This is a genomic window from Pseudomonas sp. Q1-7 (assembly GCF_028010285.1).
Taxonomy (GTDB): Bacteria; Pseudomonadota; Gammaproteobacteria; order Pseudomonadales; family Pseudomonadaceae; genus Metapseudomonas.
On the sequence record NZ_CP116304.1, the window covers coordinates 2,690,133 to 2,747,418 of the forward strand.

Genomic DNA, 57,286 nt, shown 5'->3' on the forward strand with positions numbered 1-57,286 from the left:
AAACGGGCGACAGCGCCACCGTGGTCAAGCTGATGCGCGTGGCCATGCTCCTGCCGGTGATTCTCTGCGCCGCCATGATCACCCGCCTGCGTGGCGCCGAGCCGGGCACCAAACGGCCGCCGCTGCTGCCCTGGTTCGCCGTGGGCTTCGTGGTGCTGGCTGCGGTCAACAGCACGGGCGTCATTCCGGCTCAAGTACAGGACGCCGGCAACGAACTGTCGCGCTGGTGCCTGGTGATCGCCATCAGCGCCCTGGGCATGAAAACCCAGCTCAGGGAGCTGGCCAGCGTCGGCATCAAGCCGATCCTGCTGATGGTGGGTGAAACCGCGTTCCTCGCCGCCCTGGTGCTGGCGATGCTGCACTGGGGGTTCTGAAGACTTACTCCTGCTCCCGTGAGGGGGTCATCGACGCCTGCCACAGCGGGCATTTACCGCGCCGGAGCCTCGTGGGACGGGCTCCGCAGCGCGGTTTTTTTTTGAGCGTGAGAAACCGCGTCCTCAGGGCATGGTCATGAGTCACCGGCTCTGCCCAGGCGTATGAGGGCAGGGCGGCTGCCGAGCCTGCGAAGCCCGGCGATGTTCCACATCCATCAGCACGCTTTCAGAATGGGGCCGGGAGTTCCCTCCCGCCGTCGACGCAGACCGAAGTCGATGCTCATGCCGACACCTCCTTGCCCGAAGCCATCAGGGCCGGCAAATCCCGCCAGGCCACCCAGACCTCGCCCTGCCACTTGACCACCCCGATCCGCCGGCCCTGAACATTCACGACGTCACGGCGCGGCGCCGCATCCGGCACCCGGTGATAGTCATGCAGCGTCGGCACCAGCACCTCGCTCAACCAACGGCCGATATCGCCGTGCCCTGGCTCGCCGAACCGGAACAGCACCTTGTAGGCGCCGAAATCGCTGATGGCCGAGACCTCTTCATGAGCGTCGCGGGTGTACGCCAGGCGGAGCGTCCGTTGCTCGTGCGGCGCCAGGGCCGCCAGCAAGGCGAGGGCGTCGGGGTGGCCCAGCAGCCGGGCGAAATCTTGGGCGACAAACCAGGGCTGGTTGTCGACCATCACGGCGCGCAGGCGATGGGCATGGTGGAAGAAAACGAGGGGGGTATATGCGTCGTGCATGGTGGAACTCCTAGCTAAGGTCTCTGGAGTCGTCACCGTCCGCTGTCATTCGAAGGGTGACGGATCACGCGGGGTTGACAGACCGGAGCTAGGACCCGGCAGACCACGAGGGCCTCCCCGCGCGATCCGCCATAGAGCAGTGCAGTTCAGAAAACTGCATGCGAGCAAGAGCCTGCAAAAAACGTCCGCCGTTTTTCGCATGCACCTTGCGGCGCAATCGCGCCTAGCTGTCGGGCTGTCAAACCCGGCCACGGGATTGACCGTGGCCGGGGCAGGATAGGGATGGAGGCGCAGGACGGCAAGGGGAGGGGAGTGATGAGGGCGGATTATGACCCAGCGCGGCCGGAGGGGACCGGCAGAGATCGGCCAATAGCGGACGCTAACGATAAAGCTAACAGGCAGGAAACGTGCAGATTTTGACTGTCCAGAGAACGAAGTTAGAGACAGTTGAGTTCATTGTTAGGGTTTTTCCGGAAATAAGAATGGAAACTCTGCTTGGCTTCCGTTCTTTAACTTCTGGAAAAGAGTGTGGGCGTGCTCTCCAATTCCCTCCTCGTGAGTAGCTAGGTCTAGGTAGTAATTCTTGTCCTCATGTTTTGCATATATTAACCAATCGCCAGTCAGTCCCCTTTTGGTACGCTCTGTGAATCCATCTATTACGAGTTTGTGAGCTAGATAGCCTGGCCAGGCGTCTGGGTCGTCGCCATGTGCTTTAGCTACATCGCTAATCATTTTATCCAGATCCCGATTTCCATAATTAGGCATATTCCACCGGATGCCAATATTCTTAATTAAGTGTTGTGCAGAGAAAAAGTGCTTATGCCAAAAGGGGAAGAGTGGTAATTTTTTGAATTGGGATTCCGGCTTGGTTCGCGATGCCTTTGTTATGCCTTCTAGATAATTTATTTCGTCAAGAACAGCAAATCTGTCAAATCTTGGGTTAGATGAATCTAAGAGTCGAACCGCCAAGGCAACGCTTATTCGCTCGAAATAATATTGCCCTCGAACTGCCGCAAGCTTAAGGTATCTTACTTGCTCTTTATCTAGACTGACTGTTGCGTGTCTTGGTTCGGTCATGAGGTCAACCTAACGTCCGGCGAACGAATTGATCGGCAATTGAATGAGTTGTTAGCGCTTGCCTGGAGCCATTCTAAGGCGCTCGGAAACCTCAAACTCGAGAAGGATCTTCTTTATTTCTTGCTCCCGTTTTCTCGGGTCTAGAACCCCTTGGATATGGCTTACGAATTCGCGCTGACACATAACCAGCTCTGACTTTGCGTCGTATTCTGGTCCCGATTCTTTTAACGCATCATACGCGGCCACAACACAATCTAGAACCGGTTGGCGTACCCCGCGGTAAGCTGGCTCTTTGTGTGTGCCGTAGTCATCGGCCCATTGATTGGGAAAGTACCAGCGGCCTGTGTCGATGAGGGTGCTTAACTTAATTAGCACTGGCCTCTTGTGCTCCCCATTTAGCTCCGGGTGCTCTGAGATGTGCGTGGCTTCGGAGATCGCGGCACATACTTCCTCTCCCCACACGCGTGTAGAGTTGAAAAATTGATCTGTCCATTCGCGAAGCTTCAGGTCATGCTCCTTTTCGAGAATCTCTGCACTACTTCTGGCTTGGCGCGTGGCTTCTTGTTGTTGTTTCTCTGCTGCCTTTGAGGATTTTGCAGCTGCAATTGCTGATGCAATTGCTACTGCGGTTGCTATCCATGTTGCGATATCTCCAAACTCAATGCTTAGCATTTTTACCTCTAGCACTATGAAATTAGGGCCCCGCGTGGGGCGTTAAAAAACCATCGCTAACACCTCGCATCATCGGTAGCAAAAGGCTGAGCGAGTAAAGAGAGGCGCTTTTTCTGCCTTGGTGCATTTGATGTTTAGAGTCTGCATAGTTTTTCTGTTTCCCACGTTGCTTGAAAAGATATAGTGCCTTCTCCACCTACAATAAAACCAACTGACGCAGCGAGACCGGCCGTAACTGCAATTTCCTTAGGTGTAATCTTTGATTTACAAGCAAGTAAAATTGCCTGCTGAAGCATAGATTCCCTTAAGGCCTCTATGAAGTCTTCTTTAGGTACTGGAATGTTGCTTGCTGGCGACGGCGTTGTTTTTGAGGGTGCGTCAAGTTTTGATGTGGACCATTCGACTGGGATTATATTGCCAAGCGCAGATGCCCCGTAACTTTCACTGGCAGGCAACCATGCTCCTCCAATTTCGCCTTTTTTGTTTGTAAACTTGTACACTTGGCTAAATGATTCTGGCAATGAGTCATAGGACACTGCCTTTGCGGTGTAGCCCCTGTTAATCGCCATTGCAACTGGCTCAATTCTCTCGGATGAGGCAGGTGATACGTAATATCCCGCCAATTCATTGTCAGCACCGAATACCTCAAAGGCTTTTGGGGAAGCCTTATTGTCACCTACTATCTGCTTAATAGCGGGCTTGCTTATGGAGGGGGTGGTGCTTTTTCTTATTTCATCTGGCGCAATCTTTAGATAGTAACTAATGCTCCCGTCGGTATTAATCACTGCATGCATATCGCCGCTAACGATTTCTTGTGACCATATGAGAGATGGATGCAGAAAGAGCAGAAGCAACAGTGTTGAAGTGCGCATATTTCCTCCTTGATCCCCCAGTGTTTAGCTCGTAGAAACTACTACCGTGGCGAATACTTAAACTTACCTCAACAACCCCGGCTGGAGTAGTGCCCATGCGCCAGATCCTGGCCTAGTGGCTTCATAGATGCAGGCAAATTCCAGGGAGTTGGCAGTTTCCCTCTTCTCCCTGATATCCCATGCCCGCTTGTCGAACTCTTTCCCGGCTTCCTCTCTTTCCGGAACGCCGAGAAGCTTCAACTGCCATGCATATCGAGCTATAGCAAATGCCACACACCGCTTGAACATTTCCTCATCCATTTGGATGCCTCCCCTGAAGCGCCACGCTTCATATTAGACAACAGCCAGGGGAAGCCATGTGGAGACCAGATCAGTAGGAATTAAGCGGTGAGACACCCTTGCTTTTGCCGGCCCATCGAATGACTGCCTTTGGTCGATTTCTGCCCATCGTGACCGGCAGAAGTCGCCCCATAGCTGCCGTTCGATAGGGATACTTTCGACCCAACGAGGACAATAGCGTGGCTTTTTGAGAGCCGCGTTGAATTGACGCTTCAGTCGCGGTCATGTTCAGCCACAGCGATGTGGACCATCTTTCCAATCGGGACCGCATCGGCGTTCCACGCTGATTTCGTTGTGTGCTCCGGCCATTTACCATCTGAGGCAATTGAACCTTGCGAGCTGCACATGAAAAAGCGCTTACCTCCATTGAACTGGCTCCGCGCGTTTGAAGCGTCTGCCCGCCACCTTAACTTCACCCACGCAGCCCAGGAGCTGAACCTCACCCAAGCCGCGATCAGCCAGCAACTCAAGGCCTTGGAGTCGCAGCTGGGCACAGCCCTGTTTAAGCGTTTGCCGCGCGGTCTGGAGCTCACGGAAGCGGGCATGTCTTACTTTCCCGTGGTGCGTGAGTCGGTGGAACGTTTGGCAGCGGCTACTGATGAAATTTTTGGCCAGGGGCATCGACGTGTATTGGTCCTGCGAACCAGTCTGGTGTTCTTCACGCACTGGCTAGCGATGCGCTTGCCGCGTTTTCGTGCTCACTATCCCCACGTGAACATCCGAATCGACAGCAATATCTGGGTAGATGACTCCGCGTCGGATTCGGACCTGGAGATTCGCTACGGGCAAGGGCGTTGGCCGGGTATGAAATCCGAGCGACTCACCTGGGATACCCTGCAGCCGGTGTGCTCTCCCAGTCTCCCAACGGCCGAAAGGCCCTTGAATCGCCCGCTGGATCTGGCCCACCACGAACTGTTGCATGTGCTGGGTTACGAAGAAGGTTGGGGCTATTGGCTCAAGAAGAACCGCGCGGACAGCGTTGACTCCTCCCAGGGGTTGCAATTCGACACGCTGATTTCCGCGCTTGAGGTGGCGGAATTGGGCCAAGGCGTGGCCTTGGCCCGCTCATCGCTCGTGCACCACCTGCTGCAAAGTGGCCGCCTCATTGCTCCACTGGGCAGCACGGTCGCCACACAGGAGGCCTTCTATCTCGTGTACACCCCGCACAGCGTTATCAATCCCGATGTTGCTGCATTTGCCGAATGGTTGACCGGTGAGGCGCAGGCCTTCCGCGCAGAAGCAGACTCCGCGAATGCTTGACGCCGACTGCAATAAGCTCCGCTCGACATCCATAAGAATAATGGCCCCTTAGGGCCATTTTTTATTGCTTTTCCCTGGCAGACGTTTTCCCGAAAGTAGCCCCCAGATCGCAAGCCGATGGCCCTGCTAGTCAGGTCAGGTGACCGGTTTACGCAAGACATCGACAACAACAATTAACCGTGGTCGGTCTGCCTGGCCGACTCGGCGCTAGATAGGGTTACCTCATGGGAAACGCTAAGCAACTGCCCCTGCAGGGCGTCAACGTTATCGACTTCGGCCAGTACATCGCCGGTCCCGCGGTAGCGATGATCCTCGCCGATCTCGGTGCCACCGTCATTCATATCGATCCGCCGACGGGGCCGCTCTGGGACAGTCCAGCCAACGCCACACTCAACCGCAACAAGCTGTGCATGCGTCTGGATCTGAAGAGTGCCGATGGTCTGCGCCAGGCTCGCGAACTGGTCGCGAAGGCGGATGTGGTGATCGAGAACTTTCGTCCGGGTGTGATGGTAGACCTGGGCCTGAGCTTCTCTGAATTGCGGCGTAGCCGCCCGGAACTGATCACACTTTCCATCCCCGGTTTCGCCAGCAACGATGAGTTGCGTCGTGAGTGGCGCGCCACCGAGGCGGTAATCGCGTCAGCCTCTGGCGTGTTCACCGACATGGGCCAGAACCGGGTGCTGATGGGGATCAACCCGAGCTTCTCTCCGCTGCCCCTGGCCTCCGCCTACGGCACCATGCTCGCAGTGTCGGCCGTGGTATTGGCTCTGCAGGCGCGCGAAAAAAGTGGCGTCGGTGATGAGATTGAAGTGCCGCTTTCCGCGGCGGTGATGGAAGGGCTTTCCTACAACTCCATCAAGATCGACGGCTATCCGCTGCGATACAAGACCTTGCGCGAGAAAGAAAGCGAGCGGCGCAGGGCGGAGAACCTGCCGATGAACCTCAGTTATGAGGAGCTGCAGGAGTACCTGGATCCCTTCTACCGCACCTACGAATGCGCCGACGGCCGCAAGTTTTATGCGGTCTGTCCTTCGCACCGGGACCATGCCAAGCGCTGCCTGCAGGCCATGGGGCTGTACGAGGAGATGCTCGCCGCGGGCCTGCCCAAGGTGGACAACCCGTACCTGCCGATCGATCAGTGGGAAGGCAATGCTTCCCTGGGTGTCTACCCGTTGCCCGCAGATTGGGCCGCGCGTATCTCCGCACGGATGAAGGAAGTATTCCTCACCAAGACTGCTGCCGAGTGGGAGGTGATCTTCGGCGAAGGGCGTTTCCCTGGGGCTCCACACCGTTCCACTCAGGAATGGCTGCACGACGAGCACGCCAACACGGCCGGTCTGGTAGTCGAGGTGACGGACCGCGAGTACGGGGTAATGAAACAACCCGGGCCGGTGGCATGGTTGGAAGGCTGTGCAGAACCGATGCTCAAGCCGGTTTCCCGTCGTGACGTTACTTTCGATGAGGCGCTGGCAACGCTGCAGGAGCGTCCGACTCCGACTCTGCCGGCACCGAAGCTGGACGGGCAGGGTGGTTGGCTGGACGGCGTGAAGATCCTCGACCTCACCAACGTCATCGCCGGTCCGCACTCCACCTCGTTCCTCGGTCGCTTCGGCGCGGACGTGATCAAGCTTGATCCGGCAGTACCCAATTACGATCCGTGGAACACGGTCGTCTTCGGCCTGTCCTCCGCACGTGGCAAGGAAAGCATCCTGGTCGACCTCAACAGTGCCGACGGTCGCGAGGTGTTCAACCGCCTGGTCCGCGAAGTGGACGTCATCGTGATGAACGCCCCGGATCGACAACTGGCCCCGCTGGGCCTGGACGAGGCCAGCCTGCAGGCGGTGAATCCTGGTGTGATCTTCTGCCAGCTCGACTGCTTCGGTGGCCCGCGCCGTGGCCCGCGTACCGACTACCTGGGTTACGACGATCTGATCCAGGCCACCACCGGCATCATGCTGCGCTTTGGCGGCGGCATGCAGACCCCGGAAGAACACGCCCACGTCGGTACCATCGACGTGATGTGCGGCTTCGCTGCAGCCCTGGGAGTGGCGACCGCGCTGTACCGCAAGCATCGCTCCGGCGAAGCCCTCCGCGCGCGCACCTCTCTGGCGGCACTGGGTAACCTGGTCCAGATTCCGTTCTGCTACGACTACGCAGGTCGCGGCCCCTTCGATGAGCCGTCTGGTCGTGACGCCGTAGGTTACAGCGAGTTGTCGCGCTTCTATCGCACAGCAGACGGCTGGATTTACCTGGATGCTGACGAGAGTGACCTGGACAAGTTCGGTGCTATTGCCGAACTGGCAGGCGTGGCTTCGGCGACTGATCGTGAGGCCTTCCTTGGCCAAGCCTTTGGCCGCATGTCCAGCGAAACGCTGCAGGCGCGTCTGCAGGCGGCCAACATCGCAGCTGCGGCGCCGGACAACATCGACAATCTGCGTCAACGCTATAGCCGCGCGGCCGATGGTCAGCCAGGCACGAGCATCGGCAGCTACGCCTTCAGCGTGTATGGCGATCATCCCAGCGGCCATCGGATCACGCAGCTCGACCCGTATGCGATTCGCCCGCGCGTTTCGCGCATTCGTGCCCTGCCGCCGGCGGAGAAATTTGGCGCCTCTACCCGCAAGGTCCTTGAACGACTGGGTTACAGCGCTGAGCAGATTCGCATGCTGCTGGATATCGGGGCGATCAGCGAAAGCTGGAGTGACGAGTACCTGCCGACCTAACCGGTAGGACCACCCAACACGCGCTTCAGACCTGACCCTGTGTGAGGTCTGAACCGCCCCAGGATGCCCTCACCCTCTCCAAGAACGAGCGTCGAAGCCCGCTCGCGGGCTCGCTCATGCCGCGAAAAGAGATTTCATCATGACTTACTCAAGCATTCTTCCCCGCGTTCTGCAGACCGGAGCCGGCGCCAGCCTGCAGATCCCGCAGATCCTCGCCAGCCTGGGCTGCATGCGCCCGCTGATCATTACCGACCGCATGATGGTTGAACTGGGCTACGCCGGGCGCATTCAAAATGCCCTCGCCGATACCGGTCTGTATGCAGACATCTTCTCCGATACCGTACCGGAACCCACGGTTGCCTCAATCCAGGCAGGTGTCGAAACCGCTCGGAGTGGTGGCTACGACAGCATCATCGCACTGGGCGGCGGTAGCCCGATCGACAGTGCCAAGGCCATCGGCATCCTCGCCAAGCACGGTGGTGAAATGCGCGACTACAAGTTCCCGCGCAACGTTACAGAGGCCGGCCTGCCGATCATCGCCATTCCAACCACTGCCGGCACCGGTTCGGAAGTGACTCGTTTCACCATCATCACCGACGAGAAAAGCGACGAGAAGATGCTCTGCGTCGGCGCGGGCTTCATGCCCGTGGCCGCACTGGTGGACTTCGAGCTGACCCTGAGCCTGCCCCCGAGGGTCACTGCCGATACCGGAATAGATGCGCTGACCCATGCCATCGAGGCGTATGTCAGCAAGAAGGCCAATCTATTCAGCGATGCACAGGCGCTGGCCGCAATGCGTCTGATCGGGCCGAACCTGCGTCGGGTCTATGCGCAGGGTGACGATCGGGTGGCACGGGAAGCGGTGATGCTGGGTTCGACCCTGGCGGGGTTGGCGTTCTCGGCCGCCTCGGTCGCATTGGTGCATGGAATGAGCCGACCGATCGGCGCGTTCTTCCATGTGCCGCATGGCCTGTCGAACGCCATGCTGCTGCCTGCGGTTACTGCGTTCTCCATCCCCTCGGCCCGGGATCGCTACGCCGACTGTGCGCGAGCGATGGGGGTAGCGACCGCCTCGGACAGCGACAACGCCGCTGTGGAGAAGCTCCTGGCTGAACTGGAGGCGATCAACGCTGAGTTGAACGTGCCAACGCCGGCGCAGTTCGGCATCGACCGTAATCAATTCTTTGAGCTCATGCCGACCATGGCTCGTCAGGCGCTGGCCTCCGGCTCGCCTGGCAATAACCCGCGCGTACCCAGCGAGACCGAGATGGTCGAGCTGTACCGCAGCCTCTGGTAAGTCCTACCGCCATTTTCGAACCTGTCTGAACGTACGAGGAATCCGCTGATGAACACTGTAGGCCACCTGATCAACGGCCAGATCACGACTGCCGCCAAGCGCACCCAGGATGTCTTCAACCCGGCTACGGGTGAAGTTTCCCGCCAGGTCGCACTGGCCACCGCCCAGACCGTGGATTGTGCGATTGCCGCGGCTGAAGCCGCCTTCCCGGCCTGGCGCGATACGCCGCCGATCAAACGTGCGCGGGTGATGTTCCGCTTCAAGGAACTGTTGGAGAAGAACGCCGACACCATCTGCCAGATGATCGGTGAGGAGCACGGCAAGATCTCCCATGACGCCGCCGGTGAACTGCAGCGCGGTATCGAGAACGTCGAATACGCCTGTGGCATCGCCGAGCTTCTCAAGGGGGAGCACAGCAAGAACGTTGGACCGAACATTGACTCCTGGAGCGAGTTCCAGCCGTTGGGCGTGGTGGCCGGCATTACGCCGTTCAACTTCCCGGTGATGGTGCCGCTGTGGATGTTCCCGATGGCGATTGCCAGCGGCAACTGCTTCATCCTCAAGCCTTCCGAGCGCGATCCGAGCTCCACCCTGTTCATCGCCCAGTTGCTGCAAGAAGCGGGTCTGCCCAATGGTGTGTTGAACGTGGTGAACGGTGACAAGGAAGCGGTGGACATCCTCCTGCGCGACCCTCGCGTTCAGGCGGTGAGTTTTGTCGGTTCGACTCCGGTGGCCGAGTACATCTATTCCACCGCAACGGCCCATGGCAAACGGTGCCAAGCGCTGGGGGGTGCCAAGAACCACGCCATCGTGATGCCCGACGCAGACATGGACAACGCTGTTAACCAACTGCTCGGGGCGGCCTTCGGCTCTTCCGGCGAGCGCTGCATGGCCTTGTCGGTCGCCGTGGCGGTGGGGGATGCAGCGGCGGATGCGCTGGTCGAAAAAATGCAGGCGGCCATGCAGAACCTGAAAGTCGGCGCCTACACCGACAGCCAGAACGATTTCGGCCCTGTCATCACCCGCCAGCATCAGCAGAAGGTGATTGGCTACATCGACAGCGCGGAAGAGCAGGGCGCCACTGTCGTGGTCGACGGTCGCGAGCCCCGAGTCCAGGGTTACGAGAATGGGTTCTTCGTGGGCGGCACCCTGATCGATCGCGTGACGCCGGAAATGGTCAGCTACAAGGAAGAGATCTTTGGCCCCGTGCTACAGGTTGTTCGCGTCAACAGCATGAAAGAAGCCATGGCGCTGATCGACAACCACGAGTACGGCAACGGCACCTGCATCTTCACCCGCGATGGCGAGGCTGCCCGGTACTTCTCCGACAACATCAAGGTCGGCATGGTCGGTATCAACGTCCCGCTGCCCGTACCCGTGGCCTACCACAGCTTTGGCGGTTGGAAACGCTCGCTGTTCGGCGACCTGCACGCCTATGGCCCGGACGCGGTTCGCTTCTATACCCGCCGCAAGACCGTGACCCAGCGCTGGCCGTCCTCCGGCGTGCGCGAAGGCGTCGAGTTCTCCATGCCGACGATGAAGTAGCGACTGGATGCCCCACCGGGTGTTGGCAACGCCCGGTGGGGATCTGGCCATGTCTCGTTGGGGCGCTGCAACCACCTCCGCCCAACGAGCCCCGCCGCATAAGGGTGACGCCAATCTGATCAAGGCGCCCCGGCAACCGAAGACGACTCAACTCGAACACAACAATAAAACCCGTAATCGAGAGACGACTATGAACAACAATCACAAGAAGCTTTCGCTCCGCTGCCCCTGCTATCTCCTCCCCTCTGCGCGACCTCACGTCAGCTTTCTGGCCGATCGCCGGAACTAATCCGGTTTCTGGCCTTGCACTGCTGTGAAAGGCAAAGAGCTATTGAGGAGACTTGCGAAATGAACAAAGTCCACACGGGCGCTGCGCTTGATGGGCGCGTATTCTGGCCCTCATTGATTGTCATTCTGGGCATCACCATTCCCCTGGTCGCTTTCCCCGAGTCGGGCGAAGCGATCATCAACCAGATGTTTGCGTTTTCCACCGGGAAGTTCGGCTGGCTGTATTTGGTATCCGGGCTTTCAGTGGTTGCGTTTCTGCTCTGGCTCGCCTTCGGCCGTTACGGAAACATCCGCCTGGGTCGGGAGACGGATGTTCCCGAATTCTCCTATTTCAGTTGGGTGGCGATGATTTTCTGCGGTGGCATTGGTATCGCCATCGTCAACTGGGCCTGGGTCGAGCCGATTTACTACTTCAACGCGCCGCCACTGAATGTCGCAGCGCACAGCCGAGAGGCCGCCGAGTGGGCACTGACCTATGGACAGTTCCATTGGGGGCTTACGCCCTGGGCGTTCTACTGTTTGCCCGCCTTGCCCATTGCCTATTCCATGTACGTGCGCCGGCAGCCTGGCGTGCGTCTATCGGTGGCGGCACGCGGGGTACTGGGAACCAAGGCCAACGGCTGGATGGGCATCCTGCTCGATACCATCGTGGTCTTCGGGATTGTCGGGGGTGTGGGAACTTCGCTCGGTCTTGCCGTGCCGCTGGTCTCGACCCTGGCCAGCGATGTCTTCGGGATCAAGCCGTCGTTTGCCTTCGATATGGCGATTCTCTCCCTCTGGACACTGATGTTCGGTATGAGCGTCTGGTTCGGTCTCAGCAAGGGCATCAAGATCCTCAGCGACATAAACGTCTATCTGGCACTTCTGCTGTTGGCGTTCGTAGCCATCATCGGCCCCACCCTGATGATCATTAATGGATGGGCAAACAGCCTGGGATTGATGTTCAACAACTTCATTCACATGAGCTTGTGGACCGATCCGATCGCGAAGGGCTCCTTCCCCCAGGATTGGACGGTTTTCTACTGGGCCTGGTGGATTGCCTACGCGCCGATGATGGGTTTGTTCGTGGCTCGTATTTCACGGGGCCGTACCATCAAGGAGTTGATTCTTGCCGAGTTGGTCTGGGGCAGTCTCGGCTGCTGGATCTTCTTCGCCGTATGGGGCGGATATTCGCTGAATCTTCAACTGTCTGGTGCGCTGGACGTGAGTGCGATCCTCAGTCAGCAGGGTATTCCCGCAGCCGTTCTTGCCATTCTCAAGACCATTCCATTCTCTGGCCCGATAATCGCCGCGTTCGTGCTGTTGTGCTTCGTTTTCCTGGCGACCACGCTGGATTCGGCAGCCTACGTCCTGGCGTCGGTCACTTCGCGTGAACTGAACGGTTATGAAGAGCCGCAACGCTGGTTACGAATTGTCTGGGCATTGCTTCTTGCGGTGATCGGTATCGGGCTGATCAAGGTCGGGGGTCTCAAGGCGGTGCAGACGTCGACGATCGTCGTGGCACTCCCACTGATCCCGGTCCTCGGCGTGCTGGCCTGGTCCCTGGTTCGCATGATCAGGGCAGACTTCGGCGATCAGCTCGAAAATCGTGAAGTGGTTCTGGCCACCTCGCAGGTCACGGTTCCTGGGCATAGGGAAGAGACGGACGATCCGGACATGCTGATCCCGATGGCAACCACGGTAGGCAAATGAGCGGCTAGAGACTGACAAGCAACGCCGTAAGGGTCACTGCGTACTGTGTGGCAAAGCGCAGTGACCCGCCTATATACGGCATTCGAGCAGAACTACGTGTTCTCCTTTTCCAGGGTCATCCTTCGTTTCGTCGTCATCTGCGAGTCTCCTTCTGGCCGATTTGTGCCGGTGCTGCTATGCCCGGACTCGGCCGGAAGCAGCGTAGTTAGGTCTGTCACCTTTTCTCTCTGGCCATTGGCGATGGTTCAACCGCAGTGCCGAGCGGCTCCATGCTCTGCTCTCGGGAGCAGGGCGCCACTCGGGCGCCCCTGCCGAGGGCTTCGCGCGAGTATCTTCGCGCCTGGCCGCTCAGATCGCCTGGCCGCCGGAGACCTCAATGCGCTGGGCATTAATCCAGCGATTCTGCTCGCCGAGCAGGCTGGCGATCATCGGGCCGATATCGTCGGGTACGCCAACGCGGCCGAGCGCCGTCATGTCCGCGAAGACCTTGTTCAGATCCGGCATGTCGCGCACCGCACCGCCCAGAAAATCGGTCTCGATTGCTCCCGGCGCCACAGTGTTGACCGCAATACCTCGGCTGCCCAGCTCCTTGGCCATGTACAGGCTTAGTACCTCGACCGCACCCTTGACCGCCGAGTAGACGGAGAAGCCGGGATAGGAGACGCGCGTCAGCCCCGAAGATATGTTGACGATACGACCGCCATCGGCCAGCAACGGCAGCAATGCCTGGGTGAGGAAGAACACGCCTTTGAAATGGACGTTCACCAGAGCATCGAATTGCGCTTCGGTGGTTTCGGCGATCGACGCCATGTCCCCGTGGCCGGCGTTGTTGACCAGGTGATCAAAGCTGTCACGCTGCCAGGTCTCGCGCAAAGTCTGGCGCAGGCGCTGCACGAAGGCGGGGAAGGTGGTGACGTCGCCGGCGTCCAGTTGCAGCGCGACGGCCTTGCGCCCCAGCGCTTCGACTTCGGCTACCACGGACAGTGCGGCGTCGGCCTGGCTGTGATAGGTGACAACCACATCGCTACCCTGACGTGCGATATTCAAGGTGGTGTTACGGCCGAGGCCGCGGCTGGAGCCGGTTACGATAGCGATCTTGGTCATGGTAAAAATCCTCTGCTTCGTGAAGGGGATTTCATTCTGTGATCTACGGGGGAATCCCGTCCTTACCGAAACCTCGACGCCTTTTGCCTATTTCTCCAATGGTGAGCAACGTGCTCAAGTTCAGCCTAAGGAAGCACCGATGAGCGCAGAGCTGCTGAATGCCGTTCGCGAGTATCTGAATAGCCATGTCGCCCCCAATGACCTTGCCCAAACACCCATTTCCGGCTTGACCATCATCCGTACGCATGAGCCAAGTGGGCTGGATTACGCCATTACCCGGCCTCTCGCCTGTCTCGTCCTGCAAGGCCGCAAGCAGGTGATGACGGGAACTCAGACGTTTACCTTCAGCGCAGGAGATTCGCTGCTGATCACCGCCGATGTACCGACGGTCAGTCAGATTGTTCAGGCGAGTCCCGAGGCACCGTACATCTCGCTGGTGATCGATCTGAATCCCGCCTTGCTCACCGAGTTAATGGAAGAAATGAGGTCCGCTCCGAGCCCTGAGGAGGCGCCGATAAAGATCGAACCGACTGACACTGAGGTCGTTGAAGCGGCGCTGCGATTGATGCGCTTGCTGGATCGCCCGGCTTCAGCGACGGTGCTGCATGCCTCGTTAATGCGCGAGCTGCACTACTGGTTGCTGGCAGGGCGTCATGGTTCGGCAATCAGTCGTCTGGGCTGGCCGGATGGCCATGCGCAGCGTATCGCGCGGGCGGTGACGGTGCTGCGTAACGAGTTCACTCGCCCCCTGCCGGTGGAACATCTGGCCTCCGTAGCCGGCATGAGCACATCGTCATTCCATCATCATTTCCGCAAGCAAACGTCGCTTACGCCGCTGCAGTTTCAGAAGCAGCTACGGTTGATCGAGGCCCGTCGCCTGATGATCGGGGAAGGGGTCTCGTCCAGTACTGCGGCATTCACCGTAGGCTATGAAAGCGTGTCGCAGTTCAATCGAGAATACCGCCGCCTATTTGGCATGCCGCCGGGCCGACATACGGCTGGCGCTTGCTGACCACGGCAGCCCCGGCTCCCTTTGCAGCCTCTTTTCGCTGTGGAGCAAAAGGCGCCGAAGTTCAACCACCGGCGGCCATCACTGTTGAGTGATTATCCAACGACCGAAGGATGCTGTTCTGCATCTTCCGTCATGCACTCAGCGCAGCTTTTCCGGCATCGGGATAGGTTGATTTAGAGATCAGACTGACCGCTTTCGGCCAGGAACGGACACTCAAAGTCACGACGAAAACAAGCGACCTCATGGCGATTTCCCTAACAAATCTCGCAGTGAAACCTCTGGGCGAGAGGCGGAAACGGCCGGACAGGCCCATTAAAAACGCTAATGACCATTGACCTAAAATAATTAGATCTTATGCGCACTACTTGTCAGCATGGACATGGTGAGGGGACCTTTTGCCCATCTACAGACAGAGACGAAAACAATTGAAAACTAAGATTAAAAACCTTGCAGCGAAGCTCAAACTGCTCGGCGAAGCATGGGGAGAGTACAACCTGAGAAACCTTGGTCGGGTTCTACCCCATTTCCACGGACGGTTTGAAAAGGGCTGAAAACTTCAGATCTTGCCGGGCGACTCTACGACGCATTCGTGGGTTATGAAACCGCTCGATGTAGTCGAATAAATCCGCCCGAGCTTCATCACGAGTTCGATACGATTGATGGGCAACGCGCTCCCGTTTGAGCTGACCGAAGAAGCCTTCACAGGCAGCGTTGTCGCCGCAATGCCCGACGGCACTCATGCTGCAGACCAGCGTGTTGCGATTCAGAAAGCGCTGGTAGTCAGCACTGGTGAATTGGCTACCGCGATCCGAATGTAGGATCACCGACCAGTCACCTTGGCGCTGCCAGATCGCCATCTCCACCGCTCGAATCACCATCTGCCGATCCTGACGGTGATGCATCGACCAACCGATCACCAACTTGCTGTACAGGTCGAGCACCACGCATAGGAAGAGCTTGCCTTCCAGTGTGGCTATCTCCGTGATATCCGTGACCCACTTGCGCTCCGGTTCCTGCACGGTGAAATCGCGCTCCAGCAGGTTTTTCACGCCTGCTGGACGGCCGCTGGCGACTCTTCCAAAGCCACGTCTCTTACGGCGGGGCCAGCCTTGAATGCGCTCAGCGGCCATCAGGCGAGCAACGCGGTTCAGGCTGACGATTTCGCCCTCGTCGAGCAGATCCTCGTGCATCCGTGGCGCTCCGATCACTCCACGGCTGTCCTCGTGGATCTCCCGAATACGCCTCACCAGGCGCGCATTCTCTTGAGCACGTGGGCTTGGCTCGCGATCCTGCCAGGCGTAATAGCCACTGGCAGAAACCTTCAGACAACGGCACATCAGTCGTACCGGGTACTCGTTGCGGCAGCGCTGGATCACCGTGTACCGCTCGATGACTCCTTGGCAAAGTACGCTGCCGCGTCTCTTAAAAAATCACGTTCCTTGGTTACTCGGGCCAACTCGCGCTTGAGGCGGGCAAGCTCCTCATCCCGCGGACTTCCCGTTCCAGGGAAGGCTTTCTCTGCGCTTGGTTGTGCCTCCCGAACCCAGCGTGTGAGCAGGTTGGGAGCAACACCAATCTCCAGGGCCACCTGTCGGCAGCTCGCCCCTGAACGACGAACCAGCTCGATGGCTTCCCGCTTGAATTCGGGGCTGTATTTCTTGCGCTTGGACATGAACACTCCTTTAGCTCGACGTGAGCTTACTCGAAAGTGTCCGTGCTAACGGGGTAGAACCCGATCGTGGGAGTTGAAATAGAAATCACGCGACTCATCGGCAAACTCAAACTAAGCCAGGATGATGAGCAGAGAGATGCACGAAACGCCGGCCAGATCTTGATCGAGAGTAACAACCGGGAAATTGGCTCAGCCATGCTTCATTGCGCAAATAATGTAGCTATTGAGTAACCCAACAGCTCTATAGACATATCTAAACGTCCGCTCCTGGCCGCTTTCTGCCCGTCGAGATCGGCAGAAACCGGCCGATAGCAACAGCCGAATGCCTGAGGAGAAGGAGCGATCCGCCCCCGAAAGGGGCGGATCGGGCGGTTGGGCTGGTCAGGCCTGCTCCAATGCCTTGTGATCGGCAACGATCTTGGCTTCGTCCCGAAGGGTCTTCTTCACCGAGGCGCGCTCATCGATGCGAGCCTTGTAGGCCATCAGGTGCTTCAGGTGGCTGATCTCGGTGCCGGAGCGTTCATGCCAGAAGGTGCCCCAGACATACGCATCCGCCACGGTGAACTGTTCGCCAGTGAGCCAGGTGCGGCCGTCCGCCAGGCGGGCATCCAGGGTGGCGTAAGCCTTGACCAGCTTGTCGCGGGTCCAGGCAGTGCCTTCCTCGGTCAGCAGCTTGCGCATCAGCGGAATGTGCTTCTGGGCGATTTCGGTGGCAAGGAAGGTCAGCAGTTGATTGAACTTGACCCGTTCCAGGCTGCCTTGGGCCGGCGCCAGACCAGCTTCCGGGTGCAGGTCGGCGAGGTAGGACGCGATGACGATGGTCTCGGTGAGGATGTCCTTGTCCGTATTGTCCAGTTGCAGCGCCGGCACATAGAACAGCGGGTTGATCTGGGTGAAGTCCTCACCGTTCGAGGTGGTCCGGTTCCAGACGTCGAAGTGAACCAGTTCCAGGTCCAGGTCCAGTTCATTGGCGATGATCTGGACGGCTTCGGAGCAGGTCTGGTCGGCGATGTAGAGTTTCATGTGCGTCACCTTGTAGTGGGGAATCGGCCTGGGTATCAGGGCCGGTGAGCGCAGTTTCGAAGTTTCTCCTAAGTTGATAAACGCGCCGAAGGGAGACGCTTTGTCGATATCAGGGCGACAATCAAGGCGCCCGGAAGCGGGTGATTGTCTTTTTCGGAGCGACAGTGCGCGGTGGTCGGAGCGGTTTATCTGGCGTTGCCGGTACCTTACTGTCGCGAACCCAATACAAGCTCCAGGAAACTGTGGATGCGCGCCAATGGCGGAAAAGCGCCCGGTAGTCCTGCGAATTTCGTCCACGGGAGATACAGCGATGGAACAGACTGACGCCTCCTTCCCCGAGATCGCTGCCTTCGTGGCAGTCGCCCAGACGGGAAGCTTCACCCGCGCCGCCGAACACTTGGCCAGCAACAAGTCCAACGTGGGTAAGGCGGTCCAGCGCCTGGAGGCACGGCTTGGTACGCGTCTGTTGCAACGCACCACCCGTGCGGTGCGCCTCACCGAGGATGGCGAGACCTATCTGGAAGCTGCCCGTGCTGCCCTGGACGGCCTACGGGAGGCGGCGCAGGCACTGGCTGCGCGACGAGAAGAGCCTATAGGCCGGGTGCGTCTGGACATGCCTTCGGGCTTCCGGCAGCTGTTCCTGCCAACCCTGTCCGAGCTTCGCAAGTGCTACCCCCAGGTCACCCTCGAACTGTCCATGACCGATCGCATGTCCGACGCCGTCGGGGAAGGCTGGGACCTGGTCTTGCGAGCGGGTGAGTTGCCCCAGGACAGCGAAATGACGGTGCGCAAGCTGTGCGATATCCGCCTGGCCCTCTACGCCGCGCCGGACTACCTGGCGCGCCACGGAGCGATCGCCGCGATTTCCGACCTCATCGACCACGATGCGGTGACCTTCCGTGGCTTCACCGGCCGCCTGCGGCCCTGGTCGTTGCTGGAGAACGGCTACATCAAGGAGTTCGCCCCCAACCCGACGCTGGTACTGTCAGATGGTCAGGCCCTGATCGATGCAGTGGTTGCCGGACTGGGTATCGCCCAGATCTACGACCGCGTCGCGCGGCCCTACGTGGAGAAGGGCCAACTGGTTCCGATACTGCCCGAGGCGACGGTCCCCGGCCCGCCAGTGCATGCCTTGATTCCCGCCGGTCACCGGATGCCGGCCAAGACCCGTGCGGTGCTCGACTATCTGGCCGAGCGCCTTCGCGCCTAGACGCATGCCGGGCTCGCTCGGTCCGGCGGCCCGTACCCCGACCCGCTGCGGCGGATTGTAGAAACAGTCGCTACAAAGCGTCGCTTGCCGGCGCGTTTATCCCCGCGCAAGCCGAATTCAGAATTCCTCCCCAGATGGCACCGTCGCCCGGTGCGAGGAGGAATCCCGATGCTGACCAAAGACGCGCTGAGCAGTGGCCGCTATCTGAAGAGCTTCGAGTCGTTCGAAGGCCTGCTGTGGAGCGAGGGCCGCATCCTCCAGTCCCTCGACGAAACCCTGTCGGCACGCACCGGCCATGGCGATATCTGGCTGTTCGCCTACGGCTCGCTGATCTGGAACCCCCTGCTGGACTTCATCGAGCGCGCCGTGGCCACCCTGCATGGCTGGCGACGCAGCTTCTGCCTGCGGATGGTTGCTGGCCGTGGCAGTGAAGCTGCACCCGGACGGATGCTGGCGGTCGAGCCCGGCGGCCATACCCAGGGCGTCGCCTATCGCCTCGGTGGCCGGACCCTGCGCCACGACCTGCAATGCCTGTGGCGGCGGGAAATGGTGTTCGGCTCCTACTTGCCTACCTGGGACCACATCACCCTGGCCGGCGGTCGCCAGGCCGAGGCCCTGGTGTTCGTCGCCGATCCGGCCTTCAGCCTCTATGAGCCCGACTCCTCCGTCGCCGCTATCGCCCGGCAAATCGCCCTGGCCAGTGGGCCTCACGGCAGCAATGCCGAATACCTGCAGCTTCTCCAACAGGCCCTGCGCGAATACGGCCTGAGCGATCACTACATCGATGCATTGGCCACGACAGTGGCCGGCCATCTCCGGGATGCCGCACTCGACGCGCCCCCCTGATGTTCCCGTCTACCCGTCCGCCCCCTTTCTCATCCCGGTTTCCAGGAGAAGCACCATGTCAGTCCAACCCAAGACCCTTGCATTCGCCATCGGCGCCCTTATTGCCCTGGGCGGCGCCGGCGGCCTCGCCATCCATCAGGGCACTCCGTCCATCCCCAGCGCCCAGGCCGCTGCCGAAGCGCCGGCCGTGGAGGTGGATGTGGCTCCGGCCATCGGCCGCACCATCAGCGAGTGGCAAAGCTACTCAGGGCGGCTGGAGGCCACCGAGCACATCCAGCTGCGCCCCTTGGTCGGCGGCACCATCGTCAGTGTCCACCTCAAGGATGGCGGCCTGGTGAAACAGGGTGACTTGCTCTTCACCATCGATCCGCGGCCCTATCAGGCTGCCGTGGAGCGCGCCCGCGCCGAACTGGCCGCTGCCGAAGCCCGCGCCAGCTATGCCGCCACCGATGCCGAACGAGCTCGGCGGCTGATCACCCGCGATGCGATCGCCAAGCGCGAGTTCGACGAGCGCGTCAACGCTGGAAAGGAGACCGCGGCGGCCGTCAAAGCCGCAAAAGCCGCGTTGCAGGCCGCGCTGCTCGACCTGGACCACACCCGCATCACGGCGCCCGTCAGCGGCCGGGTTTCCCGTGCCGAGCTGACCGTCGGCAACATCGTCGCTGCTGGCGCGAGTGCGCCGCTGCTGGCGACCCTGGTATCGGTGTCGCCGATCTATGCGTCCTTTGAGGTCGACGAGCAGACCTACCTGCGTTACCTGCGGGGAGCGAGCGGCACGAAAGTCCCGGTTGCCCTGGGCCTGGCCGACGAGAGCGGCTATTCCCGCGAGGGCGAACTGGTGTCGGTGGACAACCAGTTGAACACCGGGACGAGCACCCTGCGTGTCCGTGCGCGCTTCGACAATGCCGATGGCGCGCTGCTGCCGGGGCTCTTCGCACGGGTCAAGGTCGAAGGCGGCAAGCCGTACGAGGCCGTGCTGATCAGCGATGCCGCCGTGGGCACCGACCAGGCCAAGAAATTCGTGCTGGTGGTGGATGAGCGGGACCGCGTGCAGTACCGCGAAGTGGTTCTGGGTGGGCTCCATGAAGGGCTGCGCATCGTCACCCAGGGTCTGAAGGCCGGCGAGCGCATCGTCGTCAGCGGCGTTCAGCGCGTGCGCCCCAACGACCTGGTGCAGGTCCATGACACCACCATGCAGGCCAGCCAGCCGCTGGCTCTCGCCAACTGAGGCTCGCCATCATGAATATCTCCAAGTTCTTCATCGATCGGCCGATCTTTGCCGGCGTGCTCTCGGTGGTGATCCTGCTGGCCGGGATCATTGCCCTGTTCCAGCTGCCCACGGCCGAATACCCGGAAGTGGTGCCGCCCTCGGTGATGGTGCGGGCGCAGTTCCCCGGCGCCAACCCGAAGGTGATCGCCGAGACCGTCGCCTCGCCTATCGAGGAGCAGATCAACGGCGTCGAGAACATGCTCTACATGCAGTCGCAGTCCAACAGCGACGGCAGCATGACCACCACCGTGACCTTCAAGCTGGGCACCGACCCGGACAAGGCCCAGCAACTGGTACAGAACCGTGTGTCCCAGGCCTTGCCACGCCTGCCGGAAGATGTACAGCGCCTGGGTGTGACCACGGTGAAGTCCACGCCGACCCTGACCATGGGTGTGAGCCTGATCACCACCAACGACCGCTATGACCTGACCTACCTGCGCAACTACGCGGTGATCAACGTCAAGGATCAGCTGGCGCGCATTCCCGGTGTCGGTGAGGTGGTGATGTGGGGCTCGGGCGACTATTCCATGCGGGTCTGGCTGGACCCGCAGAAGGTCGCCCGGCAGAGCATGACCGCTTCGGAGGTGGTGGCGGCGATCCGCGAGCAGAACGTCCAGGTGGCCGCCGGCATCATCGGCGCCGCGCCCATGCCCGTCGATGTGCCGTTGCAGCTGAGCGTCAACGCCCAGGGCCGGCTGAAGACGGTGGAGGAGTTCCGCGACATCATCCTCAAGACCTCTTCTGACGGCGCGGTGATCCGCCTGGGCGATGTGGCACGGGTGGAGATGGGCGCGGCGGACTATGCCCTGCGCGCCATGCTCGACAGCAAGCCGGCGGTGCAACTGATCATCTTCCAGCAGCCCAATGCCAATTCGCTGCAGATCTCCGATGACGTGCGCCGGGTCATGGCCGAGCTGAAAAAGGACATGCCCGAGGGCGTGGACTACGCCGTGCGCTATGACCCGACCCAGTTCGTCCGTGACAGCATCAACGCGGTGATCCAGACCCTGCTGGAGGCCATCGCCCTGGTGGTGCTGGTGGTGATCCTGTTCCTGCAGACCTGGCGTGCGTCGATCATTCCGCTGCTGGCGGTTCCGGTGTCCATCGTCGGGACCTTCTCGCTACTGCTGGCCTTCGGCTTCACCATCAACGCGTTGTCCCTGTTCGGCCTGGTGCTTGCGATCGGCATCGTGGTGGATGACGCCATCGTGGTCGTCGAGAACGTCGAGCGGAACATCGCCGCCGGCATGACGCCGCGGCAGGCGACCTACCACGCCATGCAGGAAGTGAGTGGCCCGATCATCGCCATCGCCCTGACCCTGGTGGCCGTGTTCGTGCCGCTGGCGTTCATGTCCGGTCTCACTGGGCAGTTCTACCAGCAGTTCGCCATGACCATCGCCATTTCCACCGTGATTTCGGCCTTCAACTCCCTGACCCTGTCGCCGGCGCTGGCTGCGCTGCTGCTCAAGGGACACCACGAACCCAAGGATCGCCTGACCCGGATCATGGACGCCCTGTTCGGGCGCTTCTTCGCGGCGTTCAACCGAGTGTTCCATCGCGGTTCGGAGGCCTATGGCGGCGGTGTGCGCCGCGTGGTCGGCCACAAGGGCGCCATGCTGTTGGTCTATGGCGTGCTGCTGGCTTTCGCGCTGTATTTCGGCAAGACCGTCCCCGGCGGCTTCGTGCCGGGCCAGGACAAGGACTACCTGGTGGCCATTGTCCAACTGCCCAGCGGCGCGTCTCTGGAGCGCACCAGCGAGATCACCCGCACGCTGAGCGATATCGCCATGGCCCAGCCGGGCGTCGCGCATGTGCCGTCATTCCCCGGGCTGTCAGTAAACGGCTTCACCAATTCCTCCAGCAGTGCCCTGGTGTTCCCTGTACTGAAACCGTCCAAGGAGCGTGGACCGGGTGAAAGTGCTGCGGAGATCGCCGCGGCCCTCAACGAGAAGTTTTCGAGGATCAAGGGGGCTGCCATCGCTGTATTCCCGCCGCCGCCGGTTCAGGGCTTGGGCACCGTTGGAGGCTTCAAGCTGCAGATCGAGGATCGCGGTGCACTGGGATACGAGGCGCTGAACGAAGCGACCCAGGCGTTCATGAAGAAGGCGGCTGAAGCACCTGAGCTGGGGCCGATGTTCAGTAGCTACCAGATCAACGTGCCTCAGTTGAACGTCGAGCTGGACCGGGTCAAGGCGAAGCAGCAGGGCGTGTCGGTGAAGGCCGTATTCGAGACCCTGCAGATCTATCTGGGCTCGCTCTACGTGAACGACTTCAACGCCTTCGGCCGCGTCTACCAGGTGCGCGCCCAGGCCGACGCGCCGTTCCGTGCCACGGCCGATTCCATTGGCCAGTTGAAGGTCCGCAATGCCGCCGGTGAAATGGTACCGCTGTCGTCGCTGGTGACCGTCACGCCGACCTATGGTCCGGAAATGGTGGTGCGCTACAACGGCTTCCTCGCCGCCGATATCAACGGCGGCCCGGCGCCGGGCTATTCCTCGGGTCAGGCCCAGGCCGCGGTGGAGCGGATCGCCGCCGAGGTGTTCCCCCGTGGCATCAAGTACGAGTGGACCGATCTGACCTATCAGCAGGTGCTGGCCGGCAACTCGGCACTCTGGGTGTTCCCCATCAGCGTGCTGCTGGTGTTCCTGGTGCTGGCGGCGATGTACGAAAGCCTCAGCCTGCCGCTGGCGATCCTGCTGATCGTACCCATGACGCTGCTCTCGGCTCTGGCCGGTGTCTGGCTGACCAATGGCGACAACAACATCTTCACGCAGATCGGCCTGATGGTACTGGTGGGGTTGTCGGCGAAGAACGCCATCCTCATCGTCGAGTTCGCCCGCGAGCTGGAGATGCAGGGGCTCTCGATCGTGAAGGCTGCCATTGAGGCCAGCCGGCTGCGCCTGCGACCGATCCTGATGACGTCCATCGCTTTCATCATGGGCGTGGTGCCCCTGGTGATATCCAGCGGCGCGGGTTCGGAGATGCGTCAGGCGATGGGTATCGCGGTGTTCTTCGGGATGCTCGGTGTGACCCTGTTCGGCCTGCTGTTGACCCCGGTGTTCTATGTGTTGTTGCGCAAGCTCGCGGGTAGCAGGCCGCTCGTCAATAAGCATGCCGGTGAGCACCACGCGTTCGCCCTCGACTCCGTCATGCCCCATCAACCCCAGGCCAAGCACCTGCAGGCCGAGCCGGCCCTGTAAGGCTGAGGACCACTTATGCACGCAATCATAAACAGTGGTTCGCTGCGTCTCAGCCTGGTGGCTGCGGCTGTAGCGAGCCTGATCGCCTGCTCCGTCGAGCCGACCTATGAGCGTCCCGAGGCACCGCTGTCGGAGAGCTTCAAGGAGGCCTCGGCGAAAGGGGACTGGAAGACCGCACAACCTGCCGAGGAACTGCCGCGCGGTGAGTGGTGGAAGGTATTTGGCGATGCCACCCTTGACCGTCTGGAAGCCGAGGCACTGGACGCCAACCAGGACCTCCAGGCGGCAGCCGCGCGAGTCAAACAGGCGCGGGGCATCAACCAGGTCGCACGCGGCGGGTTGTTCCCGACGTTGGATACCGGCATTGGCGCGACTCGCCAACGCGTTTCGGAGGCCGCCCAACGAGAAGGCTCTGAGGCTTACCAGAACACGACGGTGCGGGCCCAGGCCGGGATCGCCTATGAGGTGGACCTGTTCGGCCGCGTCTCGGCGTCGGTCCACGCCGCCGAGGCGGATCTGGCTCGTAGCGAGGCGCTGTTCCAGTCCGTCCGCCTGGCCCTGCAGGCCGATATCGCGCAGAACTACTTCATCCTCCGCCAGCTCGATGCCCAGGCACAGGTGTTGGCGGAGGCCGTGGCGCTGCGGGAAAGGGCCCTGCAACTGATGGAGGCGCGTTTCGACGACAGCGAGGTGGACGAACTGGATGTTTCCCGCGCTCGTGCGGAACTGGCCACTGCGCGCTCCGAGGCGATGTCCGTGGAGCGCCGTCGCGCCACGGCCGAACACAGTCTGGCGGTGCTGCTGGGCAAGGCACCGTCCGGATTTGCCTTGCCCGCCGAGCCGCTGCGCCCGGTGGCGCTGAACATCCCGGCCGGGTTGCCATCCTCCCTGCTGGAGCGCCGCCCGGATATCGCTGCCGCCGAGCGTGCCATGGCCGCTGCCAATGCCCGCGTCGGCATCGCCAAGGCCGCGTTCTTCCCCTCGCTGACCCTGACCGGTGCGGCCGGTTTCGAAGGGGACAGCCTCGGCAACCTGTTCCACTGGAGCCATCGCGCCTTCCTCCTAGGCCCCTTGGCCGGTACTGCACTGAATATCCCGCTGTTCGACGGCGGCCGGCGTAGCGGCAACCTGGCCAGCGCCCGTGCGCAGTACGAGGAAGAGGTGGCGCTGTATCGCCAGCAGGTGCTGGTGGCCTTCCGCGAAGTGGAAGACAACCTCGCCGACCTGGCCGTGCTGCGGCGCCAAACCAGCACCCAGCAGGAAGCGGTGGAGGCCTCCGCGCGGGCGGCCGAGCTTTCTCGCGCGCGCTACCTGGAGGGCGCCACGGACTACCTGGACGTGATCGACGCCGAGCGTTCGCTGCTCCAGGCGCGTCGCGCCGCCGTGGAGCTGCAGGGCGTACAGGCCATCGGCACGGTGAACCTGATCCGCGCGCTCGGTGGTGGCTGGGAATTGCCGCCGAAGCCTCTGGAGGGCACGGACCTGGCCCTGCAGCCCTGATCGCCAACTAGCCCGGCCGGACCGGTCGGGCCCTCAACTCAACGTCCCTTCGGGTGGCGCTCCTGGCGCCGTCCTGGGCGGACTCATGGTGGAAAAAGCAATGAGCACAGCAAACACGCGAGGCAGCTTGATGATCCTCGCCTCGATCTGCCTGGCAGCCCTGGTGCTGCCGATGAGCTTTACCGGTGGCGCCGTGGCGCGTCCGGCGATTGGACATGAACTGGGTGGCAGCGCAGTCCAGCTCACCTGGATCACCAACGCCTTCATGTTGACCTTCGGCAGCCTGCTGATGGCGGCCGGCGCGCTCGCCGACCAATACGGCCGCAAACGCCTGTTCTGCATCGGCACCGCACTGTTCACGCTCACGTCCTTTGCCCAGGGCTTCGCCCCCAGCGTGCTCACGTTGGACCTGCTGCGGGCGCTACAAGGCGTGGCCGGAGCGGCGGCGTTGGCCAGCGGCTCGGCGGCATTGGCGCAGGAGTTCGAAGGCCACGCGCAAACCCGCGCCTTCAGCATGCTCGGCACCACCTTCGGCATTGGCCTGGCCTTCGGCCCGCTCGTGTCGGGCCTGCTGATCGAGAGCCTGGGGTGGCGCTCGATCTTCTTCGCCACGGCGGCCCTGGGTGCCTTGTCGATGATCTTCGGTCTGCCGCGCATGCGTGAAACCCGCGACCCGAACGCCACGGGGCTCGACTGGCCTGGCACCTTGACCTTCACGGGGACCCTGGCGTGCTTCACCTTCGGTGTGATTCAGGGGCCGGAAAGCGGTTGGGGTAGCCCGCTGGTGGTCGGCCTGTTGGCGGCCTCGGCCGTATTGCTGGTGGCCTTCATCAAAGTGGAGAACCGCGTCACCCGCCCGATGCTCGACCTCAGCTTGTTCCGCATCCCGCGCTTTGTGGGCGTGCAGCTGCTGCCCATCGGCACCTGCTACTGCTACATCGTGCTGGTGGTAATCCTGCCGCTGCGCTTCATCGGCATCGAGGGCATGAGTGAGATCCAGGCGGGCTGGATGCTGCTGGCCCTGTCCGCGCCCATGCTGGTGGTGCCCATGCTGGCCGCGACCCTCGCGCGCTGGATTTCGCCTGGCGTGTTGTCCGGCTTGGGCTTCGTGATTGCCGCGGTCGGTCTGCAATGGTTTTCCCGCCTCGATTCGGCTGCCCAGGGCACCGAAGTGATTCTGCCGATGCTGCTGATCGGTGTCGGCGCCGGCCTGCCCTGGGGCCTGATGGATGGGCTGGCGATCAGCGTGGTACCGAAGGAGCGCGCTGGCATGGCCACTGGCATCTTCAATACCGCCCGTGTAGCGGGGGAGGGTGTGGCCCTGGCGATTGTCAGCGCCATCCTGGCGTCCCTTACCCAGGCGTGTTTGCTGGGCACAGTGGACGGCGACATTGCCGGCCTGTCCGATGTCGCCCAGCAAGTGGCTGCCGGTGAGCTGGTCCGTGCGGCGGCGCTGATGCCTGAGATACCGCGGGCCACGCTGGTAGCGAGTTACCTCGAGTCCTTTGACGTGCTGTTGCACATCCTCACTGGGATCACCCTGCTGTCGGCCCTGGCGGTGTTCGGTTTCCTCAGCCGCCCGGCGCCCGTGTCCGAGGCGCCTGCTTCGCTGGACCTGTCCCGTTGATTGTTACGTTTGGCCGGCGCCCGCCGCCGGCCTCTATCCGAGAGGCAACTGCCATGTCCGCCAGTCACGTAAACACTTTGGAAGTCCGGGCGCGCCCAGGTGCAGCGGCGCATGTTGAGCAGGGCCTGATAGAACTCACCGCACGCTTGGGAACGCTACCCGGCTGCCTTGAGTACGGCCTGCGCCGTGCCCGGGGTGACCAACAGTGCTGGGTGCTGAATGGGTACTGGACCAGCCTCAAGACAATGGTCCAACACTTTTCTTCAGTGGAGCTCGAGGAGTTGCTGGGCTTCCTGAGGCGACACGCTGCGAGCATTCGTTTCAGCAGCGTCTCAACGAGTTCGGAGTTGGAGCCTCGCGATGGAGTTCGATGAGCAGGTCTTCCATGCCTTCGATTTGAATGCGTTGGTGACCTTCCTGGTTGTCTATCGGGAGCGAGGGGTGTCACGGGCTGCCGCAAAGCTGAAGGTCACCCAGCCTGCGGTGAGTAACGTTCTGAGCAAGTTGCGGCGACGGTTGGGAGACCCCCTCTTCATACCGCGGGGCAGGTGGGTTCAGCCTACGAGCTACGCGACCCAACTTGCCCGGCGCCTGGAGCCCGCGCTACTCACGATGCAAGAAGTCATTACTTCGAAAGATGCCCCCAGCAGCCGAATGAACGGTGGGAGTCGAGGTTCGTGAGCGTCCCCAGCGTTGTGCCCCAACTCTCTGGCTCGTCAGGTGATCAAGGTCGAAATTCGCTCATCAAGCACGGAGGCAGTTCTGTTGCCTCCGTGCTCGTGAGTGGAGAACGCCGCCTTACTCGTCCGCCTTTACCTGATGCTCCCGCCGCCAGGCGACCGGCGACTTGCCGAACTGGTTGGTGAACCAGCGGGTGAAGGAGCTGGCCACCGAGTAACCCAGCAGGTCGGCGATGCGGCTGAGGGTATAGCGCGGGTTTTCCATGTAGCGCAGCACCAGGTCACGGCGCACTTCGTTGATCAGGTCGGAGAAGGTGACGTCGCTTTCTTCGAGGCGGCGCTGCAGGGTTCGCACGTTCATGCCGAGGGACTGGGCGATCTGCTCGATGGTCGCGCGGCCCATGGGCAGCAGCAGGTAGATGGCCTTGCGCACGTCGTTGAGGGTCGATTGCCGGGCCGCGCCGGGCAGGGTTTCCACCAGTCGCAGGGCGTGGCGCGCCATGGCCGGATCGGCCAGCGGGTTGGCTTTGTCCAGGTCGGTGGCCTGGCAGACGATGCCGTTGAACTCGCTGCCGAATTCCACCTTGCAGCCGAACACCCGCCGATGCAGTTGCAGGTCCGGCGGCGCGTCGTGGCTGAAGTTCACCGCGAGCGGGCGCCAGCCCGAGCCGAGCAGGGCGCTGCACATGCGGAACAGCACGCCAATGGCCAGTTCCATGCCCTGGCGGAGGGGCACCGGCGGGTCGGTGATGATTTCCTCCCGCAGCACCACGGTCTTGCCCACCTCGTCGACGAACAGCGCCAGGGACTCGTTGAGCAGGTGGCGGTACTGGACGATGGTCTCCAGCGCATCGCGCAGGGTCGGCTGGTGGGAGAGCAGCAGGCTGATGACGCCGAAGTCGGAGAGCTGGCGGGACTCGGCCATGCGCAGGCCGAAGGTGGGGCAGTCGCTGGCGCGGGCGGACTCTTCCAGCAGGGTGGCCACGGCGGAGGAGGGCAGGCGTTGCTCGGGGTTGTCCACCAGTGTCTGGCTGAGGCCCGCCTGGCGCAGCATCTGCTGCGGGTTGAGGCCGAGGTGCTGGGCCACCTCGATGTAGTTGGTCAGGGCCGCTGCGCGAACCATTGGGGTCATATCGATCGCCACGCTATTGTGTGTGCCGGCCAGGCTGCCGGTCGTTATTGTCGTTTAAAGCGAAGTGGGTCTGTCGTCGCGGATGGTCTTCGAATTCGTCTTTCATGACAACGCCGGCCCGATTCTTCGAGTGGGCCAGAAGCAAGTAAAGCCAAAGCCTGGGAAATGACCTATACCACGGATGGCGGGGATGGCCGTCCAGCAGGCGCTCGCGGAGGGCTGGGAGAGCCTGTCATGAAATGCGAAGCGCCTGACGCCCTATGAAAAGCGCCTGACCCGTTGCGGTTCTACTGTTCGTATCACCAACTCCTAAGTCGCGATGGCCAGCCCATCGACAGGGTGATGACGTGAACGACAATAACAATGCAACCATCCTTATAGTGCCCGGCCTGCGTGACCACGTGGCCGATCACTGGCAGACCCTCCTGGCTGCCCAACTGCCCAAGGTACGTACCGTACCGCCGCTTGAGCACGACAAGCTCAGCCTGTCTGCTCGCGTCGAGGCCATCCAGCATGAACTGGAACAGATCGACGGCCCGGTGATCCTGGTCGCCCACAGCGCCGGCGTCCTGATGGTCGCGCATTGGGCCGCGCGCTACAGCCGGCCGATCAAGGGCGCGCTGCTGGCGACCCCGCCGGATCTCGACGCCACCTGGCCGGAGAACTACCCGAGCCCCGAATCCCTGCAGGCCAACGGCTGGACGCCGCTGCCGCGCGGTCCGCTGCCGTTCCCCAGCCTGGTCTGTGCCAGCGAGAACGACCACCTGGCCAGCCCGGAGGCGGTACGCGCCTTGGCCGCCGACTGGAACGGCCGCCTGGTGGAACTGGGCCAGGTCGGACACCTCAATCCCGCATCGGGTTTCGGCGAATGGCCGTATGCCCATGAACTGATCCAGGTGCTGGATCGCTGACGCGCGATTTCATTGATTTTGGGGCCGGGGAGACCGGCGAAAGCGGCGCGATGCCAAGCAACCGGCTACGCGTCGACCATGCAGGGAGCAAGGAAAGGGTTGCGGTAGCCATTACAACAAGAAGCGGAGCCAACGCATGAACAACAAGAACAATCACAACCTGAACCTGCGCAGGTGCCTGCTCGCCTCGGCCATCGCGGCCGGCATGGGCGCGCCGGTGGTGGTCCAGGCGTTCGAAGTCAACACCGGTAGTCCGGACTGGTCGGTGCGCTTCGACAATACCGTGAAGTACAACTACGGCGTTCGCACCGAGAGCGCCGACAAGCGGATGCTGGCCACGCCGAACAACAACGACGGCGACTACAACTTCCGTCGCTCCGGCACCAACATCACCAACCGTGTCGACCTGTTGACCGAGCTGGACGTGATCCACCAGGGCAACAAGGGGTTCCGTGTCAGCGCCGCCAGCTGGTACGACAAGGCCTATGACAACACCGGCTCGAACTCCAACCCCTTCGTCAATGGCAACGAGGCCTTTTCCCGCATCGCCGGCCAGCCCGGTGCCAACAATGCGGTACTGGGCAGCCCGCACCTTTCCAACTACGCGCAGCGCTACTACAGCGGCCCGTCCGGCGAAATCCTCGACGCCTTCGTGTTCTACACCACCGAGATCGGCGACGAATCCTTGTTCAGCGTCAAGGTCGGCCAGCACAACGTGTACTGGGGCGAAACCCTCCTCAACCCGGTCCACGCCGTCAGCTACGGCCAGTCCGGCCTGGACCTGGCCAAGCTCGCCGCCGCGCCGGGCACCGAAGCCAAGGAACTCTTCGTCCCGCGCAACCAGATCTCCGCCTCCTTCACCATCAACCCCGAGCTGACCGTTGCCGCCCAGTATTTCCTGGAGTGGGACCAGGCGCGCCTGCCGGAAGCCGGCACCTATTACGGCAGCTCGGACCTGGTGGGCGAGGGCGCCCAGTCCTTCATCCTCGGCCACACCGGCGGCCCGGGCCTGGCGGGACCGAACGGCACCCTCACCAGCATCCGCCGTGGCCACGACATCACCCCGGACAAGCGTGGCGACTGGGGCCTGATGCTCAAGTGGTCGCCGGTCTGGCTGGACGGCACCCTGGGCGCCTACTACCGACAGACCTCGGAAATCCTGCCGCAAGCGGTGCTGGACGGCACCGGCCTGAGCGCCCGTGGCGCCGGCGGCCCCATCGCCAACGTGCAGAATTCCATCAGCACCACCAGCTACAAGTTCGCCTATGGCGACGACATCGACATCTTCGGCCTGAGCCTGTCCAAGGAGTTCGCCGGGGTCAGCGTCGCCAGCGACCTGAACATCCGCCACAACATGCCCCTGGCGAGCATTCCGGCCATCGTCAGCGCCCCCGGCGCCGGTGGCCTGGCCGCCGGCCTCGGCCTGCTGCCGCCCCGCCTCGCGGCCACCGGCGTGGTCACCGAGCAGCCGAGCAGCGGCGACAGCATGAGCGCCACCGGCGACACCCTGCACTGGACCCTCAACGGCCTGATGACCATCGGCAACACGCCGCTGTTCGACTCGGCCTCGCTGCTGGGCGAGCTCTACTACAGCAACCTGCTGAAGCTCGATAGCCATAACGAGGCGCTCTACAAGGGCAAGAGCAGCTACCGTGGCATCGACAAGCCGACCCGCGACAACTGGGGTATCGCGGTGAACTTCACGCCCACCTGGTACCAGGTGTTCCCGGGCGTGGACCTGTCGGCACCGATGTCGATCAACGTCGGCCTGGACGGTGTTTCCCCGGTTCAGGGCGGCGGCGCCGAAGACACCGGCAACTACTCGGTCGGTGTCGGCGCGGCCATCTACAACCAGTACTTCGTCGACCTGAAGTACGTGGACTCCTTCGGCGATGCCGAGAAGTGCACCAACGGAGCCACCGACGGCTCCACACCCAACGCATTGGACGCCACGCAGCGCTACACCTGCTACGCCGGGGGTTACTCCTCCTTCTCCGGCGGCGGGGCTACCACGGAAGACCGTGGCGCGGTGTACCTGACTTTCAAGACCACCTTCTGACATTCCGCACCGCTCGTAACCCGAGCAGGAGAACAACGAGATGAAATTCGTGAAAACTCTGATGGCGGCTTCCCTCGCGGTGGCCTTCGCTGGTTCCGTCCATGCCGCCGTGTCGCCTGAAGAGGCCGCCAAGCTGGGCACCAGCCTGACCCTGGTGGGCGCTGAGAAAGCTGCCAACGCCGACGGTTCGATCCCCGCCTACGAGGGTGGCCTGACCACCGCCCCGGCGGGCTTCAAGGCCGGCGACACCATGCGCCCGGACCCCTTCGCCAGCGAGCAGCCGCTGCTGGTGATCGACGGCAAGAACGTCGACCAGTACAAGAACCTGCTGAGCGCCACCACGGTGGAACTGGCCAAGCGTTACCCGAGCTTCCGCGTGGACGTCTTCCCGACCCACCGCACCGTGGCCATGCCCAAGCCGGTACTGGACAACGCCGTGAAGAACGCCACTGGCGCCAAGACCGCCAATGACGGCCTGGCCCTGGACAACGTACTGCCGGGCGTACCCTTCCCGATTCCGCAGTCGGGCGCCGAAGCCATGTGGAACCACCTGCTGCGCTACCAGGGCGTGACCATCAACACCAAGTACGACTCCTGGAACGTCGACGCCGCGGGCGTGGCCACCCTCGCCACCACCGGCCAGGCGTACATCAACTACCCGATCTACGAAGACCTGTCCAAGCCCATCGCCAACACCGACGTCTACTACCAGATGAAGCTGTACTACTCCGGCCCGGCTCGCCGCGCCGGCGAGGCGATCATGCTCAAGGACGCCGCCAACGCCGTCGAGCAGCCGCGTCGCGCCTGGCAGTACCTGCCTGGCCAGCGCCGCGTGAAGCTGGCACCGAGCCTGGCCTACGACACCCCGAACCCGGGTACCGCCGGTGCCGGCACCTACGATGACGTGTTCGTCTTCAACGGCGCGCTGGACCGCTACGACTGGAAGCTGGTGGGCAAGCAGGAACTGATCGTGCCCTACAACACCTACAAGCTGACCTACGCCCAGGACCCGAAGACCCTGACCACCCCGAACCACCTGGCGCCTGACCACGTGCGCTGGGAGAAGCACCGCGTCTGGGTCGTGGAAGGCACGCTGAAGCCCGGCGCCCGCCACATCTACGCCAAGCGCCGCTTCTACCTGGACGAGGACAGCTGGGTGGCCCTGGCGTCCGACCAATATGACGCCCGTGGACAGATCTACCGTGGCTCCTTCGCCTTCCTCAGCCAGAGCTACGACAAGCAGGTACCGGACACCACCCCGTTCGTGATCTACGACCTGGTGGGCAACTCCTACAACATCAACGGCATCGTCGGCCCGTACGGCGGCATCCGTTACATCGACCCGCTGACCAAGGCTCAGTGGGCAGCCGAGTCCCTGGCTGGCGCCGGCATTCGCTGAGCCAGGCTGGTTGCCGCTCCCTTTGTGTGTGGGGGGAGCGGCAACCCCTTTTTTTTCAGAGGACGTCCCAATGTTTCCTTTCAAATCCATCGCCCTGGGCCTCGCCCTGGCGGCCGGCAGCTGTGGCGCCGCGCCGCTGGTGGACGTGCTGGACCTGCCCGCGGCGCGCAGCGAGTTGGCATCGCGCAGTCCCTTGCTGGACCTGGCGCAGGCCGGCCCGCGCCTGGTCGCCGTGGGCCAGCGCGGGCACATTCTGTATTCCGATGACCAGGGCGCGAGCTGGACCCAGGCCAGCGTGCCGGTCAGCTCCGACCTGAATGCCGTGCAGTTCGTCTCGGCCAGCGAAGGCTGGGCCGTGGGCCATGACGGCGTGGTCCTGCACAGCCGCGATGGCGGCGCCAGTTGGGAGAAGCAGCTCGACGGGCGCCAGCTCGGCCGCCTGATGCTGGACTTCTATGGCGCCCAGCCAGAGGCCGGGCAATGGCTGGAAGAGGCGAAGCGGATCGAGGCCGAAGGCGCCGACAAACCCTTCCTCGACCTCTGGTTCAGCGACGCGCAGAACGGTTTCGTGGTCGGGGCCTTCAACCTGATCTTCCGCACCCGCGACGGCGGCCGCACCTGGGAGCCCTGGGCGGACCGTACCGACAACCCGTCCGCCTACCACCTCAACGCCATCGCCGGCCACGGCAAGCAGCTGTTCATCGCCGGGGAGCAGGGCCTGCTGCTGCGTCTCGACGACAGCGGCGAACGTTTCCAGGCCCTGACGTCGCCCTATCAGGGCAGCTTCTTCGGCCTCAGTGTCCAGCCGGGCCTGGTGCTGGCCCATGGTCTGCGCGGCAACGCCTATCGCAGCACCGACGAAGGCGCCAGCTGGACGCAGGTGAAGACCGGCCTGAACAGCAGTATCACCGCGTCCGCGCGCGACACCCATGGCCAGGTCTACCTGTTCGGCCTGACGGGCCAGGTGCTGGCCAGCAGTGACAATGGCGCCAGCTTCCAGGCCCTGGAACTCGGCCAACCGGTACCCGTCTACGGCGCCCTGGCAGCGACCGACGGCAGCCTGCTGCTGGTGGGACCGCGCGGCGTCAGCCAGCGGCCTCTGCCGACCGGCAAACAAGAATAAGTGCGAGGCGAACCCCCATGGGTGGCATGAAACAAGACGCGATGCCGGTAATCCGGGATCTCAAGGACTTCGATGCGCGCAGCGGCAACCTGCTGGAGCGCATGGTGTTCAACAATCGGCTGCCGTTCGTGGTCGGCATCCTGCTGGTTACGCTGCTGCTGGGCTATATGGCCCTCACGCGGCTGGAGCTGCGTCCCAGCTTCGAGAAGATGATTCCCCAGGGACATCCCTACATCCAGAACTTCCTGGACAACCGCAAGGCCCTGCGCGGCCTGGGCAACAGCGTCCGGGTGGTGGTGGAAAACACCGAAGGCGACATCTTCGACCCGGCCTACCTGGATGCCCTGAAACAGGTGCATGACGAGCTGTTCCTCACCCCCGGCGTCGACCGCGCCTGGATGAAGTCCCTCTGGGCGAGCGGCGTGCGCTGGACCGAGGTGACCGAGGAAGGCTTCCAGGGCGGGCCGGTGATGCCCGACGGCTACGACGGTTCCAAGGCGAGCATCGAGCAGTTGCGGCAGAACATCGCCCGCGCCGGCATCGTCGGCAGCCTGGTGGCCAATGACTTCAAGTCCACGATGCTGGTGGTGCCGCTGCTGGACCATGCCGCGGCCGGCGGCCAGGGCGTGGACTATCACGAGTTCTCCCGCACCCTCGAAGACAAGCTGCGCCTGCGTTTCGAATACGCCGGCGACAGCCAGGCCCAGGCGTCGGGCGAGGAGGGGCAGGGCGCCATCAAGGTCCGCGTGATCGGCTTCGCCAAGCTGGTGGGGGACCTGATCGACGGCCTGATGCGGGTCATGGCCTTCTTCGGCCTGGCCGTGGTCACCGCGTTCTTCATCATCCTGGCGTATACCCGCTGCCTGCGCAGCAGCCTGCTGGTGATCGCCTGCTCGCTGCTGGCGGTGGTCTGGCAGTTGGGCATCGTCGCCTGGCTCGGCTACGCGCTGGACCCCTATTCGATCCTGGTGCCGTTCCTGATCTTCGCCATCGGCGTGTCCCACGCGGCGCAGAAGATGAACGGGATCATGCAGGACATCGCCCGGGGCACCCATCGGCTGGTGGCGGCGCGCTACACCTTCCGCCGCCTGTTCCTCGCCGGGGTCACCGCCCTGCTGGCCGACGCGGTGGGCTTCGCGGTGCTGATGCTGATCGACATCCCGGTGATCCAGGACCTGGCGATCACCGCCAGTATCGGTGTAGCCGTGCTGATCCTCACCACCCTGCTGATGATGCCGGTGGCGCTGTCCTATGTGGGCGTCGGCAAGAAGGCCGCCGAGCGCGCCTTGCGCATCGACACCAATGCCGCCGCGCACAAGGGCTTCGGGCATATCTGGGATTTCCTCGACCGCTTCACCGAAAAGCGCTGGGCGCTGGTTACCGTGTGCCTGGCTGGCGTCCTCGGCGTGGCGGGCTTCATGGTCAGCCTGCAGCTGCAGATCGGCGACCTTGACGCCGGCGCCCCGGAGCTGCGTCCGGAGTCCCGCTACAACCGCGACAACGCCTACATCACCAGCCACTACGCGCTGTCCAGCGACCTGTTCGCGGTGATGGTGAAAACCCCGGCCGAAGGCTGCCTGAACTACCAGACCCTGATCCAGGCCGACCGTCTGGCCTGGGCCCTGCAGCAGCACCCCAACGTGCAGGCCACGGCCTCGCTGGCCAACGCAGTCCGGCAGATCACCGCCGGCACCTACGAGGGCAATCCGAAGTTCCTCAGCCTGCAACGCAACCAGGACGTGCTGAACTACGCCGCCCAGCAGGCCTCGGTGAACACGCCGGAGCTGTTCAACACCGACTGCTCGCTGATGCCGGTGATCGCCTTCCTCAAGGATCACAAGGCGCAGACGCTGGACGAGGTGGTCGCTATCGCCGATCGCTTCGCCAGCGAGAACAGCAGCGAAGATCGTCAGTTCCTCCTGGCTGCGGGCAGCGCGGGCATCGAGGCGGCGACCAACATCGTCGTGCGCGACGCCAACCGCACCATGCTGTTCTACGTCTACCTGGCGGTGACCGTGTTCTGCCTGATTACCTTCCGCAGCTGGCGGGCGACGGTGGTGGCGCTGCTGCCGCTGGTGCTCACCTCGATACTCTGCGAGGCGCTGATGGTGGCGATGGGCATTGGCGTCAAGGTGGCCACCCTGCCGGTGATCGCCCTGGGCGTCGGCATTGGCGTGGATTACGCGCTGTACCTGCTCAGCGTGCAGTTGCAATTCCAGCGCCAGGGCCTACCGCTGGCGGCCGCCTACAAGAAGGCGGTGTCCTTCACCGGACGGGTGGTGGCGCTGGTGGGCATCACCCTGGCCGCCGGTGTGGTGTGCTGGGCCTGGTCGCCGATCAAGTTCCAGGCCGACATGGGCATCCTGCTCACCTTCATGTTCCTCTGGAACATGATCGGCGCGCTGATCCTGATTCCGGCGCTGTCCTACTTCCTGCTGCGCGAGCGTGACACGGCGGAGCAGCCGGTCAGCCCGGAGGGCCCGTCCCGCGAGCGCCAGGCCGCCGCGACCCTGGAAGAAGGCCCCCTGCAGGCCGAGCGGGTGGAAACGGCACAGCCTTGAGATTGGACTAATCTGGAAACGGGGGATCGCCGCCGGCTGTTCTGCAGCACGGCGGCGATGCCGTTTCCGGCCTGGTCGACCTGCCTGCTGCGCGACGGCCAGGGCCATGCTTCAAGGAGGGGAACATGCTCGAGTACGCGGCATTGGTCATTCTTATCTTCGTGGGGGTGGTGCTGTTTTACGGCATCATCGTGCTTCACGACATTCCCTACGAGATCGCCGTCCACCGTAATCACCCGCACCAGGACGCCATTCATGCCGCGGGCTGGGTGAGCCTCTTCACCTTGCATGCCCTGTGGCCGTTCCTGTGGATCTGGGCGATGTTGTATCGCGAAGACCGTGGCTGGGGTTTCACCGCCGGCAAAGCGGGCAACAGCCCCCAGGCGGAACTGGCGCAACAGCTCGCCGAGTTGCGCCAGCGCATCGAGCAGATCGAAGCCCGCGCACAGGCCCCGCAACACGATGAGAAGGAGGACTGAGCCATGGACCTGTTGCTGGTGCTCACCTACACGGCCTTCTGCGTCGCCATCTTCAAGATCTTCAAGATCCCGCTGAACAAGTGGTCGGTGCCCACGGCCGTACTCGGCGGGGTGGTGCTGATCGGTGCGCTGATCTTCACCATGAACTACAACCACCCCTATTCGGAGGTGGCACGGACCTATTTCGTCTCGGTGCCGATCGTTCCCGAGGTGTCCGGCCAGGTGGTCGAGGTGCCGGTCAAGACCAACCAGCCGCTGGAGAAGGGCGATGTGCTGTTCCGCATCGACCCGACGCCCTTCGAGAACAGGGTGAAGTCCATCCAGGCCCAACTGGTGTCGGCGCGCGCCGACCAGTCCCGCGCCCGCGAACTGGCCGCGCGCAACGTGGGCAACCGGCGTGACGTGGACCTCACCACCGCACGGGTGGATGACCTGCAGGCGCAACTCAACATCGCCGAATTCGACCTGGAAAACACCGTGGTGAAGGCACCGAGCAAGGGCTTCGTCACCCACGTTTCGCTGCGACCCGGGGTGCGCGCGGTGAAACTGCCGCTGCGCCCGGCCATGGTGTTCATCCCCGACGAGGGTTTCTACTTCGCAGCCTGGATGCGCCAGAACAGCCAGTTGCGCCTGACCGCGGGCGATGAAGCGGAGGTGGCCTTCGATGGCATTCCCGGCAAGGTGTTCCAGGGCAGGGTGAAGCAGGTGATCGCGGTGATCGGCGAAGGCCAGGTGCAGCCGTCCGGCACGCTGATCAGCTTTACTGGCTCGCCGCCGCCTGGGCGCGTACCGGTGATCATCGAGATCACCGACCCCGACTATGCCCAGTACGCGGCGGTGATGCCCGGCGGCTCTTACGGCCAGGCGGCGCTCTACAGCAAGCATTTCCACCATGTGGCGATCATGCGCAAGATTCTCCTGCGGATGGCGGCCTGGATGAATTACATCTTCCCCTTCCACTGACCGCCGGCGGGATGCTCGGCGATCCAGTGCCGGGCGATTTCCTCGCGGCGGCAGATCCACACCCCCTCATGGCCCTGCAGGTGATCGAGGAAGCGCGCCAGGGCCATGGCGCGGGCCGGGTGACCGCTGATCCGGCCATGCAGGCCGATGCTCATCATCTTCGGTTGCCGCTCGCCTTCGGCCCAAAGGCAGTCGAAGGCGTCCCTGAGCACACGGAGGAAATCCTCCCCCGAGGCGAAGCCGTGGGGCATCAGGTAGCGGGCGTCGTTGTTCACCAGGGTGTAGGGCAGGATCAGGTGCGGTGGCGCGCCGGGCAGCCAGTAGGGCAGGTCGTCGTTATAGGCGTCCGAGCTGTAGAGGAAGCCGCCTTCTTCGCGCAGCAGCCGGCGCGTATTGGCGCTGACCCGCCCGGTGTACCAGCCCACGGGCCGCGTGCCGCAGATTTGCTCGATCAGCTCGATGGTGCGCCGGATATGGCGGCGTTCCTCGTCTTCGGGGATGGCCCGGTAATCCAGCCAGCGGTAGCCATGGCCGGCGACTTCATGACCGGCGGCTCGCAGCGCATGGCCGATCTGCGGCGCCAGCTCCAGGGCGCGGCCCACGGCGAAGGCGGTCAGCGGCAGGCCGCGGGCCTGGAACAGGTCAAGGAGGCGCCAGACGCCCGCCCGTGAGCCGTACTCGTAGAGACCCTCGACGCTGAGGTCGCGTTCGCCGCTGCGGGGCGGGCGGCCGGGCAGTTCATGCAGATAGGCCTCGGACTGGGCGTCGCCATTGAGCACCGTGGATTCGCCGCCTTCCTCGATATTCAGCACGAACTGCACCGCCACCCGTGCATCGCCGGGCCAATGCGGATGAGGCGGCTTGCCGCCATAACCCAGCAGATCGCGTTCCATGCTCAACCCAGCTCGAAGGTGGTGACGCCGAAGATGCGCTCGTGGCTGATATCCGGGAACGGGCCGAGGTACATCCGCGCGCAGCCGAAGACTTCGCTCATGCCATGGCGCTGCACCAGTGCCATGGCCTCGGGGTTGTTCTCCGGGGCATCGAGGAACAGCGGGCCGCCCGCGGCGAAGCCGGCCAGGTAGGTAAAGAGGGCTTCGGCCACGCCGGCGTCATCGGCGAACAGCGGGCCGATCTTGCAGCCGTGCTGGCAGCGCCGGACCACCCCGAACCCCGCGAGGCGGCCATCGCGCCGGCAGCCCAGGGCGAGGGCGTCGGGCTGATCGATCCAGGCCCGCAGGAACGCCGAGCGTGGCGCCGGGAAGCAGGTGCGGTCGTAGGCTTCGATATCAGCCAGCGGGAACTCCGCGAGGGGCACCACGTCTTCATCCGGCGTCCATTCCGGCGCACTGGCGATGTCCAACTGGTAGCGCAGGTTGCGATGGGAAAAGACGAAGCCGCCCCTCGCGTAGTAATCCTGCATGTCGAACACCCCATCCATGCCGATGGTCGCGCCTGGTTGCAGGCGGGCGAGCAGCCGGTCACGACGGGCGTGCCAGAGCTGGTTGCCGAGGCCGCGCCCGCGAAACGCCGGACGGACGATGAAAAACCCCATGAAACCGAATTCGCCGCCGTAGGACGTGATCGCCCCGCCGCCGATCAGCTCGCCGTCCAGTTCGGCGGCGATATAGGCCTGCGGGTCGGTCGCCCAGAACGCGTCGGCATCGTGCAGGCCGGGGTTCCAGCCCTCGCACTCGGCCCAGTCGACCAGTTGATCCAGTTCGGGGCGGAGCATGTTGCGGATCACCAGCGGGATGGACATTGCCGGACACTCCTCGGCCTGGGTGGACGCTTTCGGTATAGCGCCAACCGGGGAGGGCGGCCAGGCCGTCGGGCGGGCTCAGGTGTCGCGCAGCAGGTCGTGGGCGTCCAGCAGGCGCCAGGCGATCTCCGGGCGGTGCTCCAGGCCCCGGCGAATGGCCGCCGGAATCGACTGGCGGGTCTTGCGGCAGAGGCCGGGCAACGCGTCGATCCGGATATCGATGCCGCGCATGCTGCGCACTTCGCTGAAACCCGGGGCGATATGCAGGCGCACCCCCAGTTGCTCGAAAATACGCCGCTGCATGTGCTCCAGGTCATCCAGGCTGCGGATGGCCTCCAGCCGCTCCAGCAGGCGCTTCTCCTCCTGCCGGGTCAACCGCAGGATGCGCAGGTCCGCGCCGGGCGTTTCCAGCAGCGCCTCGCGCCCGCAGTCGCAGGCGCCGGGCGGGCAGGGTTGGCGGGTGGGGAATGAGGGCGTCATGGCTACCGATCATAGCCAGCTGTCAGGCGGGCCGCATCAGCCGAGGTGTTCCACCACGGCCTGGAGTACGACGTCCGCCTTCTCCCGGTGGGGGACGTGGCCGCAGTCGCCGAGCATGAGGACCCGCGACGGGCCGTCGGTGAGCTGGGCGATCCGCTGCGGGTGCAGCGCGGAGCCGAACTCGTCCTGGTCGCCGTGGATCGCCAGCAACGGGCAGTCCAGGCGCTGCACCTCCGCTTCCAGGTTCCAGTCGGTGAAGGCGGGCGACAGCCAGGTTTCGGTCCAGGCATCGAGCACCCAGCGGGCCTTGTCGCCATGGTATTTGGCCAGCCTCTGCAACTGGCCGTCCTGCTGGAAACCGTGCTTGGCCTCGCGGATGCCTTGCAGGGTGAGGTCTTCGACGAAGGCCTGGGCCGATTCGGTGATCAGCGCCTGGCAATGCTCCCGATGGCGGGCCGCGCAATGGACGGCCATGCCGCCACCGACGCTGTGGCCAAAGGCGATGAACTCGCGAATGCCAAGGGCGTCCTTCAGCGCCGGGAAGTCGCGCTCGGCCTCGTCGCCGACGAAACCGACGCTCAGCTCACCGGGGTGCGCATCGGAACGGCCGAAGCCGAGCCGGTCGTAGGCCACCACCGACTTGCCGGTGACGGCGGCCAGCCGGGCGGGGAACTCCCGCCACAGCTCCACGCAACCGAGGGAGTCGTGGAAGAGCACAATGGGCGCCTCGTCGAAGGACGGGCTGAGGCGGTCCGGGCTCCAGATGCGCACGAAGAGCCGGCCATGCAGGCTGTCGATGCGCAGGTCCTGGGTGTGATGGCTGGGGCTTGGCACGGATTGCTCCAGGTCGGGGAAAGGCTGCACAGGCTGCCAGAAAACGCCCCGCGCGGCAGCAGGGAGGAACTGCGGTCGGCGAAGTTATCCATCCGGCGTGGCGCGCACAGCCACGCCAGCCACCATCAAACAGCCCCGCTTGCGCGGGAATGCAGTTCACAGAAGTAACGGGGCTCGATCAGTCCCCTCGCCCCTTTGGGGAGAGGGTTAGGGAGAGGGGGAAACGACTGTTTCGCAGGGATTTCGCCCCTCTCCCCCAGCCCCTCTCCCATAAATGGGAGAGGGGAGCGAGTCATGCGCGCGCTTAAGTGAACCGCATGACCGCCTGCGCGGGGCTTCTTCTCAGCCTTGACGCTTACTTGCCGCGATTGTCGTAGACGTGGCACGCCTTGCCTTCGGAACGCTTCAGCGAGTAGCAGGGACGCAGGACGATGCGCGAGCTGATGCCGATGTAGGTCTTGATGTACTTCGACAGCTCGTTGCACACGGCCTGCTGCTGGGACTCGCCCAGGCTTTCGTGTTCATGCTTGAGCTCGACATGGACTTCGATGCTGTCCAGGTTGCCGTTGCGGAACAGGTGGATTTCGTAGTTCTCGGACAGCTGCTTGACCTTCAGCACCTGCTCCTCGATCTGCGTCGGGAACACGTTCACGCCCCGGATGATCAGCATGTCGTCGCTGCGGCCGGTGATCTTGTCCATGCGCCGCATCGGCCGCGCGGTGCCCGGCAGCAGGCGGGTCAGGTCGCGGGTGCGGTAGCGGATCATCGGCAGCGCTTCCTTGGACAGCGAGGTGAACACCAGCTCGCCCATTTCGCCGTCCGGCAGCACTTCGCCGGTCACCGGGTCGATGATCTCGGGGTAGAAGTGGTCTTCCCAGATGGTCGGGCCGTCCTTGGTCTCGGCGCATTCCATCGCCACGCCCGGGCCCATGATTTCCGACAGGCCGTAGATGTCCAGGGCGGTGATGCCCAGGCGCTCTTCGATGGCGCGGCGCAGCTCGGCGGTCCAGGGCTCGGCGCCGAAGATGCCCAGGCGCAGGGCCAGTTTGTGCGGGTCGATGCCCTGGCGCTCGATCTCGTCGGCCAGGTTCAGCATGTAGGACGGGGTGACCATGATGATGTCCGGCTGGAAATCGCGGATCAGTTGGACCTGCTTCTCGGTCTGGCCGCCGGACATGGGGATCACGGTGCAGCCCAGGCGCTCGGCGCCGTAGTGGGCGCCGAGACCGCCGGTGAACAGGCCGTAGCCGTAGGAGATGTGCACCTTGTCGCCCTTGCGGCCGCCGGCAGCGCGGATCGAGCGCGCCACGACGTTGGCCCAGGTGTCGATGTCGTTCTGGGTGTAGCCGACCACGGTGGGTTTGCCGGTGGTGCCGCTGGAGGCATGAATGCGCACGATCTCGCTCTGCGGCACCGCGAACATGCCGAAGGGGTAGTTGTCGCGCAGGTCGCATTTGCCGGTGAAGGGGAACTTCGACAGGTCTTCGAGGGATTTCAGGTCGTCCGGGTGCACGCCTTTTTCATCGAAGCGCTGGCGGTACAGGGGGACGTTCTCGTAAGCGTGCTTCAGGCTCCAGCGCAGACGCTCCAGCTGATGCTGGCGCAGTTCGTCGACGCTGGCGGTTTCCATCGGATCAAGCAAGGCGGTATTGGCAATCATGTTCATGGTTTCACTCGAATTGTTTTTGTCGTCAACAGCCAGCGCCTTCGGCTGTGAGTGCTGGGGAACAGCATACTCCCCATCCGTTTATGCAAACTCTGTCGATCCGTTTCAGAGCCTTTCGATGATCAAGGCGATGCCCTGGCCGACGCCGATGCACATGGTGCAGAGGGCGTAGCGGCCCTGGCGTTCTTCCAGTTCGTGCAGGGCGGTGGTGACCAGGCGCGCGCCGCTCATGCCCAACGGGTGGCCGAGGGCGATGGCGCCGCCGTTGGGGTTCACCCGGGCGTCGTCGTCGGCCAGGCCGAGCTCGCGCAGCACGGCGAGGCCCTGGGCGGCGAAGGCTTCGTTGAGTTCGATCACGTCCATGTCGGCCAGCGACAGGCCGGTCAGCTCCAGCACCTTGCGAGTGGCCGGGACCGGGCCGATGCCCATGATGCGCGGCTCGACGCCGGCGGTGGCCATGCCGACCACGCGCGCGCGGGCCTTCAGACCGTGGCGCTTGGCGGCTTCGGGGCTGGCCAGGAGCAGGGCGCAGGCGCCGTCGTTCACGCCCGAGGCATTGCCGGCGGTGACGCTGCCGCCCTGGCGGAACGGGGTGCCCAGCTTGGCCAGTTGTTCGAGGGTGGTGTCGCCACGGGGATGCTCATCCTGCTCGACCACCTTTGGCGGGCCCTTGCGCTGGGGAATCTCCACCGGGACGATTTCCTTCGCCAGGCGGCCATTGGCCTGGGCGGCGGCGGCGCGCTGCTGGCTGCGCAGGGCGAAAGCGTCCTGGTCCGCGCGGGAGATGTTGAACTGTTCGGCGACGTTCTCCGCGGTCTCCGGCATGGAGTCGATACCGAACTGGCCCTTCATCAGCGGGTTGACGAAGCGCCAGCCGATGGTGGTGTCGAAGATCTCCGCCTGGCGGGAGAAGGCGGTGTCGGCCTTGCCCATGACGAAGGGCGCGCGGGACATGGATTCCACGCCGCCGGCCAGCATCAGGCCCGCCTCGCCGCAGCGCAGGGCGCGGGCGGCATTGCCGATGGCGTCCAGGCCGGAGCCGCAGAGGCGGTTGAGGGTGGTGCCCGGCACCGTCACCGGCAGGCCGGCGAGCAGGGCGGACATGCGCGCGACGTTGCGGTTGTCTTCGCCAGCCTGGTTGGCGCAGCCGTAGATCACGTCGTCGATGGCGCTCCAGTCCAGCTCCGGGTGGCGGGCCATCAGGGCGCGCAGGGGCACGGCGCCGAGGTCGTCGGCGCGTACGCCGGACAGGGCACCGGCGTAGCGGCCGATGGGGGTACGCACGGCGTCGATAATCAGGGCGTCATTCATCAGGGGTCTCCTGCGCGAGCACCGCGCCGCGCACTTTGTAGGATTTGCCGTGGAAGAGGGCGATCAATTGCCCGTTCTGGTTTTCGATGCGCACGTCGTAGTTGCCGGTGCGTCCGCTGCGGCTCTGCTCGGTGGCCTGGGCGGTGAGGGTGTCGCCCAGGCGCGCCGGCGCCACGTAGTCGATGCTGCAGCCGATGGCCACGGTGGCTTCGTTGTAGCTGTTGCAGGCGAAGGCGAAGGCCGAGTCGGCCAGGGCGAACAGGTAGCCGCCGTGGCAGGTGCCGTGGCCCTGGACCATGTCCGCGCGCACGCTCATGCCGACGCGCGCCTGGCCCGGCGCCACGGAGAGCAGGCGCATGCCCATGGCCTGGCTGGCGGCATCGCGCTCGAACAGGGCGCTGCCGCAGGCTTCGGCGAGTGAAAGCGCTTCGTGATTGGTCATCGAAAGCTCCTCCCCTCGGCGACCTGGCGACGAAGCAGCAGGGAAGGGCGGTAGCGCGCTTCGCCATAGGCGGCCTGGAGGTTGTCCAGGGTGCGCAGGACTGCCGGCAGGCCGATGGCGTCGGCCCAGGCCAGCGGGCCTTGCGGGTAGTTCACCCCGGCGCGCATGGCCAGATCGATGTCGGCGGCCGAGCCGACGCCCTGGAGCACGGCATCGGCGCCTTCGTTGGCCAGCATGGCCACGGTGCGCAGCACGGCGAGGCCGGGAATGTCGGCCAGCGGGCTGACCTTCAGGCCGGCGCGTTGCAGCAGGGCCACGGCCTGGTCGCGGGCGGAATCGGCGGTGCCGGCGGCGCAGGCGATGCCGAGGCGGGTGGCCTTGGTGTAGTCCAGGGCGAGGTCGATCAGCACCAGATTGGTCAGGCCGTCTTCGCCGGCACGCTGGCTGGCCAGGCGGCCGTCGGAGAGGGCGAGTACCGCATCGCCGACGCGCAGCAGGCCACTGCCGTCGCGACGTGTCACCTGTACGCCAGCGTCACTCAAGCGCTGGATCAGCGGCTCGGCCACACCCAGGCTGCCTTCCACCACGCAGCGGTCGACGTTGGCGCTGCTGCTCAGTTCGGCGGCTTGGGGGCGCTCGACACCTTCGGCGTAGCGGTAGAAGCCCTGGCCCGATTTGCGGCCCAGGCGGCCGGCATCCACCAGTTCCTTCTGGATCAGCGAGGGCTGGAAGCGGAAGTCGCCGTAGTAGGCGTCGAACACCGAGCAGGTGACGGCGTAATTGACGTCATGGCCGATCAGGTCGGTGAGTTCGAAGGCACCCATGCGGAAGCCACCGGCTTCACGCATCAGGGCGTCGAGGGTGGCGCAATCGGCGGCGCCTTCCTGCAGGAGGCGCAGGCTTTCGGCATAGAAGGGGCGGGCCACGCGGTTGACGATGAAGCCCGGCGTGGACTTCGTGTGCACCGGCTGCTTGCCCCAGGCCTTGGCGGTTTCATAGAGGTCGTTGGCCAGGGCGGGATCGCTGGCCAGTCCCGAGACGATCTCCACCAGGGCCATCAACGGCGCCGGGTTGAAGAAGTGCAGGCCGATCACCCGGCCCGGATGCTGGAGGCCAGCGGCCAGGCTGGTGATGGACAGGGACGAGGTGTTGCTGGCGAGGATGCAGTCGGCGCTGCACAGGCTTTCCAGCTGGCGTAGCAGGCCACGCTTGACCTCCAGGTTCTCGACGATGGCCTCAATCACCAGGCTGCAATCGCTCAGGGCCTCGATGGCGTCCGCCGGTTGCAGGCGGGCGACGATGGCGCTGCGCTCGTCGGCGTCGAGCTTGCCTTTCTCCACCAGGCGGCCGAGTTGGCGGTCGATGCCGTCGATGGCCTGGGCGGCGGCGCCGGGGCGGTTGTCATGCAGCTTGACCGGGTGGCCGGCCTGGGCGGCGACCTGGGCGATACCGGCACCCATGGCGCCGGCGCCGATCACGGCGACAGTGGCGGATGTATTCAGGGCGGGCATGGGCTCAGCGTCCTTTGAAGGCCGGGGTACGTTTTTCCATGAAGGCGCTGACGCCCTCGCGGTAATCCTCGCTGCGCCCGGCCAGGCGCTGCAGGTCGCGTTCCAGGTCCAGCTGCTCGTCGAAGCTGTTGTTCAGGCTGGCGTTCAGGCTGCGCTTGATCAGGGCCAGGCCGTAGGTGGGCTGGGTGGCCAGGTGGCGGGCCAGCTTCAGGGCTTCTTCGCGCAGGGATGCGTCGTCCACCACCCGGTAGATCAGGCCCCACTGCTCGGCCTGTTCGGCGCTGAGGCGGTCGCCCAGCAGGGTGAGGGCCTTGGCGCGGGCCATGCCGACCAGGCGGGGCAGGGTCCAGGTGCCGCCGGAGTCCGGGATCAGGCCGATCTTGCAGAAGGCCTGGATGAAATTGGCGGAGCGGGCAGCAATGACCAGGTCGCAGGCCAGCGGAATGTTCGCACCAGCGCCGGCGGCCACGCCGTTCACCGCGCAGATGACCGGCAGCGGCAGGTCGCGCAGGGCGCGGATCAGCGGGTTGTAGAAGGTCTCGATGGATTCGCCCAGGTCCGGCGCGGCGGCGCCCGGCGCGACATTGCGGTCGCCCAGGTCCTGGCCGGCGCAGAAGCCGCGGCCTTCGCCGGTCAGCAGCAGCACGCGGACTTCGGGGTTCTGGCGAACCTGCTTGAGGGCCTCGCGGACCTCGCCATGCATCGTGGCGTTGAAGCTGTTCAGTTGTTCCGGGCGGTTGAGGCTGAGGGTGGCGACGCCAGCCTCGATGGAAAACAGGATGTGCTCGAAGTTCATGGCTCTGGGCGCTCTATGGAGTTCGAAGGGGCGTTCGGCCAGTGCTCACTGGCCGGTGAATTCGGGGCGACGCTTTTCCTGGAAGGCGCGGATGCCTTCCTCGCGGTCGCGGGTGCCGGCCAGCAGGGTGAAGGCGTGGCGCTCGAAGCGCAGGCCGCTGGCGAGGTCGGTGTCCTCGGCCTTCAGCAGCGCTTCCTTGGCCAGGCGCACGGCCAGCGGCGCCTTCCGGGCGATGACACGGGCGATGGCGACGGCGCGTTCGACGGTGAACTCCGGCTGGGTCACTTCGCTCACCAGGCCGGCACGCTGGGCGTGACGGGCATCGATGGCTTCGCCGGTGAGGACCATCTGCATGGCCAGGGATTTGCCCACGGCGCGCAGCAGGCGCTGGGTGCCACCGGCGCCGGGCATGATTCCGAGGTTGATTTCCGGCTGGCCGAAGCGGGCGTCTTCGCCGGCGATGAGGATGTCGGCGTGCATGGCCAGCTCGCAGCCGCCGCCCAGGCAGAAGCCATTGATGGCGGCGATCAGCGGTTTACTGAAGCGGGTGATGCGTTGCCAGTGGGCCAGGCGCGGGTCATTGAGGATGCCCACCAGGTCGCGCTCGGCCATTTCCTTTATATCGGCGCCTGCGGCGAAGGCTTTGCGGCTGCCGGTGAGCACCACCACGCGGGTTTCGCTGTCCTGTTCGGCGGCGTCCAGTTCGGCGGCCAGTTCGCCCAGCAACTCGGTGTTGAGGGCGTTGAGCGCTTCCGGGCGCTGCAGGGTGATCAGGCGAACGCCCTGCTCAGGCGGCAGGACGACAAGGGTACGAGGCATGTCTCGGGTCCTCAGGTGCACGCGCGGCCTCGTGCGGCCGCTCTTATTGGGTGGGTCCGGGGCTGGCCCCTTCCTTTGCCGGCCGCGCTGAGGGCGTGGCGACTTTCGCCGGAGTATAACCACAAAGCGATACAAAACAAGCATGGCAAATATTATTTATGTGTCTCATATGGTCGATGTTTAAGCCAAAGTAACAGGCTCACAACCTGCATTCGGTGGCTTTATGTGCCGTGGTTACTGGGATTTTGATGCTTAGATGTATTCGTGAGGCTGGCTGGCGACCGGCTGTCATCTGATACAGCGGATTGAGCTTTTCTGTTTATGATTGATGTGATACAAAATTCTGCATCGAGCGAATCGCTTTTGGCCCCCTTGGGGCTTCACCTGTCTTGCTGAGGAGTTCTTCCATGTCGACCACTGCCCGCGCCGCCGCCCTCGAGCTGTTCGAGCACCATCGCGGCACTCTCGAACGCGCCGTCCAGGCCATTGGCGAGCGCGGCTACTGGTCGCCCTTCCCGGAAAGCCTCAAGCAGTACCCGGAAGAGGCGGTGAAGGGCGCCCAGGCCGATTTCGAAGCGCTGCTCGGCCAGCACTTCGCCCTGGTCGGCCCGCAGTCCGTGGGCCGCGCGGGTGCCGAGCGTTCGCCCTACGGCTTCGACCTCAATGTGAGCTACGACCAGTACGACGCGGATGAGCTGCTGTCGCGCCTGCAGGCGGCGCTGCCGGCCTGGCGTGATGCCGGTCCGCAGGCGCGGGTCGGTGCCTGCCTGGAGATCCTCCAGCGCCTCAATGCCCTGAGCCCAACCCTGGCCCATGCGGTGATGCACACCAGTGGCCAGGCCTACATGATGGCCTTCCAGGCCGGCGGCCCCCACGCCCAGGACCGTGGCCTTGAAGTACTGGCCTACGCTTGGCGGGCCATGGCCGAAGTGCCGCAGGCCGCACGTTGGACCAAGCCCCAGGGCAAGCAGGACCCGCTGGTGCTGGACAAGCGCTGGCACATCGTTCCGCGCGGCCTGTCCCTGGTGATCGCCTGCTCCACCTTCCCCACCTGGAACACCTACCCGGGCCTGTTCGCCAGCCTGGCCACCGGCAACCCGGTGCTGGTCAAGGCACATCCCGGCGCGATCCTGCCGGTGGCCATGAGCGTCAAGGTGGTCCAGGACGTACTGGCCGAGCTGGGCTTCGATCCGGCCCTGGTGAGCCTGGTGGTGGACACGCCGGAAGCGCCGGTCAGCCAGCGGCTGGCCCTGGACCCGCGGGTCAAACTGGTGGATTTCACTGGCTCCAACGCCTTCGGCAACTGGCTGGAAGACAATGCGCGCCAGGCCCAGGTGTTCACCGAAAAGGCCGGCATCAACAGCGTGATCATCGACAGCGTGCGCGACATCAAGGCTGTGGCGCGCAACCTGGCCTTCTCCCTCAGCCTGTATTCCGGGCAGATGTGCACCACCACCCAGGCCCTCTACGTGCCCCGTGGCGGCATCCGCAATGGTGACGAGCTGATGTCCTTCGACGAGGTGGCGCAGAGCCTGGCCGACGCGGTGCGCAGTTTCCTCGCCGACAACGAGCGGGCCTGCGCGGTGATCGGCGCCCTCCAGTCCGAGGCCACCGCCCAGCGTATCCAGGCCTGCCGCGCCCTGGGCGAGGTGCTTTTGGACAGCGAGGCCCGCGAGCATCCGCAGTTCCCGGGCGCGCGCGTCCACACGCCGCTGCTGCTGAAAGTGGACGCCGCCGACCGCGAGGCTTACTCCGAAGAGCGCTTCGGTCCCATCGCCTTCGTCATCGCCACCGACGATACCGAACACAGCCTGCGCCTCGCCGGTGAGGTGATCGCCGAGAAGGGCGCCCTGACCCTGGGTGTCTATTCCACTGACGAGGCCGTGCTGGACCGTGCCGAGCAGTTGTCCCAGGATGTCGCCGTCGCCCTGTCGATCAACTTCGACGGCGGCGTCTTCGTCAACCAGTCCGCCGCCTTCAGCGACTTCCACGCCAGCGGTGGCAACCCGGCCGCCAACGCTTCGATCACCGACGGCGCCTTCGTCGCCCGTCGTTTCGTCACCGTGCAGAGCCGCCGCCACGGCGAATAAGCAGAAGGAGTTCCAGATGACCTGCTACAGCCTCGATGGCCTGACCCCGGTGGTGCATCCCACCGCCTATGTGCACCCGACCGCCGTGTTGATCGGCGATGTGATCATCGGGCCGGGCTGCTATGTCGGCCCGCTCGCCAGCCTGCGGGGCGACTTCGGCCGGATCGTCCTGGAGGAGGGCGCCAACATCCAGGACACCTGCGTGATGCACGGTTTTCCCGACAGCGACACGGTGGTCGAGCGCAATGGCCACATCGGCCACGGCGCTGTGCTGCATGGCTGCCGCATCGGTGAAGACGCCCTGGTGGGGATGAACGCGGTGGTGATGGATAACGCGCGCATCGGCGCGCGCTCCTTCGTGTCCGCCACCGCCTTCGTCAAGGCCGGTTTCAGTTGCGAGGAGCAGTCACTGGTGATGGGCGCTCCGGCGCAGGTCAAGCGCCGCCTCAGCGACGAGGAAGTGGCCTGGAAGCAGGCCGGCACCCGCGAATACCAGCAACTGGCCCAGCGCTGCCTGGCCAACCTGCAGCCCTGCGCGCCGCTGGCCGAGGTCGAGGCCGACCGTCCGCGCATCGCCGATCGGGGCCTGCGGCCGAAAGGGGGCTCGTCGCAATGAGTGCGGTCTTCGCACACCGGGGAGGTTCCCCGATGGTCATGCCGAGGAGCCTGCGGGTATATTCGGCATCTTTTCCGTTTCCACTATGCCCATGACTTCGCTCGTGCCCCTGGATCAACTCGTCACCCGTTTCCAGCAGCAGACGCCGATTCGCGCCAGCTCGCTGATCATCACCCTCTATGGCGATGCCATCGAACCCCACGGCGGCACCGTCTGGCTGGGCAGTCTGATCCAGTTGCTGGAGCCCATGGGCATCAACGAACGACTGATCCGCACCTCGATCTTCCGCCTGACCAAGGAAGGCTGGCTGAGTGCCGAGAAAGTCGGTCGGCGCAGCTATTACAGCCTGACCGGCGCGGGCCGGCGGCGCTTCGAAAAGGCCTTCAAGCGGGTCTACAGCTCCAGCGTCCCGGCCTGGGACGGCGCCTGGTCCCTGGTGGTGCTCTCGCAACTGCCCCAGGACAAGCGCAAACAGGTGCGCGAAGAGCTGGAGTGGCAGGGTTTTGGTGCGATTTCGCCCACGGTGCTGGCCAACCCGCGCTGCGACCGGGTGGACCTGACCGCCACCCTGCAGGAGCTGGACGCCCTGGAAGACAGCATTGTCTTCGAGACCCGCTCCCAGGACGTGCTGGCCTCCAAGGCCCTGCGCATGCAGGTTCGCGAGAGCTGGAACATCGACGAACTGGGCACCCACTACAGCGAGTTCATCCAGCTGTTCCGCCCGCTCTGGCAGGCCCTGCGCGAGCAGGAGGACTTGCGCCCGGAGGAATGCTTCCTGGCCCGAACCTTGCTGATCCACGAATACCGCAAGCTGCTGCTGCGCGACCCGCAATTGCCCGACGAACTGCTTCCGGGCGATTGGGAAGGCCGCGCGGCGCGCCAGCTGTGCCGCAACATCTACCGGCTGATCTTCGCCAAGGCGGAAGAGTGGCTGAATGCGGCGCTGGAAACCGCGGACGGCCCATTGCCGGAAGCGGGCGAGAACTTCTATCAGCGTTTCGGCGGATTGAGGTAGAGCAACCGCTTCGAGCGGATGTCACGGACGAGGTAAACCCGGCCTGTCGCGTCGCCAGGCCGGAGCAATGATAAGAACAACGATGAGCACGAGGCCGTGAAAGCCATGACGACAGCACGAGCACTGAGGGCAGACCGCTTCGACGAGTGGCTGCAGGGCATCAATCAGGTCTGCGGGCGCTTCGGCGCCAAGCTGCTGGGCTCGGAATTCTCCGGGGCCATTCGTGAATACAAGGCCGGTGCGATCAAGCTGAGTTTCGTCGACGTGGCCCAGGCGCGCCTGTTCCGCACGCCCCGGGAGGTGGCGCAGAGCGAAGGCAAGCACTTCTATCTGGCGTTCCAGCTGGGTGGCCGCGCCGGCATGGAGCAGGCGGGCAGCCGTATCGAGATGGCCCCCGGCGACATCACGCTGATCGACTCCACCCAGCCCAGTGACTTCGTCTACCACGAGAATTCCCGCCAGCTCTCGCTGATCCTGCCGCGCCATGTGGTGGAGCAGGGCCTGCGCTTTTCCGGCGTGCGCTGCGCCCAGCGCATCCCGGCGAGCTCGCCGGTGGCGGTGCTGGCGAACCGGCTGATCCTCGAATCCACCCGCCAGGCGAGCCTCAGCCTGCCGGAAAGCGAGGCCACCCTCGACGCGGTGGTCAGCCTGTTGCGTCCGGCCCTGTGCGCCGCCGAGGTGGAACCGGACGCCCACGAGCGGCTGTTCCGCAAGACCTTGCGCTTCATCGACGAGAACCTCTGCGCGGAAGAACTCTGTCCCGAGGCCATCGCCCGCGAAGTGGGGGTGTCGGTGCGCGGCCTCTACCGCATGTTCGCCAAGAAGGGCCTGGTGGTGGCGCAGTACATCAAGAACCGCCGCCTGGACTTCTGCGCCGAAAGCCTGCGCCACGCCACCGCCGAGCAGAAGCTCTCGGCCCTCGGCTATGCCTGGGGCTTCACCGATTCCAGCTACTTCTCCACCGCCTTCAAGGCGCGCTTCGGCGTGTCCCCCAGCGAATACCGCAGGCAGTACAGCCAGGGTTGAGGCACGCACTCGCATCGCTTTTCTTGTGGGGGCGATTTCAATCGCTGAGGGTGGCGTAGCCGCCCCCTTGAGGGATTCCAGGGCAGGACTGCGTCCTGCTTGGCGAATGAATTCGCCCCCACAGATGTGTATCCCACCTTCCCGCCCCGCCCACACCTGGCAGCCCTGCCAACACGTCTGGCACAGACAAAAAAACCTCGATCCCCGCCAACGCCGAGAATCCGGGCATCGGCCCTGTTTCCGTACGCGTCGCCACGACCGTAGGTGATGGGCCCCGGCCGACGAATCAAGAGGATCACGCATGAGCAAGGTCGAAATCCTGCCGCAGGTCGCGGCATTCCTGGAGCGCCGCCACGGCTGCTTTATCGATGGCCAGTGGGTGCTGCCGGAAGGTCCGACGACCCCGGTGCTGAACCCCGCCACGGGGGAAACCATCGCCGCGGTGCCGGACGTGCCGCTGGTGTACCTGGAGCAGGCCGTGCAGTCGGCCCACAAGGCGTTCAAGTCCCGCGTCTGGTCCGGCCTGCGTCCGGCCGACCGCGAGCGCATCCTGCTGCGCTTCACCGCCCTGGTGGAAGCGCACGCCGAAGAGCTGGCCCAGTTGGAAACCCTGAGCCAGGGCAAGTCCATCAACATCTCGCGCATGCTGGATGTGGGCGCCACGGTCGAGTTCATGCGCTACATGTCCGGCTGGGCCACCAAGATCGAAGGCCAGACCCTGGACGTGTCCATCCCGATCCCGCCGGGCTCGCGTTTCACGGCTTTCGCCCGTCGTGAGCCGGTGGGCGTGGTGGCCGGCATCGTGCCGTGGAACTTCCCGCTGATGATCACCACCTGGAAGCTGATGCCGGCCCTGGCCTGCGGCTGCACCGTGGTCATCAAGCCCGCCAGCGAAACCCCGCTGACCGCCCTGCGCCTGGCCGAGCTGGCCGTCGAGGCGGGCATCCCGGCCGGCGTGTTCAACGTCATCACCGGCGGCGGCAGCACCGTCGGCAACGCCCTGGCTTCGCACCCACTGATCAGCAAGGTGTCCTTCACCGGCTCCACCGCGGTGGGCAAGAGCGTCGGCGTGGCCTGCATGCAACACATGACCCGCTTCGCCCTGGAGCTGGGTGGCAAGAACCCGATGATCCTGCTGGAAGACGCCGACGTGGAGAAGGCGATGCAGGGTGCGCTGCTCGGCGGCCTGCTGAACAACGGCCAGGTCTGCGCCGCAGCCTCGCGCTTCTATGTGCACCAGTCCATCTACGAGCAGTTCGTCGAGGGCCTGGCCGCGGCGGTGAAGGGGCTGTCCATCGGCCCGGGCATGGACCAGGAAGCGGCGATCAACCCGCTGGTGTCGTTCAAGCAGCAGCAGAACGTGCTCAGGCACATCGACCTGGCCCGCCAGGAAGGCGCCCGCGTGGTGGCCGGTGGCGAGCGCCTGGACGGCGACGGCTTCTTCGTCCAGCCCACTGTGCTGGCGGATGTGAACCACGCGATGACCGTGGCCCGCGAAGAGGTGTTCGGTCCGGTGCTGTCGGTGATTCCCTTCACCGACGAAGACGCCATGATCGAACTGGCCAACGACAGTCCCTACGGCCTGGCCGCCAGCCTCTGGACCAACGACCTGTCCAAGGCGATGAACCTGGTGCCGCGCATCGAGGCCGGCACCGTCTGGGTCAACGCCCACGTGCTGCTGGACCCGAACATGCCGTTCGGCGGCGTCAAGCAATCCGGCATGGGCCGCGAGTTCGGCCGCGCCGTGATCGAGGCCTATACCGAGCTGAAGTCGGTGTGCATCGCCCACTGATCCTGAACCCTCGATTTCCGGCAGGCGCCTTCACGCCTGCCGGTCTTTTTGGTTCACGCTGATCCGCCCGGCACTTCGCTGGACGACCTGAGCAGAGACGGTGCGCTGACGATCCGTCGTCATCGGCGCGGAAGCCTCGACCGGCGAAAGTCGGCGTGCAGGCGGGGGCGGCGCATTCAGCGGATGGCGACCGGGTTGACGTTGACCTGGGTGGAGCCGACGTACAGCGGTTGGCCGAGCACGAACAGGAACTCCCAGGCCTGGTCGCGCACCAGCGCACGGCTGTCGATCAGTTCCAGGTTGTAGATGCCGCGCTTGGCGAGCATGTACTGGTTGACCGGGAACTCGTCCTTGCCCTGCGGGTTCGGATAAACCTCCGAGGCCCAGGTGTCACCGCCGAAGGCGACGATGCCCTGGTCGGCCAGCCACTTCGCGGCCTCCATCCCGATGCCCGGTTCCACGCCGAGGAATTGCTCGTTGTCCTTGCCGATCAGCTCCAGCCAGCCGGTGTTGAACAGCACCACATCCCCCTTGCGCAAGGCCAGACCTTGCTTCTTCAGCACCGCCTGGATGTCGGCCACGCTGAACTCCGTGCCGCCCGGGACGATGGCCTTGCCGTAGTGCGCGGTCATGTCCAGCACCACTCCACGCGTCACCATCGGCGGTACTTTCTCGACGCCGAGCCGGGTGACGCCATCGACGGTCACGAAATCGGCGGCCCTGTTGCCGTTGTAGTAGAGGTTGTCGATGCCGATGTGGCCGATCCCATTGAGCTGGGTGCCAACGCCGGTCCAGGCGTTCACCAGTTCATCGTTGAACGTGAACTTGTTAGGCCCCAGCGACTTGCCGGCCTGCTGCCCGACCTGCACGTTGTACAGGCGGAAGCTGCGATGGCGGAACGCTGGAAGGTTCTTGTCCACGGGTACGGCCAGCGGATACGTCTTACCCACCTTGACCAGTCCGACCGCCTGCCTAACCACATCCGGGGTCAGCAGGTTGGCGGCGCCGATCTCATCCTCCGGACCGTAGGCGGAGGGATACCAGCCGGACGCTGAAGCGGCCTGCATGGCAAGCGGCAGCAGGGCCGCCAGGGCGAATCTCGAAAAGGTCTTCATGAGGTATCTCCTGTGTTCCTTCAGGCCGCGTTGGCGGCCAGATGGATGAAGGTGGCGTAAGGCGTCGAGGCCGATGCTGAATCCAGTAGGCGAGAGCGGGACGGCATCGGTCCTCAATCCCAGCGGGGGGACAGGCCCTTGGGGTCGACCTCGCGCCCGTTGCGTTCCAGCCGCGCGATCCTGGCCATGTCGTCGGCGTCCAGGCGCAGTTCGCGGGCCAGCAGGTTGCTGGCCAGGTTCTCGCGCCTGGTCGAGGAGGGAATCACTGCGTGGCCCAGTTGCAGCGCCCAGGCCAGCGCCACCTGGGCGATGGTGGCCTGGTGCTTGTCGGCGATCTGCGCCAGCTCCGGGTCCTGGAGGACCTTGCCGTAGGCCAGGGTCATATAGGAGGTGACGGCGATGCCCTGTTCTTCCAGGAAGGCAACCAGTTTGCGGCTCTGCAAGTAGGGGCTGAGTTCGATCTGGTTGGTGGCGATCTCGCCCTTGCCGACCGCGGCGATGGCCTGCCTGGTCAGTTCGATATTGAAGTTGGAGAGACCGATCTGGCGGGTCAGGCCCAGCGCCTTGGCTTCGGCCAGCGCGGCCATGTATTCGGCCAGCTCGACGCCGTTGCCCGGCGCCGGCCAGTGGATCAGCGTCAGGTCCACGTACTCGGTGCGCAGCTTCTTCAGGCTCTCGCGCAGGCTGGGAACCAGCTTGTTCCGGGCGTAGTTGTCCGTCCAGATCTTGGTGGTGATGAACAGCTCGGAACGTTCGATGCCGCTCTCGGCGATGGCTTGGCCGATCTCGGCCTCATTGCCGTAGATCTGAGCGGTATCGACCGCGCGGTAGCCGAGGTCCAGTGCATGACGCAGCGAATCAATGACAGTCTGGCCGGTCAGCCGGAAGGTGCCGACGCCGAAGGGAGGAACACGCATGAGGGACTCCTGCGAAGGGTGAGGGAATGTGACGGTTGTGGTCAGGCGAGAGCGGGCCCGGGCGAGGCCGCGCGCCGATCCAGACGGCCGGACAAGGCCGTGAGCCCCAAGGCAGCCAGCGTCACGACCGCGGCGATCCACGGAGCCTGGGCCAGGCCGGTCAGCGCGTTCAGGATCGGCGCGCCGATGGCGACGCCGAGCGCACAGAGGCTGACCAGAAGGCCGGCGGAGGGCAGTGAGACGCCGAGATCGGCGGCGATGGTCGGGATCAGGCCGGCGATGGCGAATTCGGTCGTACCGATGGCGAAGGCCGCCAGGGTCAGGGCGAGCAGTGCAAGGGGCATGGCTGCGATCCGGTGAGTTAAGCAGTGGTTCGCAGTGTGCGGGGATTACATTTGCAGATTAAGCGCTGTATCGGCCAAATTTATTTGATTAA

Annotated in this window: 48 protein-coding genes and 1 pseudogene (1 of these 49 running past the window's edge); 27 read left to right on the top strand and 22 right to left on the bottom strand. The window is 63.9% G+C overall.

Annotated elements, in window-relative coordinates; translation table 11 throughout:
- Window positions 1–374, top strand: the 3' end of a protein-coding gene (locus PJW05_RS12390; protein WP_271411992.1) for a YeiH family protein. It extends 637 nt beyond the left edge of the window; the window shows 374 of its 1,011 coding nt (coding positions 638–1,011); the start codon falls outside the window, past its left edge; the stop codon is at window positions 372–374.
- A gap of 280 nt (window positions 375–654) precedes the next feature.
- On the opposite strand, the gene PJW05_RS12395 is transcribed toward PJW05_RS12390, so the two are convergent.
- The 5 genes from PJW05_RS12395 to PJW05_RS12415 form a co-directional block, all read right to left on the bottom strand.
- The gene (locus PJW05_RS12395; protein ID WP_271411993.1) at window positions 655–1,122 is read right to left on the bottom strand and encodes a BRO-N domain-containing protein; all 468 of its coding nucleotides are present in this window, start codon (window positions 1,120–1,122) and stop codon (window positions 655–657) included.
- 459 nt (window positions 1,123–1,581) lie between these two features.
- Window positions 1,582–2,199 (bottom strand): hypothetical protein, encoded by a 618-nt coding sequence (locus tag PJW05_RS12400; protein WP_271411994.1) that lies wholly within the window; start codon window positions 2,197–2,199, stop codon window positions 1,582–1,584.
- A gap of 51 nt (window positions 2,200–2,250) precedes the next feature.
- On the bottom strand, window positions 2,251–2,871 hold the full coding sequence (locus tag PJW05_RS12405; protein WP_271411995.1) for a hypothetical protein: 621 nt from the start codon (window positions 2,869–2,871) through the stop codon (window positions 2,251–2,253).
- A gap of 134 nt (window positions 2,872–3,005) precedes the next feature.
- The gene (locus tag PJW05_RS12410; protein ID WP_271411996.1) at window positions 3,006–3,743 is read right to left on the bottom strand and encodes a hypothetical protein; all 738 of its coding nucleotides are present in this window, start codon (window positions 3,741–3,743) and stop codon (window positions 3,006–3,008) included.
- A gap of 63 nt (window positions 3,744–3,806) precedes the next feature.
- The gene (locus PJW05_RS12415; protein ID WP_271411997.1) at window positions 3,807–4,043 is read right to left on the bottom strand and encodes a hypothetical protein; all 237 of its coding nucleotides are present in this window, start codon (window positions 4,041–4,043) and stop codon (window positions 3,807–3,809) included.
- A gap of 384 nt (window positions 4,044–4,427) precedes the next feature.
- Here PJW05_RS12415 and gcvA point away from each other — a divergent pair, with 384 nt between their 5' ends.
- The 5 genes from gcvA (at window position 4,428) to PJW05_RS12440 (ending at window position 12,887) form a co-directional block, all read left to right on the top strand.
- The gene (gene gcvA, locus PJW05_RS12420; RefSeq protein WP_271411998.1) at window positions 4,428–5,342 is read left to right on the top strand and encodes a transcriptional regulator GcvA; all 915 of its coding nucleotides are present in this window, start codon (window positions 4,428–4,430) and stop codon (window positions 5,340–5,342) included.
- 305 nt (window positions 5,343–5,647) lie between these two features.
- Window positions 5,648–8,065, top strand: a complete 2,418-nt coding sequence (locus tag PJW05_RS12425) for a CoA transferase (protein WP_271411999.1) — start codon at window positions 5,648–5,650, stop codon at window positions 8,063–8,065.
- Window positions 8,066–8,204: 139 nt separating this feature from the next.
- A complete protein-coding gene (locus PJW05_RS12430) occupies window positions 8,205–9,362 on the top strand; it encodes an iron-containing alcohol dehydrogenase (protein WP_271412000.1) in 1,158 nt (385 codons plus the stop codon).
- Window positions 9,363–9,410: 48 nt separating this feature from the next.
- Window positions 9,411–10,907, top strand: a complete 1,497-nt coding sequence (locus tag PJW05_RS12435) for a CoA-acylating methylmalonate-semialdehyde dehydrogenase (RefSeq protein ID WP_271412001.1) — start codon at window positions 9,411–9,413, stop codon at window positions 10,905–10,907.
- 348 nt (window positions 10,908–11,255) lie between these two features.
- Window positions 11,256–12,887 carry a BCCT family transporter gene (locus tag PJW05_RS12440; RefSeq protein ID WP_271412002.1) on the top strand — a complete coding sequence of 544 codons (1,632 nt, stop codon included), beginning with the start codon at window positions 11,256–11,258 and terminating at the stop codon, window positions 12,885–12,887.
- 348 nt (window positions 12,888–13,235) lie between these two features.
- Here PJW05_RS12440 and PJW05_RS12445 read toward each other — a convergent pair whose 3' ends face one another.
- Window positions 13,236–13,991 (bottom strand): SDR family NAD(P)-dependent oxidoreductase, encoded by a 756-nt coding sequence (locus PJW05_RS12445; RefSeq protein WP_271412003.1) that lies wholly within the window; start codon window positions 13,989–13,991, stop codon window positions 13,236–13,238.
- A 139-nt stretch (window positions 13,992–14,130) separates the two neighbouring features.
- On the opposite strand from PJW05_RS12445, the gene PJW05_RS12450 reads away from it, so the two are divergent.
- Entirely contained in the window at window positions 14,131–15,003 is an 873-nt protein-coding gene (locus PJW05_RS12450) for an AraC family transcriptional regulator (RefSeq protein WP_271412213.1), read from the top strand.
- Window positions 15,004–15,518: 515 nt separating this feature from the next.
- Here the strand turns inward: PJW05_RS12450 and PJW05_RS12455 are convergent.
- Together PJW05_RS12455 and PJW05_RS12460 are read right to left on the bottom strand one after the other, a co-directional pair.
- A protein-coding gene (locus PJW05_RS12455; RefSeq protein ID WP_271408054.1) for an IS3 family transposase occupies window positions 15,519–16,675 on the bottom strand; the annotation gives its coding sequence in 2 pieces (ribosomal slippage) (window positions 15,519–16,426 and window positions 16,426–16,675; 1,158 coding nt in all).
- Between the two features lie 381 nt (window positions 16,676–17,056).
- Window positions 17,057–17,698 (bottom strand): glutathione S-transferase C-terminal domain-containing protein, encoded by a 642-nt coding sequence (locus PJW05_RS12460; protein ID WP_271412004.1) that lies wholly within the window; start codon window positions 17,696–17,698, stop codon window positions 17,057–17,059.
- A gap of 310 nt (window positions 17,699–18,008) precedes the next feature.
- On the opposite strand from PJW05_RS12460, the gene PJW05_RS12465 reads away from it, so the two are divergent.
- The 8 genes from PJW05_RS12465 (at window position 18,009) to PJW05_RS12495 (ending at window position 28,032) form a co-directional block, all read left to right on the top strand.
- Complete coding sequence (locus PJW05_RS12465; RefSeq protein WP_271412005.1) at window positions 18,009–18,908, top strand: LysR family transcriptional regulator; 900 nt, start codon at window positions 18,009–18,011, stop codon at window positions 18,906–18,908.
- A gap of 168 nt (window positions 18,909–19,076) precedes the next feature.
- Window positions 19,077–19,754 carry a gamma-glutamylcyclotransferase gene (locus PJW05_RS12470; RefSeq protein WP_271412006.1) on the top strand — a complete coding sequence of 226 codons (678 nt, stop codon included), beginning with the start codon at window positions 19,077–19,079 and terminating at the stop codon, window positions 19,752–19,754.
- Window positions 19,755–19,809: 55 nt separating this feature from the next.
- Window positions 19,810–20,982, top strand: coding sequence for an efflux RND transporter periplasmic adaptor subunit (locus PJW05_RS12475; protein ID WP_271412007.1), 1,173 nt, complete (start codon window positions 19,810–19,812; stop codon window positions 20,980–20,982).
- A gap of 11 nt (window positions 20,983–20,993) precedes the next feature.
- Window positions 20,994–24,224 (top strand): efflux RND transporter permease subunit, encoded by a 3,231-nt coding sequence (locus PJW05_RS12480; RefSeq protein ID WP_271412008.1) that lies wholly within the window; start codon window positions 20,994–20,996, stop codon window positions 24,222–24,224.
- A gap of 15 nt (window positions 24,225–24,239) precedes the next feature.
- Window positions 24,240–25,724, top strand: a complete 1,485-nt coding sequence (locus tag PJW05_RS12485) for an efflux transporter outer membrane subunit (protein WP_271412009.1) — start codon at window positions 24,240–24,242, stop codon at window positions 25,722–25,724.
- Window positions 25,725–25,824: 100 nt separating this feature from the next.
- Complete coding sequence (locus tag PJW05_RS12490) at window positions 25,825–27,351, top strand: MFS transporter (protein WP_271412010.1); 1,527 nt, start codon at window positions 25,825–25,827, stop codon at window positions 27,349–27,351.
- Between the two features lie 53 nt (window positions 27,352–27,404).
- Window positions 27,405–27,725, top strand: coding sequence for an antibiotic biosynthesis monooxygenase family protein (locus PJW05_RS26750; protein ID WP_442969228.1), 321 nt, complete (start codon window positions 27,405–27,407; stop codon window positions 27,723–27,725).
- Window positions 27,712–28,032, top strand: coding sequence for a helix-turn-helix domain-containing protein (locus PJW05_RS12495; protein ID WP_271412011.1), 321 nt, complete (start codon window positions 27,712–27,714; stop codon window positions 28,030–28,032). The genes PJW05_RS26750 and PJW05_RS12495 overlap by 14 nt, the downstream gene beginning before the upstream one ends.
- Window positions 28,033–28,149: 117 nt before the next feature.
- On the opposite strand, the gene PJW05_RS12500 is transcribed toward PJW05_RS12495, so the two are convergent.
- Entirely contained in the window at window positions 28,150–29,154 is a 1,005-nt protein-coding gene (locus PJW05_RS12500; protein ID WP_271412214.1) for an AraC family transcriptional regulator, read from the bottom strand.
- 356 nt (window positions 29,155–29,510) lie between these two features.
- Here PJW05_RS12500 and PJW05_RS12505 point away from each other — a divergent pair, with 356 nt between their 5' ends.
- The 7 genes from PJW05_RS12505 to PJW05_RS12535 all read left to right on the top strand — a co-directional run bounded on the left by PJW05_RS12505 (window position 29,511) and on the right by PJW05_RS12535 (window position 38,658).
- Window positions 29,511–30,074: an RBBP9/YdeN family alpha/beta hydrolase gene (locus tag PJW05_RS12505; RefSeq protein WP_271412012.1), complete on the top strand. Its 564-nt coding sequence runs from the start codon at window positions 29,511–29,513 to the stop codon at window positions 30,072–30,074.
- A gap of 136 nt (window positions 30,075–30,210) precedes the next feature.
- Entirely contained in the window at window positions 30,211–32,133 is a 1,923-nt protein-coding gene (locus PJW05_RS12510) for a DUF1302 domain-containing protein (protein WP_271412013.1), read from the top strand.
- A gap of 40 nt (window positions 32,134–32,173) precedes the next feature.
- Window positions 32,174–33,532, top strand: coding sequence for a DUF1329 domain-containing protein (locus PJW05_RS12515; protein WP_271412014.1), 1,359 nt, complete (start codon window positions 32,174–32,176; stop codon window positions 33,530–33,532).
- A gap of 70 nt (window positions 33,533–33,602) precedes the next feature.
- Window positions 33,603–34,655, top strand: a complete 1,053-nt coding sequence (locus tag PJW05_RS12520; RefSeq protein WP_271412015.1) for a WD40/YVTN/BNR-like repeat-containing protein — start codon at window positions 33,603–33,605, stop codon at window positions 34,653–34,655.
- A 17-nt stretch (window positions 34,656–34,672) separates the two neighbouring features.
- Window positions 34,673–37,216: an efflux RND transporter permease subunit gene (locus PJW05_RS12525; RefSeq protein WP_271412016.1), complete on the top strand. Its 2,544-nt coding sequence runs from the start codon at window positions 34,673–34,675 to the stop codon at window positions 37,214–37,216.
- Between the two features lie 125 nt (window positions 37,217–37,341).
- Window positions 37,342–37,695 (top strand): DUF3302 domain-containing protein, encoded by a 354-nt coding sequence (locus PJW05_RS12530; RefSeq protein ID WP_271412017.1) that lies wholly within the window; start codon window positions 37,342–37,344, stop codon window positions 37,693–37,695.
- A 3-nt stretch (window positions 37,696–37,698) separates the two neighbouring features.
- Entirely contained in the window at window positions 37,699–38,658 is a 960-nt protein-coding gene (locus PJW05_RS12535) for an HlyD family secretion protein (RefSeq protein WP_271412018.1), read from the top strand.
- Here the strand turns inward: PJW05_RS12535 and puuE are convergent.
- The 10 genes from puuE to paaF all read right to left on the bottom strand — a co-directional run bounded on the left by puuE (window position 38,637) and on the right by paaF (window position 48,279).
- A complete protein-coding gene (puuE, locus tag PJW05_RS12540; RefSeq protein WP_271412019.1) occupies window positions 38,637–39,551 on the bottom strand; it encodes an allantoinase PuuE in 915 nt (304 codons plus the stop codon). The genes PJW05_RS12535 and puuE overlap by 22 nt on opposite strands.
- 2 nt (window positions 39,552–39,553) lie before the next feature.
- Entirely contained in the window at window positions 39,554–40,420 is an 867-nt protein-coding gene (locus PJW05_RS12545; protein WP_271412020.1) for a GNAT family N-acetyltransferase, read from the bottom strand.
- A 78-nt stretch (window positions 40,421–40,498) separates the two neighbouring features.
- Window positions 40,499–40,900: a hypothetical protein gene (locus PJW05_RS12550; protein ID WP_271412021.1), complete on the bottom strand. Its 402-nt coding sequence runs from the start codon at window positions 40,898–40,900 to the stop codon at window positions 40,499–40,501.
- Window positions 40,901–40,936: 36 nt separating this feature from the next.
- Window positions 40,937–41,734, bottom strand: a complete 798-nt coding sequence (locus PJW05_RS12555) for an alpha/beta fold hydrolase (RefSeq protein ID WP_271412022.1) — start codon at window positions 41,732–41,734, stop codon at window positions 40,937–40,939.
- A 355-nt stretch (window positions 41,735–42,089) separates the two neighbouring features.
- Window positions 42,090–43,400 carry a phenylacetate--CoA ligase PaaK gene (paaK, locus tag PJW05_RS12560; protein ID WP_271412023.1) on the bottom strand — a complete coding sequence of 437 codons (1,311 nt, stop codon included), beginning with the start codon at window positions 43,398–43,400 and terminating at the stop codon, window positions 42,090–42,092.
- 105 nt (window positions 43,401–43,505) lie between these two features.
- On the bottom strand, window positions 43,506–44,711 hold the full coding sequence (gene pcaF / locus PJW05_RS12565) for a 3-oxoadipyl-CoA thiolase (protein WP_271412024.1): 1,206 nt from the start codon (window positions 44,709–44,711) through the stop codon (window positions 43,506–43,508).
- Window positions 44,704–45,153, bottom strand: coding sequence for a hydroxyphenylacetyl-CoA thioesterase PaaI (gene paaI, locus PJW05_RS12570; protein WP_271412025.1), 450 nt, complete (start codon window positions 45,151–45,153; stop codon window positions 44,704–44,706). The genes pcaF and paaI overlap by 8 nt, the downstream gene beginning before the upstream one ends.
- A complete protein-coding gene (gene paaH / locus PJW05_RS12575; RefSeq protein WP_271412026.1) occupies window positions 45,150–46,664 on the bottom strand; it encodes a 3-hydroxyacyl-CoA dehydrogenase PaaH in 1,515 nt (504 codons plus the stop codon). The genes paaI and paaH overlap by 4 nt, the downstream gene beginning before the upstream one ends.
- A gap of 4 nt (window positions 46,665–46,668) precedes the next feature.
- Entirely contained in the window at window positions 46,669–47,460 is a 792-nt protein-coding gene (gene paaG / locus PJW05_RS12580; RefSeq protein ID WP_271412027.1) for a 2-(1,2-epoxy-1,2-dihydrophenyl)acetyl-CoA isomerase PaaG, read from the bottom strand.
- Window positions 47,461–47,505: 45 nt separating this feature from the next.
- A complete protein-coding gene (gene paaF / locus PJW05_RS12585) occupies window positions 47,506–48,279 on the bottom strand; it encodes a 2,3-dehydroadipyl-CoA hydratase PaaF (RefSeq protein WP_271412028.1) in 774 nt (257 codons plus the stop codon).
- Window positions 48,280–48,686: 407 nt separating this feature from the next.
- Here paaF and paaN point away from each other — a divergent pair, with 407 nt between their 5' ends.
- The 5 genes from paaN to PJW05_RS12610 all read left to right on the top strand — a co-directional run bounded on the left by paaN (window position 48,687) and on the right by PJW05_RS12610 (window position 54,818).
- Window positions 48,687–50,369 (top strand): phenylacetic acid degradation protein PaaN, encoded by a 1,683-nt coding sequence (gene paaN, locus PJW05_RS12590; protein WP_271412029.1) that lies wholly within the window; start codon window positions 48,687–48,689, stop codon window positions 50,367–50,369.
- Window positions 50,370–50,385: 16 nt separating this feature from the next.
- Complete coding sequence (gene paaY / locus PJW05_RS12595) at window positions 50,386–50,985, top strand: phenylacetic acid degradation protein PaaY (RefSeq protein ID WP_271412030.1); 600 nt, start codon at window positions 50,386–50,388, stop codon at window positions 50,983–50,985.
- Window positions 50,986–51,076: 91 nt separating this feature from the next.
- The gene (paaX, locus tag PJW05_RS12600; protein ID WP_271412031.1) at window positions 51,077–52,000 is read left to right on the top strand and encodes a phenylacetic acid degradation operon negative regulatory protein PaaX; all 924 of its coding nucleotides are present in this window, start codon (window positions 51,077–51,079) and stop codon (window positions 51,998–52,000) included.
- Between the two features lie 105 nt (window positions 52,001–52,105).
- Entirely contained in the window at window positions 52,106–53,026 is a 921-nt protein-coding gene (feaR, locus tag PJW05_RS12605; protein WP_271412032.1) for a transcriptional regulator FeaR, read from the top strand.
- Window positions 53,027–53,327: 301 nt separating this feature from the next.
- Window positions 53,328–54,818, top strand: a complete 1,491-nt coding sequence (locus tag PJW05_RS12610) for an aldehyde dehydrogenase family protein (protein WP_271412033.1) — start codon at window positions 53,328–53,330, stop codon at window positions 54,816–54,818.
- Between the two features lie 176 nt (window positions 54,819–54,994).
- Here PJW05_RS12610 and PJW05_RS12615 read toward each other — a convergent pair whose 3' ends face one another.
- The 3 genes and pseudogenes from PJW05_RS12615 to PJW05_RS12625 form a co-directional block, all read right to left on the bottom strand.
- Window positions 54,995–55,933, bottom strand: a complete 939-nt coding sequence (locus PJW05_RS12615; protein ID WP_271412034.1) for a cyclase family protein — start codon at window positions 55,931–55,933, stop codon at window positions 54,995–54,997.
- 113 nt (window positions 55,934–56,046) lie between these two features.
- Complete coding sequence (gene dkgB / locus PJW05_RS12620) at window positions 56,047–56,850, bottom strand: 2,5-didehydrogluconate reductase DkgB (RefSeq protein ID WP_271412035.1); 804 nt, start codon at window positions 56,848–56,850, stop codon at window positions 56,047–56,049.
- 155 nt (window positions 56,851–57,005) lie between these two features.
- Window positions 57,006–57,194: pseudogene (locus PJW05_RS12625) on the bottom strand (MFS transporter); the annotation flags it as partial.
- Between the last annotated feature and the right edge of the window lie 92 nt (window positions 57,195–57,286).

What these genes read in the sequence shown, in the direction of transcription:
- PJW05_RS12395 (WP_271411993.1), bottom strand. Translation starts at nt 1,122, where the DNA reads ATGCACGACGCATATACCCCCCTCGTTTTCTTCCACCATGCCCATCGC.
- PJW05_RS12400 (WP_271411994.1), bottom strand. Translation starts at nt 2,199, where the DNA reads ATGACCGAACCAAGACACGCAACAGTCAGTCTAGATAAAGAGCAAGTA.
- PJW05_RS12405 (WP_271411995.1), bottom strand. Translation starts at nt 2,871, where the DNA reads ATGCTAAGCATTGAGTTTGGAGATATCGCAACATGGATAGCAACCGCA.
- PJW05_RS12410 (WP_271411996.1), bottom strand. Translation starts at nt 3,743, where the DNA reads ATGCGCACTTCAACACTGTTGCTTCTGCTCTTTCTGCATCCATCTCTC.
- PJW05_RS12415 (WP_271411997.1), bottom strand. Translation starts at nt 4,043, where the DNA reads ATGGATGAGGAAATGTTCAAGCGGTGTGTGGCATTTGCTATAGCTCGA.
- gcvA (WP_271411998.1), top strand. Translation starts at nt 4,428, where the DNA reads ATGAAAAAGCGCTTACCTCCATTGAACTGGCTCCGCGCGTTTGAAGCG.
- PJW05_RS12425 (WP_271411999.1), top strand. Translation starts at nt 5,648, where the DNA reads ATGATCCTCGCCGATCTCGGTGCCACCGTCATTCATATCGATCCGCCG.
- PJW05_RS12430 (WP_271412000.1), top strand. Translation starts at nt 8,205, where the DNA reads ATGACTTACTCAAGCATTCTTCCCCGCGTTCTGCAGACCGGAGCCGGC.
- PJW05_RS12435 (WP_271412001.1), top strand. Translation starts at nt 9,411, where the DNA reads ATGAACACTGTAGGCCACCTGATCAACGGCCAGATCACGACTGCCGCC.
- PJW05_RS12440 (WP_271412002.1), top strand. Translation starts at nt 11,256, where the DNA reads ATGAACAAAGTCCACACGGGCGCTGCGCTTGATGGGCGCGTATTCTGG.
- PJW05_RS12445 (WP_271412003.1), bottom strand. Translation starts at nt 13,991, where the DNA reads ATGACCAAGATCGCTATCGTAACCGGCTCCAGCCGCGGCCTCGGCCGT.
- PJW05_RS12450 (WP_271412213.1), top strand. Translation starts at nt 14,131, where the DNA reads ATGAGCGCAGAGCTGCTGAATGCCGTTCGCGAGTATCTGAATAGCCAT.
- PJW05_RS12460 (WP_271412004.1), bottom strand. Translation starts at nt 17,698, where the DNA reads ATGAAACTCTACATCGCCGACCAGACCTGCTCCGAAGCCGTCCAGATC.
- PJW05_RS12465 (WP_271412005.1), top strand. Translation starts at nt 18,009, where the DNA reads ATGGAACAGACTGACGCCTCCTTCCCCGAGATCGCTGCCTTCGTGGCA.
- PJW05_RS12470 (WP_271412006.1), top strand. Translation starts at nt 19,077, where the DNA reads ATGCTGACCAAAGACGCGCTGAGCAGTGGCCGCTATCTGAAGAGCTTC.
- PJW05_RS12475 (WP_271412007.1), top strand. Translation starts at nt 19,810, where the DNA reads ATGTCAGTCCAACCCAAGACCCTTGCATTCGCCATCGGCGCCCTTATT.
- PJW05_RS12480 (WP_271412008.1), top strand. Translation starts at nt 20,994, where the DNA reads ATGAATATCTCCAAGTTCTTCATCGATCGGCCGATCTTTGCCGGCGTG.
- PJW05_RS12485 (WP_271412009.1), top strand. Translation starts at nt 24,240, where the DNA reads ATGCACGCAATCATAAACAGTGGTTCGCTGCGTCTCAGCCTGGTGGCT.
- PJW05_RS12490 (WP_271412010.1), top strand. Translation starts at nt 25,825, where the DNA reads ATGAGCACAGCAAACACGCGAGGCAGCTTGATGATCCTCGCCTCGATC.
- PJW05_RS26750 (WP_442969228.1), top strand. Translation starts at nt 27,405, where the DNA reads ATGTCCGCCAGTCACGTAAACACTTTGGAAGTCCGGGCGCGCCCAGGT.
- PJW05_RS12495 (WP_271412011.1), top strand. Translation starts at nt 27,712, where the DNA reads ATGGAGTTCGATGAGCAGGTCTTCCATGCCTTCGATTTGAATGCGTTG.
- PJW05_RS12500 (WP_271412214.1), bottom strand. Translation starts at nt 29,154, where the DNA reads ATGGTTCGCGCAGCGGCCCTGACCAACTACATCGAGGTGGCCCAGCAC.
- PJW05_RS12510 (WP_271412013.1), top strand. Translation starts at nt 30,211, where the DNA reads ATGAACAACAAGAACAATCACAACCTGAACCTGCGCAGGTGCCTGCTC.
- PJW05_RS12515 (WP_271412014.1), top strand. Translation starts at nt 32,174, where the DNA reads ATGAAATTCGTGAAAACTCTGATGGCGGCTTCCCTCGCGGTGGCCTTC.
- PJW05_RS12520 (WP_271412015.1), top strand. Translation starts at nt 33,603, where the DNA reads ATGTTTCCTTTCAAATCCATCGCCCTGGGCCTCGCCCTGGCGGCCGGC.
- PJW05_RS12525 (WP_271412016.1), top strand. Translation starts at nt 34,673, where the DNA reads ATGGGTGGCATGAAACAAGACGCGATGCCGGTAATCCGGGATCTCAAG.
- PJW05_RS12530 (WP_271412017.1), top strand. Translation starts at nt 37,342, where the DNA reads ATGCTCGAGTACGCGGCATTGGTCATTCTTATCTTCGTGGGGGTGGTG.
- PJW05_RS12535 (WP_271412018.1), top strand. Translation starts at nt 37,699, where the DNA reads ATGGACCTGTTGCTGGTGCTCACCTACACGGCCTTCTGCGTCGCCATC.
- puuE (WP_271412019.1), bottom strand. Translation starts at nt 39,551, where the DNA reads ATGGAACGCGATCTGCTGGGTTATGGCGGCAAGCCGCCTCATCCGCAT.
- PJW05_RS12545 (WP_271412020.1), bottom strand. Translation starts at nt 40,420, where the DNA reads ATGTCCATCCCGCTGGTGATCCGCAACATGCTCCGCCCCGAACTGGAT.
- PJW05_RS12550 (WP_271412021.1), bottom strand. Translation starts at nt 40,900, where the DNA reads ATGACGCCCTCATTCCCCACCCGCCAACCCTGCCCGCCCGGCGCCTGC.
- paaK (WP_271412023.1), bottom strand. Translation starts at nt 43,400, where the DNA reads ATGAACATGATTGCCAATACCGCCTTGCTTGATCCGATGGAAACCGCC.
- pcaF (WP_271412024.1), bottom strand. Translation starts at nt 44,711, where the DNA reads ATGAATGACGCCCTGATTATCGACGCCGTGCGTACCCCCATCGGCCGC.
- paaI (WP_271412025.1), bottom strand. Translation starts at nt 45,153, where the DNA reads ATGACCAATCACGAAGCGCTTTCACTCGCCGAAGCCTGCGGCAGCGCC.
- paaH (WP_271412026.1), bottom strand. Translation starts at nt 46,664, where the DNA reads ATGCCCGCCCTGAATACATCCGCCACTGTCGCCGTGATCGGCGCCGGC.
- paaG (WP_271412027.1), bottom strand. Translation starts at nt 47,460, where the DNA reads ATGAACTTCGAGCACATCCTGTTTTCCATCGAGGCTGGCGTCGCCACC.
- paaF (WP_271412028.1), bottom strand. Translation starts at nt 48,279, where the DNA reads ATGCCTCGTACCCTTGTCGTCCTGCCGCCTGAGCAGGGCGTTCGCCTG.
- paaN (WP_271412029.1), top strand. Translation starts at nt 48,687, where the DNA reads ATGTCGACCACTGCCCGCGCCGCCGCCCTCGAGCTGTTCGAGCACCAT.
- paaY (WP_271412030.1), top strand. Translation starts at nt 50,386, where the DNA reads ATGACCTGCTACAGCCTCGATGGCCTGACCCCGGTGGTGCATCCCACC.
- paaX (WP_271412031.1), top strand. Translation starts at nt 51,077, where the DNA reads ATGACTTCGCTCGTGCCCCTGGATCAACTCGTCACCCGTTTCCAGCAG.
- feaR (WP_271412032.1), top strand. Translation starts at nt 52,106, where the DNA reads ATGACGACAGCACGAGCACTGAGGGCAGACCGCTTCGACGAGTGGCTG.
- PJW05_RS12610 (WP_271412033.1), top strand. Translation starts at nt 53,328, where the DNA reads ATGAGCAAGGTCGAAATCCTGCCGCAGGTCGCGGCATTCCTGGAGCGC.
- PJW05_RS12615 (WP_271412034.1), bottom strand. Translation starts at nt 55,933, where the DNA reads ATGAAGACCTTTTCGAGATTCGCCCTGGCGGCCCTGCTGCCGCTTGCC.
- dkgB (WP_271412035.1), bottom strand. Translation starts at nt 56,850, where the DNA reads ATGCGTGTTCCTCCCTTCGGCGTCGGCACCTTCCGGCTGACCGGCCAG.